This is a genomic window from Mesorhizobium prunaredense (assembly GCF_900156895.1).
Lineage (GTDB): Bacteria > Pseudomonadota > Alphaproteobacteria > Rhizobiales > Rhizobiaceae > Mesorhizobium > Mesorhizobium prunaredense.
Genome location: NZ_FTPD01000023.1, coordinates 353,010 through 410,680 on the forward strand (window position 1 = coordinate 353,010; position 57,671 = coordinate 410,680).

The following is a 57,671-nucleotide window of genomic DNA, read 5'->3' on the forward strand; positions in this document are numbered from 1 at the left end:
GGTCGCCTCGGCCACGGTCGGCTCGCTCACGGGTGTACTCCTTTGGCTGTTCGGGCGGCGGCTTAGCACAGATCAGCGGCTTCGCCGATACCGACAAGACGGCTAGATGGGCGGCAACAGTGTTACTTGGGACATAAAAGGGATGCCGATGGCGTGCGCCTTGGAAGTCAACGGCTCGCCGCTATCCGGAATGGTGTCGCCCGTGGTGAACGGTCGATACGGGGGGCGCATTACTGTCGCCTACCTGGGCCGGAACCAGACTCTCGGACTGTTTAAGCCCATTGACTTCCGGAGGTCAGGCGCGCGACCCGGATCAGGATTCGGGCCAGTGCGCAGCTTCCTGGCTTCTGCATATGAACCTTCTTGGGTAATTGATAATTGCGCCGTCATGTTCCAAAACAGGTCGGTAGACCCGGCAGGATGGTTTCGTGCGGGGTCGTCCACGGTCCTCAGGCGAGAATTCCAAAAGACGTTCAACAATGACCCACCACGTACAAAACGCTCGAATTCTCATGTACAGCCACGACACGTTCGGGCTCGGCCACTTGCAGCGCTGCCGGACGATCGCGCATTCGCTGGTCGAGGATTTCCGCGGACTTCAGGTGCTTATCATCTCGGGTGCGACTATCGCTGGCGCCTTCGACTACCGCGCCCGTGTCGACTTCGTGAAGATCCCCAGCGTTATCAAGTTGCGCAACGGCGAATACACCTCGCTGGAAAAGGATATCGATCTGCATGAGACGCTAAGGATGCGCCAGTCGATCATCCGCCACACAGCCGAGACCTTCCGGCCGGATATCTTCATCGTCGACAAGGAACCGCTTGGCCTGCGCGGTGAGATCGAGGACACGCTGTCCTACCTCAAGACGCGGGGCACCACGCTCGTGCTTGGCCTGCGCGAGGTGATGGACGCCCCGCATCTGCTCGAAGCAGAGTGGGCACACAGGGATGTGATGCGCAAGATAGGCCTGTTCTACGACAAGGTCTGGGTCTATGGTCCGCCGGATTTCTACGATCCGTTGACCGGTTTGGATGTGCCGCCGGCTGTCAGGGCAAAGATGAAGTTCGTCGGTTTCCTGCAACGGAGCCTGCAGAAGAACGAGTTGCCCGGCCACCGGCCCGAGGGCGACTATATCCTCGTTACCACCGGTGGCGGCGGTGACGGCGCCGATCTGATCCACAGCGTCATCGATGCCTATCAGCACGATCCGCAATTGCAGCATAGGGCGCTGATCGTGCTTGGGCCTTACATGCCGGCGCGCAAGCGCAACAAGCTGCTCAAGAAGGGGTCCAAGATCCCCTATATCAAGATCATCGAGTTCGACAACCGCATGGAAGAGCTGATTGCCGGCGCCAAGGCAGTCGTGGCGATGGGCGGTTACAACACCTATTGCGAGATACTGTCTTTCGACAAGCCGGCGCTGATCGTGCCGCGCGTCAAGCCCCGCGAGGAACAACTGATCCGAGCAAGGCGCGCAGCCGAACTCGGCCTCATCGAGATGCTTTTGCCGGAAGAAGCCGAGGATTCCCAGCGGTTTGCCAATGCACTGGAGGTGCTGCCGGGCCGGCCCGGCCCATCGCAGAGCCATCCGCATCTGACGCTGGAAGGGCTGCCTCACATTTCCGAAATCGTCGCGGAATTGCTCGACCGGCGGGGCGGCCATCACCTTTCGGTCATTGAAGGCATGAACTGAGTTGCAACATCGCAAGATCGTCGTGGTTCTGAAGGGCTATCCGCGGCTGTCGGAAACCTTCATCGCGCAGGAACTGCTCGGTCTGGAGCGTGCGGGGTTCGACCTGATACTCGTCGCGCTCAGGCGGCCGACCGAGGCAAAACGCCACCCCGTGCATGACGAGATCAAAGCGCCCGTCCATTATCTGCCGGAATATCTGCATGAAGAGCCGCTGCGCGTGGTTCGCTCGCTGTTTGTTTATCTGCTTCGGCCGGGCTTCTGGCGCGCGCTCGGATCGCTGGCTATCGATCTCGGCCGCGACTTTACGCGCAATCGCGCGCGCCGCTTCGGGCAAGCGCTCGTGCTGGCGGCCGAATGGCCGGAAGGCGCGGGCTGGCTGCATGCACATTTCGCGCACACACCGGCATCGGTGACGCGCTATGCCAGCCAGCTTCGTGGCCTGCCCTGGAGTTGCTCGGCCCATGCCAAGGACATCTGGACTTCGGCGGACTGGGATCTGGCCGGCAAGCTTTCCTCGGCCCGCTGGACGGTCACTTGCACGAAAGCCGGCTTCGACCGTCTGAGAAAACTCGCTAACGGCAACTCGTCTGTGCATCTGAGCTATCATGGGCTCGACCTTGATCGCTTCGGCGGTTTCGGCGAAGCGCGAAAACAGCATGACGGCTCGGCGCCGGACGAACCGGTTATCGTTCTGAGTGTCGGGCGCGCCGTTGAAAAGAAAGGTTACGACACCTTGCTGGAGGCCCTTGCCCTCTTGCCTGGTGATTTGGCGTGGCGTTTCGAGCATATCGGCGGCGGCGACGAACTGGAACAGTTCAAGGCGCTGGCGCAAAAGCTCGGCCTGGATGGTCGCGTCTCTTGGAAAGGCGCGCTTGCGCAGGAGGAGGTGCTTGAGCACTACCGCTGTGCCGACATCTTCGCCCTGGCCTGCAGGATCGCCGCAAATGGCGACCGGGACGGTCTGCCGAATGTTCTGGTGGAGGCGGCTAGCCAGCGGCTTGCCTGCGTATCGACCGATATTTCCGGCGTGCCGGAGCTTTTATCGCCGGATGAAACAGGGCTGCTGGTTCCGACGGAAAACCCAATTGCACTGGCACAGGCGCTGGAGCGCCTGATCCGTGATCCCGTGTTGCGCGCTCGCCTCGGCGACGCCGCAGAGCGGCGCGTGCGCGGTAATTTCGATCATTTGGCAAGCATTGGACAGCTCAAGGAACTGTTCGAGCGGGAGTGGCGGGCCGCCGAATGAAGCGGCTGCGCGCTTTCTTCTATGTCCAGCACCTGCTCGGTATCGGCCATCTCGCGCGCGCCAGCCGCGTTGCGGCGGCTCTGGTCGATGACGGGTTTGACGTAACAGTCGTGACCGGCGGAGCGCCGATCGCGGGGTTTCCGGGAGTGGGCGTGAAATCTGTATCCCTGCCACCTGTCACCTCCGGTGATGAAGGATTTTCCGGACTTGTCGATCTGCAGGGCAAACCCATCGACGATGATTTCAAGAAATGGCGTTCAGAGATGCTGCTGCAGGCGTTCCGGGATTGCAGGCCTGATATCGTCATTGTCGAGGCGTTTCCATTTGGACGCCGACAGATGCGTTTCGAACTCCTGCCGCTGATCGAGGCCATCGACGCGACGTCGCCCAGACCGCAGCTGGCGACGTCCGTCCGTGATATCCTTCAGGAGCGCGTCAAGCCGGGCCGAAACGAGGAAACGGTCGATCTGATCAACAGGCATTTCGACCTTGTCATGGTCCACGGCGATCCGGCTTTCGCAACCCTCGACAAGACGTTTCCACTGGCTGGGGCGATCAAGGCCGAGGTCACCTACACAGGGCTCGTTGCCGCGCCGCCATCGCCCGCGGCCTCCGAGCGCTTCGACGTTCTGGTGTCGGTTGGCGGCGGGGCTGCCGGAAAGAGCCTTGTCAGCTCCACCATCGCAGCGGCGCGAAATGCCAACAACGCTTGGAAATGGTGTTTGATCACCGGCCCAAACCTGCCGAACGACGAGTTTGACGCGATCGCACGCGATGCCTCGCCGGTCATATCCATCTTCCGGTTCCGCGAGGATTTCGCCAGCCTGCTGACCGGCGCCCGCCTGTCAGTCTCGCAGGCGGGTTACAACACCGTCTGCGATGTCCTGCGCGCGGGTTGTCGCTCTCTGCTCGTTCCATTTGCAGCCGGCGGGGAAACCGAACAGACGGTTCGCACCCTGATGCTCGAAAAACTCGGTCTTGCAACGGTGCTGATGGAGAAGGACCTAACGCCTGAAGGTTTGGCCCAAGCGATCGAACAGGCGCTTGCGGGACCGATGCCAGCCGCGCATCGTCTCGATCTGGAAGGCGCGCGTCGCTCGGCGCAAATTCTGCGCCAGCGGTATCAAACATGGTCCCTTAAAGTGGGGCCCGGTTTCGGAAAAGTTCATGATCAAACAAACGATAGATGCTAACGCGCGTCGCGTCTGGCGAGATTCGTGCGACGCGCTTCAACTCCTCGTTTATGCATGTCGTTGTCCCAAACCGGGCGAAGTGCATCAAACAGTTCCAATCAGCATGAAGCGCGTATAATTTTTTGTCGGCAGTTCGCCGGAGAACCGCACCTCCCGTAGCGCCGCCATTGCTTCGAAGGCTGCAAGTGAAGCCACGCAGTTGATGTGCGTCGGCTCGCTGAAATAATCGTTCGATTGCAGCAGTACAGTCGTGCCCCGCGGAAGCAGAGCAAGCCAGGCGCGCAGATCGGCTATGTGTTCGCAGCTCGTATTGACCATCAAGTCGGGCCGTTCGGCCGCATAGTCGAGTGCGTACATATCTGCCGTCAGCGCCCGGAACCGGTCGCCGGCTTCCCGGTTGAGGGTCCGGGCGACCGGCGCGACTTCGGGATCGATGTCGATGCTATCGACCGCCGCGATGTCGAAGCGGGCGTCGTTGAAAAGCATTGCCGGCAATACGCCGTACCATCCACCCAGAACCCATATGCGCCCGAACCGACCGCCGCAGCTTTCGAACAGCCTGTCGAGCGCCCACATCTTGCAGGCGACCTGCTTGTGGTTGAAGGCGTTGGCGATATCGGCGTTCGGATGCTTGGTGATGACGCGCGCCAGCCCTGCCACGAGAGGGCAGTTGACATAGGCAGCAATTCCCCGCGTCAGGTCCAAGGCTTGTTCGTGCCAGTCCATGCCGGCATTGCGTGGTTGCGTGACATCCATCATATTCGTCTTGTATGTTGGGATTTCGGGCGACACAACGCAATCTTGCCTCCCGGAAGGCTGTTGATTCGCGGACGTGATTATGCTGCAAGCCGCTTCGCCATTGCCCGGTGCCGGAGAGAGCCTGTTGCATCTGTCCGGACCATCGGCATCCATCCGCCAGTACCAGCCGCGCAGCTGCGGCCTCGTGCTGCTCGGCTATTCGCCAAAACACTACCGAAGCCGCGAACCGTTTGGCCAGCCGCCTTCTTCGATGATCAGCATCGACCATGCGCCGGAACTGGATCGCGCCGCCTCGCAGGTTCCTTCCATCGTTGAGCGCAGGACAATCTCCGTGCGCTGCAGCTTCGAGCTTGTCTTTGGCGACGAAGAAATTGCCGACACGCCATTCGCCAGCAGGTGCTTTTACATCCTGCATCCTTCCAACTGAAGGGTCCACAGCCGCATATGGAACCCAGCCTAGCCCGCTATATCTGGACGCACACCAAGAAGCAGCAGCTCTGGATATTGATGATCGTCGTGCTTTCGATGATCCCGTATTTCATGTCCTTCGACCTGCCGAAGCTGATCATCAACGGCCCGATCCAAGGTAGCGGCTTCGAGCAACCGGGCGCGACCCAACCATTCATGAGGCTACACTATAGCCTGCCGTTCATCGGAGAGGTCCAGTTCTTCTCCGGTTTTCAGCTCGACCGCAAGGCGACGCTGTTTGCCCTGAGCCTTGTGTTCCTCTTGCTAGTCGTCATCAACGGCCTGTTCAAACTCTACATCAACACCTACAAGGGCCGCCTCGGCGAACGCATGCTGCGGCGTATCCGCTTCGATCTGGTCGATCGTGTGCTGCGGTTTCCGCCGTTTTACTTCAAGCGGGTGAAATCCGCCGAAGTGGCGACCATGGTGAAGGACGAGGTGGAGCCGCTGGGCGGCTTCATCGGCGATGCCTTCGTGCAGCCGGTGCTGCTCGGCGGCCAGGCGCTGACGGCCATGCTGTTCATCGTGGTCCAGAATTTCTGGCTCGGAATGATCGCGGCCGGGATCGTGGCGATCCAGATCGTGCTCATCCCGCGAATGCGGCGGCGGCTGATCGTGCTCGGGCGCGAACGGCAGTTGACGGCGCGCGCGCTTTCGGGCCGGGTTGGCGAAATCGTCGACGGCATCGGCGCGGTTCACGTCCACGACACATCAAACTACGAGCGCGCCGACATAGCTGCCCGGCTCGGGCTCATCTTTAAGATCCGCTTCGATCTTTACCAATGGAAATTCATGGTGAAGTTCCTCAACAATTTTCTCGCGCAGGTCACGCCCTTTCTGTTCTACATGATCGGCGGGTATCTGGTCATCCAGGGGCGGCTGGACGTCGGTCAGCTCGTGGCCGTGATCGGCGCCTACAAGGATCTGCCCGGACCGATGAAGGAACTGATCGACTGGGATCAGGCGCGGCAGGATATCCAGGTCAAATATCAGCAGGTCGTTGAACAATTCACCGTCGATCGGCTCATTGCGCCGAGAATCGGGGTATTGACGACCGATGATCCCGATCCGATGACCAAACCCCTGTCGGCGATCGGTCTGTCCATAGCGGATGATGGCGGAGCAATGCTCCTCGACCGTGTCTCCCTCCAGATCAAGCCGGGTGAGACGGTGGCGCTGGTCAGTACCGCAACAGGTGGAGCCGAGGCGCTTGCAGAAGCCTTCGGAAGGCTGAACTGGCCGGACAGCGGAAAGGTCGCTTCGGGCGCCGACGACTTGCTTGAACTCCCCGAAGCAGTGACCGGCCGGCGCATGTCCTATGCCTCGTCGGATGTTTTCCTGTTCCAGGCAAGCCTACGCGATAACCTGCTCTACGGGCTGAAGCATGCGCCGCTGACATCGGTGCCTTATGACGGTGCTGCGGCAGACCAGCACCGCTGGAACATGCAGGAGGCGCGCCTGTCGGGCAATCCGGATCTTGATATCCACAGCGACTGGATCAACTATGCTTCCGCCGGCGCTACCGGCCCGCACGACCTTTTTGAAGCCGTGCGCCGGGTACTCGACGCGGTTGTTCTGTCGCGCGACATTCTGGATCTTGGCTTGCGCTCTTCGGCCGACCTCACGCGTCACGCCGAGCTTGCCAGGCGGATCGTCGAACTGCGTGCGGCGCTGCGAACCCGGCTGGAACACGAAGGGCTGAGCGGACTGGTGGTTCCTTTCGAACCGGGCGCCTACAACAAAGAAGCAACGATCGGCCAAAACCTGCTCTTCGGCGCTGCCGCCGGCCCCGAACTGGCCGACAGGGCTCTGGCGGCCAATCCCTATTTTGCTTCTGTGCTAAGGCAAGCCGGCCTCGACCGCACGCTCTACGAAATGGGCATGGAGATCGCCGAACAGGCGATCGAACTGTTTGCCGACCTGCCGCCCGATCACCAGTTCTTCCAGCAGCTCGCCTTCATGAGCGCCGAGGAGATACCCACCTACGAAACCTTGCTGCAACGGCTCAAGAACCGTCCCCACGAGGCGGTTTCGGAGAACGACCGCGCGATGATCGTCACCTTGAGCTTTGCCTATATCGAGCCCCGGCACCGCTTCGGCCTGCTGAGCGACGAACTGATGAGCAAGATCGTCGCTGCACGCAACCTGTTCTATAAAAACCTGCCGCCCGAGCTGCAAAATGCGATCGAACGGTATGATCCTGCCAAATACATTGCCGCGGCCACCGTCATGGACAATGTCCTGTTCGGGCGTTTGGGCAGCAACCATCCCGACGCGCCGGACCGCATACGCTCCATCGTCTATGACATTCTTGACGAACTTGGGCTTTATGCCGAACTTCTGGATGTCGGCCTGGACTTCAACGTCGGCTCCGGCGGCAGGCGGCTGACCAGTGGACAGCGACAGAAGCTCGATGTTGCCCGGGCCCTGCTCAAGCGTCCCGATTTTCTCATTCTCAACCGGCCGCTGTCGGCGCTCGACCAGCGCATGCAGGATAAGGTGCTGCGAAACGTGCTCGAGGAAGCCAGGCGCGACGGCCATTCGTCGGCAATTGTGTGGGTCGTGACGAATCCGGCGATGGGGATGATGTTCGATCGCGTTATCGTCTTCGCCTCGGGTAAATTGGTGGAAGACGGAACACCCGAGACACTTTTGGCAGGGAACGGTACATTCAAGGAACTGTTGTCATAGCAACGGACATTCAGATGGGATCATTCTGCCGGTGGGAATTTACTGCAAGGTCAAGGGATTCGACGAAGGGCGTAGCGAGGCCACATCCCGCCAAGACCCGAAGGTTTTGCCGCAAATTCATCCGGCTCGTCGGGTTTCCGGTTGGCGGACGCCATTTCCAGGCGGCATCGCCCGATCGCACGACATCGGGCTCGCCACCTTTCGCGCGATTCGTCTCGCCACCCCGGAAACAGAATTCATTCCATCAGGGCGTCCGTTGCTCTAGTCTGGCAAACGCGAATTTTGGGAAGGTTTGCGACAATGCTGCTCAAGGATGAAGTTGCAATGCTGCAACGCGTTCCCTTGTTCTCTGCCATCGAGCCGACAAAGCTCAAGCTGCTTGCGTTCACATCCGATCGTGTGAGCTACAGCGCCGGCCAGATCCTTTTCCGGCAGGGCGACGAGGGAGACGCCGCCTATGTCATCCTTTCAGGCAGGGCGGATATTCTGGTCGATTCCGACAGCGGACCGATAAAAGTTGCCGAACTGGAGCCAAATTCGATTGTTGGCGAGATCGCCATATTGTGCAACAGCTCTCGCACCGCCACCGTCAGAGCGGCAAGTCCGCTGGAAGCCTTGAGGATCAGCAAGGATCATTTCCTGAGGCTTATGAGGGAGTTCCCGGAAATGACCATCGAGATATTGCGGGTTCTTGCCGATCGCCTAAGCCATACGACCGCGGATCTGATCGACGCACGAAGCGCCAAATAACGGATGACGTGTGCTCGATCCTCGCCGTCGCGATGGCACTGGCCTCTTGCTGAGAAGGTCACCCGGAGAAACCTGTCTCGCCTAGCAGCAGTTGTTTGGCTACGATGGGCGACGGGGACTGGGAAGGGGTAGCATGGACTACGAAGTTTTCCTGGTCAGGTTTTGGGGCGTGCGCGGCAGCATTCCGGTATCGGGGCCAGAATTCTCTCGCTATGGCGGCAACACGATCTGCATTGAGATGCGATGCGGTAAACATACGCTTCTATTCGACGCGGGCTCTGGCCTACGGCCTGCCGGCGGGGCGCTTCGGGCGTCGGGCGTGACCGATTTCGACCTGCTTTTCACCCATTGCCATTACGATCACATCATCGGACTGCCGTTTTTTGCGCCGATCTATGACCGGAGCGTCAAGGTTGCGCTTTGGTCCGGGCATCTTGCAGGACGCATGACGACCCGGCAGATGGTCGATGAGTTCATGCGGCCGCCGTGGTTTCCGGTGAAACTGGAGATCTGCAAGGCAAGCCTCGACTGCCGCGATTTCGTATCCGGAGACGTGCTTCGCCCGCGTGAAGGGGTGGTGGTCCGAACCGGCAGTCTTATCCATCCGGGCGGCTGCATAGGCTACCGCGTCGAATGGGGCGGCCGGGTCGTGGCGGTGATCACAGACACTGAGCACGAGCCGGACAAACTCGATCAGGCGGTGCTCGGCCTGATCGAAGATGCCGACCTCGTCATTTACGATTGCACCTACACCGACCAGGAAATGGAACGCCGCCGCGGTAACGGGCACTCGACGTGGCAACAGGGCGTCAAGCTCTGTGAGGCGGCCGGTGCGCGGGGGCTTGCGTTGTTTCACCACGATCCGACACGCACCGACGAGGAACTGGACGAGATCGAGCAACTGGCCAAAGCCAGGTTTGCCGGCGCTTTTGCCGCTCGGGATGGCCAGACGCTCAAATTTCCGGGCTCATTGCACAAAAAGCGCTGAGCTATTTTACTCTACCGACGCTGCGCCCGATCAATGTCCCGATCGGAAGCCATGCGCAGGCTTCAGTCTGTGCGGTGACTGTGAACAGCCGTTCGAGGAAAAGCCAGGCCGATTCATCATGTACGAGATGATGGGTGAGCAGGCCGACCGGTTCGCCGCCGTCGAATGCATGCTGCAATTGCGCGATGATAGCCTGAACCAATAGGCCGTGATCGCGGCAGCCGCGCGTGCCGTGCCAATCAATGATGTCGACATTGCTGTTGATGACCGTCAGTGGAGCCGGCTTCGGCGGCCCATAGACCGACAGCGCCGCAAATCCTATCGATCCAAGGTCGGATACCAAGCCGGCGTCGATCCTGTTCCAGGGTGGCACCAGCATCGGAACGGCACGTGCGCCGTGCAGGCCGGTTACGTGCGACAGCCCGCGAGCCAGATCATCGAGCACCACCTCGCGTGGCCGATGCGCGCCGAGCTCCTGCTTTTTCTGGTCCTCGGGCGCATGATTTCGGTGCGCCCAGCCATGGATGGCGACCGTGGCATGCGGCGCCTCGTCAAGCCGGGCGACAAGCTTCTCATCAGTCAGGGCCGGAATGACGGCCAGAGTGACCGGAACCGCGAATTCACCGGTCAGGTCGAGCAGCCGATCAAGCGCAGGCGTCGGATCCACGGCGTCATCGTCACGCAGCCAAAACTCTGCCTTACGGTCTGCCCGTTGCCGGCACGCCAGTTCTTCCACCAAGGGCTGCCAGATCTGATCGGATGTCATGAAACCGGGATCTTCGCAAGAAGTTCGGCCAGACGCCCCGCTGCAACACCGAGGGAGCGTTCTTCGAGGATGAAACGTCTGGCTTCCGCGGCCATGATGGTTCTTTCGTCGTTACGGGCGAGAAGCCTTTCAATGGCAGAAGCGAACGCCGCCACATCGCCCGGCGGGGTGAGAAACCCGGTCTGGCCATCCCGCACGACCTCCGGCACGCCGGCGATGTCCTGAGCCACCACCGGAAGGCCGGCGGCCTGTGCTTCAAGATAGGCAACGCCATAGGCCTCGCCGTAACCCGGCCAGACGTAAATTCCCCCACTGTAGAGGACATCCGGCACGGCGGCTGGCTCAATCGCGCCAAGCCATTCGATACGGTCGGCGGGCAAGCCGGCGAATTGCGCTTTGACCTCGTCACGGGCAGGCCCATCCCCGACGACCGACATGGTCCAGGGCAGGTGGCCGATCGGACCGAGCGCCTGCGCCAGCATGCGATAGCTTTCGACTTTGTCGCCCGGGCGCATCATGGCGACGGTAACGAGGCGCGTCGGACAACCCCGTGCCGGCATTTCCCGGAATACCGATGTGTCGATGAAGGGCGAAAGCATACCGAGAGCGGCGGCGGGAATCGCATCTGTCAGTCCCTGACGATCCCTTTGCGTGAAGCAGATGTTCAGCCCTGCCTGTTCGACGGCTCGCGCCACCAACGCTTGCGTATCGGCCCACAAACCAGCGTTGCGCCGCCTCGAATAGGAGGCTTCCGCCGTCACATAGGGGATAGCAAAGGCCGACGCCAGCTCGGGTCCGATCAGGTCGGGCGCCTTGTAATAGGGATGATAGGAGAACCAGAGATCGGGCTTGCCGTCACGATCCCAAAGCTTTGTCAGCCGCGCGGCTTCCTCTCGGGCCTCGATCGTGAGCGCATCGAAACTTTTCGACTCCGGTTCGCGTAGGTAGAAGCGCAATTCGGATGCCAGTTCGACGCTATGCCCTCCATGCTCCAGCGCCTTGACCAGCGTCCGCGCCATCTGGCGGTCGCCGGAGGCAACGGGATGATTGGGCGACTTCAGTGGCGCGTAGAAGGCAATTCGCATCGCCGGACCCTATCATCGGAAAGCCTGCGCAAGTCAATTTCGAAGCATGATCGACTTCACCTTCAAGCAGTGGAATGTGCTATCTGATGCTTATGGAAACAGCTGCCGCGTCCGACCCGTTTGTCGCTTCTTTGCCGGTTTTCGCAAAATTCGAAAGCGTTGCCGATATCGATAACTATCGGCCTCTCCCGGATGGCTGGGCGCTGGCCACCGCCGACATCGTCGGCTCGACCAAGGCGATCGAGGCTGGGCGCTATAAAACCGTCAATATGGCCGGCGCCAGCGTCATTTCGGCGCTGCTCAATGCGCTGGGTCGGCAAGATCTTCCCTTTGTCTTCGGCGGCGACGGCGCGCTCGTGGCGTTTCCCGGCTCGGCGCTGGAGATCACCCGCAGCGCGCTGGCGGCTGTCCAGAGATGGGTGGCGGACGAACTCGACCTGACCTTGCGTGCCGCAATCGTGCCGATAAAGGACATAAGAGCGCAAGGCCTCGACGTTCGCGTGGCGAGGTTCCGGGCCTCCGAAGCGGTCTTCTATGCCATGTTCGCCGGCGGTGGCGGCAGTTGGGCGGAAGCCGAGATGAAAGCGGGGCGCTATCGCATCGATCCTGCGCCGGCCGGCGCGCGGCCGGATCTGACCGGCCTCTCCTGCCGCTGGAACCCGATTGACGCCCGGCATGGCGAAATCGTCTCGATCATAGCCATACCGGGGGCGTCGCGCGACTTGCGCGGTTTTCAGTTTCTGGCTTCCGACATCATCGCCCTTGCCGGCAGGCAGGAACGCGATGGCCACCCGGTGCCGGCGAACGGGCCGGGCTACAGTTTTCTGCCCGCCGGCCTCGATATCGAGGCGCGGGCCATGGCGCCGGCAGGATGGCGGTGGCTGTCGAAGCTGTGGATAGTGTTCCTGATGACGCTTACGGCTGTCACCGATAGATATGGCTGGACGATCGGCAGCTTCGATCCGAAGATCTACAAACGCGACGTGGCCAGCAATTCGGATTTCCGTAAGTTCGACGACGGCTTGAAGATGACTATCGACGTTGACGCGGATGTGTTGCAACGGATCGAGAACCGGCTGAAACAGGCGGAAGAGGCGGGCATCTGCAACTATGGCCTGCACCGCCAGAAATCGGCCTTGATGACATGCCTCGTCGCCTCGCCGCTGCAGCGCGATCACGTTCATTTCATCGATGGCGCCGCCGGCGGCTATGCGATGGCCGCCGCAAGCCTGAAGGCGAAGGTGCCGGTCTGACGACAGCTTGCGGAAATCGATTTTCCGCAATATGCCTCGGGGTTCTTGGGGAACCAGGTGAGCCTCGCCATGGGCGCGGACGGCCAGTCCGAATTGACGGAAAGCAGATTTTTGGACGCCTCACGATCGACATATGACTGCCTTCTGAACCGGATTTCGACGCGCGCCGCGCAAGTCGGCGTGATCGGACTGGGCTATGTCGGGTTGCCGCTGGCGGTTGCCATCGCACGCGCCGGCTTCCCGGTTTCCGGCTTCGACATCGAATCCCAGAAGGTCGAGACCCTGAACAACGGCCAATCCTACATTGAGGCGGTGACGTCGACAGCCCTTGCCAGCCAGGTGGCGAGCGGACGGTTCCGCGGCACTGCGGATTTTGCCGAACTGGCCGTCTGCGATGTCATCATCATCTGCGTTCCGACACCGCTGACGAAAAACCGTGAGCCGGACCTTTGTCAGGAACACGGCAGGCACCGTCGCGAAGCATCTGCGTCTCGGCCAGCTGATCGTGCTGGAATCGACCACCTATCCCGGCACCACCGACGACGTGATCAAGCCCATACTGGAAGAAACCGGCTTGCAGTCGAAGATAGACTTCTTCCTCGGCTTCTCGCCCGAACGCGAGGATCCCGGCAACCGCAGCTTTGAAGTCGCGACGATCCCCAAGGTCGTGGCAGGCGACGGCATTGAAGCGGCGACACTCGTGCAGGCTTTTTACCAGGGCGTGGTCAAGACCGTCGTTCCGGTTTCCACCACGGCGACCGCCGAGGCGGTCAAGCTGACGGAGAACATCTTCCGCTCGGTCAACATAGCCCTGGTCAACGAGTTGAAGGTCGTGCTCGGTGCGATGGGCATCGACATCTGGGAGGTGATCGAGGCGGCAAAGAGCAAGCCCTTCGGCTACATGCCTTTTTATCCTGGCCCCGGACTTGGCGGGCACTGCGTTCCGATCGATCCCTTCTACCTGACGTGGAAGGCGCGCGAATACGAAATGCCTACCCGCTTCATCGAGCTGGCGGCAGAGATCAACACGGCCATGCCGCGTCATGTGGTCGATGAACTGGCGAAGGCGCTGGACCGGCGCTGCGGCAAGGCGCTCAGCCGCTCGCGCATACTCATCATCGGGCTCGCCTATAAGAAGAATGTGCCCGACATCCGCGAAAGCCCCTCATTGCGGCTCATTGAACTCATCGAGGAATGGGGCGGCAAGGCGGAATTCCACGATCCGCATGTTACCGAGATCCCGACCACACGGGAGCATATGGCGATCAAGGGGCGGAGCTCGGTCGAATTGACCGAGGCGGCATTGAAGGATTTCGATGCTGTCGTCGTTGCAACCGACCACGACGCGATCGACTATCAGGCGATCGCTGATCACGCTCTTCTGATCGTCGACACACGCAATGTGTTTGGCCGCCTCGGGCTAGCCCGAGAGACGGTGGTGAAGGCCTGACGGCGTCTGAGCCCGCGAATTTTCTGCCTGATGTCAGGATCGTGATTGCACTCCGCCGGCAGCCTCGCCACATAATGCCCCTTCGCCGGCTTTTGCCGCCGAAGCCGGCTTCATTGACTTCGAGGGTCTTTTCTCTGGGTCGTTAGCGGACCGTGTTGTGGCGGATCAAAGGAGAATGGCTCGTCTTCGACGGGTCTTGAGATAGCATGAGCACAGCGCAAGCAGAAATTTCCACCATTCTCATGGATAAGGTTGCCGATTGGCTGACCCAATCGGCGCTGGCGGGCGACGCCCTAGAAACATTGGTAAGGGGCTTTTGTGAACGGCTGGCTGCTGCCGGCCTGCCGCTGAAGCGGGTGCATTTGAGCTTTTCGATGCTTCACCCGCTTTATGACGCGCTTGGCTTCACCTGGATTCGCGGCCAGGGCATGGAAGTGGAAGGCTTCCGCAAACAGGACGGCGTTCATTCTGACAGATTCCTGACCAGCCCATACTACCATCTGCTCAGCAACAAGCTCGACCATTTGCGGCGCCGGCTCGACCCGTCGGTGCCGTCGGAATTTCCTGTTTTCGATGACTTCAGGCTTATGGGTGTGACCGATTACATGGCTTTCGTCCATCCCTTCAACGGCAACACCAGTCAGGGCATGATGGGGTCCTGGTCCACCGACAGCGCTGCAGGCTTCAGCGACAGCATGATTTCAGCGCTGCTGCGCATCCAGAACCATCTCGCTATCGCAACGAAAATGGCGGTGCTCACCAAGCTGGCCGACAACATGATGACCACTTATCTCGGCGGCGACGCCGGCAGGCGCGTGCTGGACGGCCAGATCAAGCGCGGCGAGGGCGACACAATCCGGGCCGCACTGGTCATGGCCGATATGCGCGGGTCGACAAGGCTTGCCGAAACTTCCGGCCGCGAAATCTACATCGATACGCTGAACCAGTTTTTCGATGCCATTGCTGCACCTTTCAATCGCAGAGGTGGGCAGATCATGAGTTTCCTGGGGGATGGCTTCATTGCCGTCTACCCTTGCGAAAGGCACCGCTCGCAGTCCGAGATCGCCTGCCAGGCTGCTCTTGCGGCAGCGCACAAGGCCACCGCGCGCATGATGGATCTCAATCTGCGCAGAAAGGAGCAGGGGTTGGCCGACATAAACTTTGGCATCGGCCTGCATGTCGGCAATGTGATGTTCGGCAATGTCGGGCTTACCGACCGGCTCACATTCTCTGTCTTCGGCTCGGCTGTAAACGAGGTCCAGCGCCTCCAAACCCTGACCAAGAAATTTCCGCACAGCGTTCTCGCCAGCAAAGACTTCGCCAGCTATTGCGGCGCCAACAGCTGGCTGACGCTCGGCAACGAGGAACTGGCGGGCATCAAGCAGAAGCTGACGGTGCTTTCACCCGATCTGTCGGGTGCTCTCGCACTCGATGAGGACGGTGCGCTGGAGCCGATTCACGACCGAATATCCGACGCCGAGCAGGTCATGCTGCTTCATCGCGATGCCTCTCGGCTGTCGGCGGGCGACCCGAGGAAGCTCCAGTAACCGCCACGATCTGATCCGAACGCCTTTGGTATGCAGTCCCTTCGCCGGTTCCGCCAGGGAACTGGCGACCGATTCGAATCCAAGTTGCTCTAGGCTGGCAATGCGCTAGTCTCGCTTTCTGGGCCTGCCGCCCGGCAGGCTGCCAGAGTGGGGCTGGTGTGAGAATGAATTTGGGTGTTGATCTGCTGCGGATCGAGGATGTTGGCATCTCTTTTGCCATTGTCGGGGGACCGTTGCATGCCGTCAGGCGTGCAAATCTTCGCGTCCTGCCCGGCAAGGTTACTGCGCTTGTCGGCGAGTCCGGTTCCGGAAAATCGGTTCTCAGCCAGGCAGTGATGGGCATTTTGCCGAACACAGCCCGTGTTCGCGGCCGTATCCTGTTTTCGGATCCTGAAAAGCCCGGCACGACGCAGGATATCCTGCAGATGCCGCGTGACGGACCCGAAATCCGGGCGTTGAGAGGCAGCCGCATCGGCAAGATCTTTCAGGAGCCGATGACATCACTGTCGCCGCTGCACACGGTCGGCAATCAGGTCAGCGAATCCCTGCAGATTCATACGCCTATGGCTCGGGCGGAGCGCAAGGCGCGGGCCGAGGACATGCTCGACCTTGTCGGCTTTCCCAACCCCAAGCGCGCCTATGACATGTATCCGTTTGAACTTTCGGGAGGATTGCGTCAACGCGCCATGATCGCCATGGCGCTGATCTGCCGGCCCGCCCTGTTGATCGCCGACGAGCCGACAACGGCGTTGGACGTCACCATCCAGGCGCAAATCCTGCAATTGCTGCGCGGGCTTCAGGCCAAGCTGAACATGGCGATGCTGCTGATCACGCACGACCTTGGCGTGGTCGCCAATGTCGCCGACGAGGTGGTGGTCATGTACCATGGCGAGATCATGGAAGCGGGACCTGTCGAGGCGATATTCCGCCGGCCGGGCCACCCTTACCTGAAGGGCCTGATGGCAGCCGTTCCGCATTTCGACCTGAAGCCTGGCGAAAGGCTAAAGGCGCTCCGCGAGGTGCCGGTGAATGTCGGGAACCTGCTCGGCAAGCAGACGGCGCCGGCATCGAAGGGGCCGGACGACATCGTGCTGTCGGTCAGGGATCTGACAAAGACCTTCACCATCCGCAAGTCCGGATGGTTCGGCGGAGATCATCAAACCTCTGTTCGCGCCGTGGACGGCGTGAGCTTCGATATCAGGCGGGGTGAGTGCCTCGGTCTTGTCGGCGAAAGCGGCTCCGGCAAAACCACCGTCAGCAAGATCCTCATGCGGGCTGTCACCCCTAGCGGCGGCTCTGTGATCTTCAACGGCCGCGATGGGCCGATCGACGTCTTGGAAGCCGAGGGAGACGCCCTACGCATGCTGCGCGCGAAAATCCAGATGGTCTTCCAGGACCCGGTTTCGTCGCTTTCACCTCGCATGACGGTGGAGAACATCTTGAGCGAGCCGCTGGAAATCCATCAACGTGGCAATGCCGCGTCCCGACTCGCCACGGTCAAGAGCCTGATGCAGGCAATCGGGCTCGATCCGCGCTTCATAAAGCGTTATCCGCACAGTTTCTCCGGCGGGCAGCGTCAGCGTATCGGCATCGCGCGCGCGTTGGCGCTGGGGCCCGAACTCCTGATCTGCGACGAGCCGGTTTCGGCACTCGATGTCTCTGTCCAGGCGCAGATCCTGAACCTTCTGAAGGACCTGCAGAAGGAACTGGGCCTGACCTACCTGTTCATATCCCACAACCTGGCGGTGGTGGACTACATGGCAGACCGCATCGCGGTGATGTGCGGCGGGCGTATCGTCGAGCTCGCGCCGCGCGAAATTCTGCTTAGGAAACCGGTCCACCCCTACACGCGCTCACTGGTCGCCGCAGTACCTTTCCCCGATCTCGACAGGCCAATGGATTTCAAGACGCTGAAGCTCGACAGCGCTTCCGACACCAGCACATGGGGACCGCAATTCCGCGACGAGGGCGACGAGGATATGCTGTCGCCGCTCGAACTTGGCGGCGGCCACCTCGTGCTGGCCCGGCGTACGGCCGATGTCAGCGAGTTACGCCATTGATCAGCCGGCGCACCGTCCTCGGACTTATGGCTTCGGCATTTCTGCCGGGCACGTCGCGCGCCGGCGATCTGGAGCCGGAATTTCTTCAGCCCAAGCTGAAGGCCAAGGCGCTGCCGGCACTCGCCGAACGCTTGCCCAAGAGCCCGCGCGCGTTGAACCTCGCCGCGATGGGTCGGCAGCCCGGCCAGTATGGCGGCACGCTGCGCACGATCATCGGCAGCCAGAAAGATATCCGGATGATGACGATCTACGGGTATGCTCGCCTGGTCGGCTATGACGAAAAGCTCAACTTGCAAGCCGACATTCTCGAACGTTTCGACGTAGCGGATGATCGCGTCTTCACTTTCAAGATTCGGGAAGGGCATAAATGGTCTGACGGTAGCCTGCTGACGCCGGAGGATTTTCGCTATTGCTGGGAAGATGTCTGGCTGAACGATGAGCTTTCGCAAGGCGGGCTTGCCCCCGCCCTGCTGGCGGACGGCAAGCCGCCACGCTTCGAGATCGTCGATCCGTCGACGGTCCGCTATAGTTGGGATGCGCCCAATCCCGACTTCCTGCCCAAGCTTGCTGCTGCTTCGCCGCTATCGCTGGTTCTGCCGGCCACCTATCTCAAGCAGTTTCACAAGAAATACCAGGATCCATTCCGGCTCGCCGGCCTAATGAAGGAGAACCGGGCCAAGAAATGGACGCTCCTGCATATCCGCATGTCGCGGCAGTATCGCCCGGAGAACCCGGAACTGCCGACGCTCGATCCCTGGCGGAACCGGACCAAGCCGCCGGCCGAGCAATTCGTCTTCGAGCGCAACCCGTTCTTTCATCGAATAGACGAGAATGGCCGGCAACTGCCCTATGTTGACCGGATTGTAATGAACGTCAGCTCGCCGGCGATCATTTCCGCTAAGACCGGTGCGGGCGAGAGCGACCTGCAAAGCATGGGAATTGACTTCACCGACTACTCCTTCCTGAAGGATGCGGAGAAGCGCTACCCGGTGAAGGTGCATCTCTGGAAACGCACGCAGGGTTCGCGGCTGGCGCTGCTGCCCAATCTGAATTGTGCCGACCAGGTGTGGCGTGGCCTTCTTCGTGACGTGCGCGTGCGCCGCGCCCTTTCGCTCGCTGTGGATAGGCGCGAGATCAATTTGGCCGTGTTCTACGGACTGGCGCAGGAAAGTGCCGATACGGTCCTGCCGGAGAGCCCGCTCTACCGGCCGGAATTCGCGAAAGCCTGGATCGCCCATGATCCGGACCAAGCCAATGCCCTGCTCGACGAGGTCGGGCTTCAGACGCGTGACGATGACGGCCTGCGGATACTTCCCGATGGACGCCCTGCGCAGATCATAGTGGAAACGGCCGGCGAAAGCACGCTCGAAACCGACGCGCTCGAACTCATCACCGATCACTGGCGCAAGATCGGGATCGCCCTGTTCATCCGGACTTCGCAGCGCGATATCTTCCGCAGCCGCGCGCTTGGCGGCCAGATCATGATGTCGATGTGGTCGGGCATCGACAATGGCGTGCCGACCGCCGACATGAACCCGTACCAGCTGGCCCCCACCATCGACGACCAGCTGCAATGGCCGCTCTGGGGTGCTTACTACTTGTCTCATGGCAAGGTCGGTGAGGCGCCCGATCTTCCGCCTGTGGTCGAGCTGATGGCTTTGCTCAAGCGCTGGAACGCATCGACCGAAGCCACGGAGCGCGCCGAAATCTGGAATTCAATGCTGTCGATCTACACCGATCAGGTGTTTTCGATCGGCACCGTGAACGGAACCCATCAGCCGGTTCTGGCGTCCTCGCGGCTGCGCAATCTGCCTGACAAGGCGCTCTACGGCTACGACCCGACCGCCTATTTCGGTGTCTACATGCCGGATACATTCTGGCTTGGAGAGTCCTGAGCGTGCTTCGATATTTTGTCTGGCGCATCGCCGTGATGGTTCCAACGCTGCTGGTCATATCGGCACTGGTGTTCACGATCATCGAACTTCCACCAGGCGACTATTTCGACAGCTATGTTGCCGAGCTTCGGGCTCAGGGCGAAGCGGTGGATTCCGATCGCATCGAGATGATGCGCAAGGACTATGGTTTCGACCAGCCACCGATCATTCGCTACTTCTACTGGGTCGGCGGGATGCTGCACGGCGATTTCGGCTATTCCTTCGAATATGAGCTGCCGGTTCGCGACGTCGTCGGGGACCGAATGTGGCTGACCGTGCTGGTTTCCTTCGTCACGATCATCTTCACCTGGCTCATCGCCTTTCCGATCGGCATGTACTCCGCCACGCATCAATACAGCTGGGGCGACTACGGCCTGACTCTCTTCGGCCTTCTCGGCCTTGCCATTCCGAACTTCATGCTGGCGCTGATCCTGATGTATTTCGCCAACATCTGGTTCGGCACATCCATCGGCCATCTCATGGACCAGCAATATCTCGGCGAGCCTATGAGCTGGGCCAAGGCGAAGTCGATCCTCGCCCATCTCTGGATTCCGGTCTTGATCATCGGCACCGGGGGCACGGCAAGCATGATCCGGAGGCTGCGCGCCAATCTTCTCGACGAGCTACACAAGCAATATGTCGTGACCGCGCGCGCCAAAGGCCTTCATCCGTTCAAGGCGCTGGTCAAATATCCGCTGCGCATGGCGCTCAATTTCTTCATTTCCGACATCGGCTCTATCCTGCCGGCCATCATCTCCGGCGCCGAAATCACGGCGATCGTCCTGTCTTTGGAAACGACCGGGCCGATGCTGATCAAGGCGCTGCAAAGCCAGGACATGTATCTGGCAGGGTCGTTCCTCATGTTCCTCGCCTTCCTGACGGTCATCGGTGTCCTGATTTCCGACCTGGCGCTGGCGCTGCTTGATCCACGAATTCGTTTGCAGGGTGGCAGCACCAAATGAGCACGCATTCGCCGCTGCCCGCTCCGGGTGCTCCGCTGCAACACTACGTTTCCAGCGCGCCCTTTGACCTGCAGTCGGTCGAGGCGATGACGCCGGAGCAGTCGAAGGTCTTTCAGGCGTCGCAGTTGCGGCTGATGTGGTGGAAATTCCGGGAGCACCGGCTTGCCGTTATATCCGGCATATTCCTGGCAGCGCTTTATTTCGGGATACTGATCTGCGAGTTCCTGGCGCCCTACAATCTGCACACGCGCAACATGGACTACATCTATTCGCCGCCGCAGCGGGTGCACCTGTTCCACAACGGCCAGTTCGTCGGGCCGTTCGTCTATGGCCGCCAGATGACGCTGGATATGGAAACGCTCAAGCGGAACTACATCGAGAATCAGGATGATGTTCAGCGGATCCGTTTCTTTTGCAAGGGCGACAGTTATCTGTTCTGGGGTCTGATCGAAGGTGACAGGCATTTTGTCTGCCCTGCCGAAAACGGCCAGCTCTTTCTGGCCGGCACTGACAGGCTGGGGCGCGACGTACTCTCGCGCATCATCTATGGCGCACGCATTTCACTGACAATTGGCCTCGTCGGCATCAGTTTCAGCTTCCTGCTCGGCATTGTGATCGGCGGACTGGCCGGCTATCACGGCGGTATTTTCGACCTGATCGTTCAACGGATAATCGAAGTTCTGCAATCGATCCCCAGCATTCCGCTGTGGCTGGCTCTGGCGGCGATCATGCCGATAACCTGGAGTCCGATCCTGATCTATTTCGGCATCACCGTCATCCTCGGGCTGCTCGACTGGACCGGACTGGCGCGGGCCGTGCGTTCCAAGCTTCTAGCCTTGCGCGAGGAGGATTACGTTCTGGCCGCGCAATTGATGGGCGCCAGAAGCAGCCGCATCATCGGGCGGCATCTCATTCCCGGCTTCATGTCGCATCTGATCGCGACGGCCACGATCTCCATACCCGGCATGATCCTGGGCGAGACGGCGCTGAGCTTCCTCGGGCTCGGCCTGAGGGCGCCGATAACCAGCTGGGGCATCCTGCTCACCGAGGCGCGCAGCGTCAGCGTCATCGCGTTCTATCCATGGCTGCTTTTGCCGATGCTTCCCGTCATTCTCGTCATCCTGGCGTTCAACTTCCTCGGCGACGGCCTGCGGGACGCCGCAGACCCCTACAAGTGAGATCGCTATTCCGCCGCGCGCCGGCCGCCGACTCCACCCGGTATGATCCTGTCGGCAGCCTGTCCGGTTATTGCAGCGTTCATCGTTCGCCTCTATATGTGCCGAGACGCGATCGGGGTTTAACACGTCGCCCTCGGGTTTCACCGTGAACCGTTCTGGTCGCGGGCCTTGCCGATCTCTTGAGCTGGTTTCCGGACACACAAACGCATATGACTCGCCTTGAGAATTTCATCAGCAGGATGACCGCACAGCGGGACATTCTCGATCAAGTTTGCCCCGAGGTGGCGAAGATGGAAGGGCTGGTGCTCGAGCTCGGCCTCGGCAACGGCCGGACGTTCCACCATCTGCGCGAGCGCCTGCCCGGACGCCGGATCGTGGTGTTCGACCGCGAACTTAGCGCACACGCCAGCTCAATTCCCGACGCTGAAGACTTCGTGCTCGGCGAAATACGCGAGACGGCGAAGAGGTTCATTGGCATCGACGCGGCTCTTGTTCATGCCGACATCGGCACCGGCTATGACGATCGTGATGCAGTGACCTCTACCTGGCTTCCCGATCTGATCGCGAGCCTGCTTCGCGTCGGCGGCTTCGCGGTCAGCGGCACGCCGCTCGATCACCCGCTGTTGCAACGCCTCCCGCCACCGCCTTCGGTGCCCGCCGATCGTTATTTTGTCTGCAGGCGCGTGTGAGGGGCCGAGACGATCGTCAGGGCCAAATCGTCAGGGGCCAAGTCTTCAGGGGCCAAGTCTTCAGGGGATCGTATAGACGGCTATCTCCCGCTCAATGCCGCGCAGCGAGACCTCGTGGGGCACGGGCGTCAGCGAGTGCCTGTGCAACAGATCGGCGGTGAGATTGTCGTCGACCACCGCACGAGTGGCGAAGATCGCCTGTGCGTTGGCAAGGTTCTGGACCCGCGAAGCGATGTTGACCGTCTGGCCGAAATAGTCCTGTCGCTCGTTCATAGACACTGCGATGCAGGGGCCGGCATGGACTCCGATCTTGAGCAGCAGATCCTCGCGCCCGCTCTTGTCGTTGAGCTCACGCATGGCATCGCGCATCCTGAGGGCCGCAGCGATCGCACGATCAGGCGTCGCAAAGGTCGCCATCACCGCATCACCTATCGTCTTCACCACCGCGCCTGCCTCCGCCGCGACGATCTCGTGCAGAACCTGGAAATGCACGCGCACGAGATCGAAGGCTGAAAGATCGCCCACCCGCTCGTAAAGCTCGGTCGATCCGCGCAGGTCGGTGAACAGGAAGGTCAGGCTGGTGATTTTCAGGCGCTGGTCGATGTCGAGCGTATCCGTGCGATAGAGATCGCGGAACGTCTGGTTGGTGAGCAGGCGCTTGGCGGTCAGGAAGGGCCGGCGTTTGCCCAGGAGATCATGCAATTCCTGGCCGGCGATGAAGACCGTCGGCAGCACGCGGGTGTCGGTCCTGTTCTCCAGCGAAATGCGCAACGGGCCGGGTTGCATCTCCAGAGTCTGGTTCTGGACATGGTCGCGGTCGAAGACCAAAGAGAGGCTTCGGCGCTCTTTTGTTGGTTCGCCCTTCCCGTCGATGAACTGCGCTGAATGGGTGACCGGCTCGAACACGATGACGAATTCAGACGGAAGCTGGATGGGCAGAACCGCCTTTTCACCGGGGGCAAGCTCGATATCCTCCAGTGAGAACGCTTCTATCTTTTTCGCGAAATCCTCTTCCGGCAGATCGACGCCGGACGCCCAGTAGATCTGGCGGAAATATTCCACCAACGGCAGTTCGTGTGGATTGTGGGCGGCAATCCTGCGCACGCGGGGACTGACGGTGAATGTCACCTCGACCATCTCGTCGAGGGTCGGCGAATAGCCCTCGGAGCACAGCGCGCAGGTGTATTCGTCCTTCTGCAGGGTTTTCAGCGTGGCGTTGGTGTCGAGCACGCCGCCACAGCCGGGGCATAGAACATTCCAGGAAATGTCGAAGATGCCCACCCGTGCCGCATGGAGAAAGGCGCTTATGGCGCGTTCCTCGTCGAGGCCATGCTTGCTGGCGAAGGCTGGCGCATTGATGCGGCAAAGTTCGCGGTCCTTGCCCTCCGCGATGGTTCGCCTGATCGCGTCGATTGCCTGCGGATCGACATCGGTCGATTGCCGCAGAAGCGAGAACAGGTCCTGAGCTTCGTTCATCGTGCAGGCTCCGGAAAATGCGCCCTGGAGGCGTCTTTGGTCCGAGTGCTCCATCTTACTTCGAAACGCATCGTACGGCCATTCGAATAGATAGGCCTGGTGACAGTTCAATTTCCATTCGGCGGATTTTCACCGGCCGCTAGCGGCACTATGATGGGCAATGGGGCATTCATCTTTGGGACTTTCTCCCATGCCGACATCCAACAACCCGCCATTTCCTGCGGCCCTGCGCTTTTTTTCTGTGGTGGTCATCATCGTCCTGATCGTCGGCGCCGGCCTGTTTTTCGCGCCTGTGCTGGTCAAGCCGCGCTGGCCTTGGGCCGTCACGCCGTTCAATGCCCGCTTCCTCGGCGGCTTCTATACCGCCGAAATGGTCGTGATGGCGGCGCTGCTGGTCTGGAATCGCTGGTCGCCCGGCCGGCTCGTGCTCGTCATGGCCTTCATCTTCACCGTCATCGTGTCGGCGGCTTCGTTCATCAATCTCGGCTATTTCAACTTCGAGCGCAAAGCGCCCTGGCTCTGGTTTTTGGTCTATCTCGCTTCGGTCGCGGTATCCGGGCTGTTCCTGTGGCGGGCCAGGGCCCGTCCTTCTGCAAAAGGCGTGACCTTAAACCCCGTATGGCGCGGCTACATGCCGGTGGAATCGGCGATCCTTGGGCTCTATGGCGTCGGCCTGTTGCTGTTTCCCCTGACATTCGGCAGCATCTGGCCATGGCCGATCGATGCCTTCCACGCTCAGGTCTACAGCGCCATCTTCCTGGCCGGTGCGGGCGGTATATATCTCGTCTGGAGAAGCGCGCCGCGCGAGGAACTGCTGGTGCTCGGCTTGGCGCAGTTTCTGGTTGGCCTGCTTGCCATCCTTGGCCTCGTTATCACCGACGCTGCGGTGCACCGGATCGACTGGACAGCGACCGGGACATTGTGCTGGCTCGCCCTTTTAGGCTGGATCGGCATCAGCGGCGTCTTCAAACTCTACGCCGCCTCTCGGTATTTTAGCTCGCAATCGGCGTCATAGGCTGCAGAGACGGCTGGATTTTCAGGTGACGTCCGGTGCATCGTGCCGGGCCGATAGCCTTCGCCGGGAACGCCATGACCAGCACGACCTCGCCATCCTCCGAGAAAATCCAGCCGCAGCTCCGGTCCGTCCGGCCAAGCGATGCGGAGGCGCTTTGCGCTATCTTCAACATGCCGGGCTTCCGCTCGGGCACGCTCAGGATGCCCTTCGAGATGGTGGAGCAGGTGGAGCGGCGCATCGCCAAGTCCGGCCAGGAAACCACTTGGATCGTTGCCGAGTTGGACGGCAGGGTCGTCGGCCATGGCAGCCTGGTCGTGCAGGGTTCGCCGCGCCGTTCGCATATCGGCGAGATCAATATCGGCCTTGACGATGCCTTTGTTGGCAAGGGCATCGGCTCTGCCATACTTGGCGCGCTGCTTGACGTGGCCGACAACTGGCGCGCCCTGAAGCGCGTCGAATTGACCGTCTATGCCGACAACGAGCCGGCCATCCGTCTCTACACAAGTCACGGCTTCGAGGTCGAAGGCCGGCATGTGAAGGCTGGTTTTACTGACGGGCAGTACCACGACCTCCTGAGCATGGCCCGGCTGCGGTTCTAAGATCCGCTGTTTGGCCCTTGGCTGTTTAGCCAATCTGACAACTCGTGCCGAGTCGGCGACAGGTGATTGCTAATGGAGAACTCCATAGGATACGGTCAATTGCGTCTCACACCATTTGATCGAGTTGACGAGCTGGGCCGGCCGCATCCAGCAAGTCTGGCCTCCCTTGGCGTTTGCACCGCAAGCGGCTAGACGGGACCAATGACCGCCGTTTTTGACCCAACCCCTACGCCTCCAGTCGAAATTCTGGCTGTGCTGTCGCTGCTCTGCCCGGAAGTCGTGCGTGACATCGAGCAGAACTGGAACGCGCCGGTTTCCGATTACGCCCGCCATCTGTGGCGGCCGGTGGCAAGGCCTGCATCGGGCCCGGCGATCGCTGCCCGCTCGATCCTGCGCGAAGTCCTGCATCAGCGCCTTGGTGCGATCATGCAGCCTGAAGAGATCGGCAAGGCCCTCGACGAGTTCGAGCACAGACCGGTGATTCAGTCCGGCCTGCACTGCCTGCTTCTGATGGACCGGATCACCTTCGATGCCCTCCTGCTTGCCTGGCTCGGCGCGGTCGAAAACGGGCTGTCGGCCTTCTTCGCTTTCATGGGGACGACGATGACCATGGAGACAATTGGCCGGGAGGGGCCGGGATGGCTCGATGTCGGTGACGACAAGGTCAACCTGTTTGGCATAGGTCGCCGCAAACTGTGCAAAAAAAGCGCCTGCGCGGCCGGTCCTGTCACCCTGAACAAGCGCGCGCTCGAAGCGGTGGGCGACGAAACGGATGCCAGCCGCTGGCTGGGCATGCTGCTTGCCAGTCAGGACAAGGTGTTTGGAACCGCCGCCGATGCGCTGACAGCCCTCAACGAAGATCTGGTCGCCGATTGGGATCGTTCCGGCATGGCCCTGCCGGTTTTCATCGATGACCGGCTCGCCGCGGCTGCCATGGCGCGGCATCTGGAATATGATGGCAGCCTTCTTTCCAGGCTGCTCATCGAGCCCGCAAGACGCCAGCGTCTCGAACGTGCCTTGCAAGAGGCCGCATCGAGCCCGTTTGGCCGTTTCCTGCCCAATGCCACGGCCTATTTCTGGGGCATCCGCGAGGAGCGCGTGCGCAAGCTCGTCCTCGAGAACGGGCACCTGATCGAGCCCGACAGGCCGCATGGCCTTTCTATCCCGTTCGAGCGGCCGCATCTCAGGCAGGCGCTGCTGGAGGGCGTGTTGCTGCCGAACGCGTTCCTGGTGTTCCTCGTTCTTGCCATATTGCCGCGCGTACGGGTTGTGGGCGGCCTGAGACAGATTGGATATGTAGCGCTTTTCCACTCGATCCTGCTGGCTGCGCTCGACGAAAACGCGCCGGAAGAGCGCGATCTGGCTGCGGAGCTGCAGGTTCGGGAAAATGCCTGGGGCATGCGGGTCATTGATGAAAAGAGCTCGGTCCGCGAGCAGCTTGCCGGTCTGCCGGAAGGGGCGCTCTTCCCGGACCTGCTCCGGCAATACCGTTTGCGGACACTTGCCGAGACGACCGACGACCTGAAACTGGTTCGCGAAAACGCCCGATGGCGCAAGATCGGCCAGGCTGAGATCAAGGCGAGCTGAGCCCTGCTTCAGGTTGATTTTCTGGTGCGCAACCGCAAGCGACGGCGATCTGTCGGTGAGCCTCTGGCGTCTGATCCGGCCGCTTCCTTGACGCTGATGCCTTTCGGGATTTCGACGACGGCTTCCACCTCGATCGGCAGCGCCCTGCCACCGGACCCACACTGATCGCTTGATGTCCATTTGCGCTGCCGCTTGCTGGTCGACGGCTATCGGTTCATTCTTGTGAATATCTTGGCCGTGAAGTGCGTAGCGAGATCACGCCGTCACGGCCCCTAGTGAGGTCTTGTTCGATGGACTGCTCGGGCTGCGGTTTCGAGGTTGAGGGCGGTTACGCTTTCTGTCCGAGGTGTGGCAGGCGCCAGCCCGTGCCATGCGCCAGTTGCGGCTACCGCTGCGCACCTGATTTCGAGTTCTGTCCGAAATGTGGGGCAAGCGTCGGTGCGCCCGCAAAAGCCGTCGAACGGCCTGCTCCGACGCCAAGCCGGACCATTGTGCAGCCTTCTCGAACTCCGTCGCTGCTTCCGAACATCGAAAGCGAAGATGGCCTGTATCCCGTCTCTGACGCCGATCGCCGGACGGTAACGGTCCTGTTCGCCGACCTTTGCGGCTTCACGACACTCAGCGAGCAGCTCGACCCCGAGGTCATGCAAGCGCTGCAGAACGAACTGTTCAAGGAATTGACGGCGGCCGTGCGAAACTTTGGTGGTTTCGTCGACAAATTCATCGGCGATGCACTGCTCGCTTTGTTCGGTGCGCCGGTCGCGCATGAGGACGATCCGGAACGTGCGCTTCGCGCCGCTCTCGACATGATCGCCCGGACGGCGCGGCTCGGCGAAAGCACCCCCCACTCCGGCTCGCCTCTGTTGCTCCACATCGGCATAAACACTGGTCCCGTCGTTACTGGTGGATTGGGCATCGGCACCGCCAAATCCTATTCGGTGACCGGCGACACAGTGAATACGGCGCAACGCCTGCAATCGCTGGCCGCACCGGGTGAGGTGCTGGTAGGCGAGCTCACGCACAGGCTGACCCGGCATGCCTTCTCTTACGAGTCGCTGGGTGATGTCGTGCTTCGCGGCAAGGCTGGCAGTGTGCTCGTCCATCGACTGGATGCACCGCTTGCGGCGCCGCGTGCAGCGCGTGGGCTCGAGGCGCTCGGCCTCAGTGCGCCGATAATAGGTCGTGGTGCGGAGCTCAATAGAATGCTGGCGAGCCTTGACCAGGCGTGCGGCGGCTCGGCCCAACTTGTCCGCCTCGTCGGAGAAGCCGGTATCGGGAAATCGCGGCTGGTGAACGAGTTCGTCGCCCGCGTCGGCGACGAGGATCGTTTTCGCAACGTCGCCGTGCGGCAGGCCACGTGCTCACCGCTGGGCGAACAATCATTTGGCGCCTTGGGCGCAGTGGTGCGCAGCGCTGCCGGGATGATGCAAAACGACAATGGGGACGAAATGCGGGGGAAGCTCGCAGGCTTGCTTGCCGATCTCGGCCTGCAGGGCGAGGAGGCGAAGCGGCTGATGCCTTTGCTCTACCATGTGCTCGGCCTTGGCGACCCCGATGCCACCTTGCAGCATATCGAGCCCGAGCAGCTGCGGCGGCAAATTCTCTACGCAGTCCGCACAATCATCGAACGGCGGCTTGCGTTGTCGCCGCTATTGATTGTCGTCGAAGACCTGCACTGGGCCGACGCCGTGTCGCTCGAGACACTGCGTTTCGTGATGGACAGGCTGGAACGCACGCGGTTGATGTTGCTGGTCACGCATCGCCCGGCGCCGGACAACGGCCAGCTCGACTCAAGTCGGGTCAGTCACACAGCGCTCAGGCTTTCGCCGCTCAACAGTGATGACGGACGCAGCCTGCTGGCGGCGCTTTTCGGCGAGAGCTGGGTAAACTCCGCAGGAGGGCTTCTCGACCAGATCCTTGAGCGCGCGGGCGGCAACCCCCTTTTTGTAGAGGAGATCGTCCGCGGCCTTATCGATCGCGGTGTACTGATGCGCGAGGGCCAGCGATGGCGGACCGTGGCAGGCGAAATCGCAACCGGCATTCCCGCCACTATCCAGGCAATGTTGCTTGCTCGCGTCGACCGGCTGCCCCAAGAGGTGCGCCGGTTGGCCCAGGAAGCCGCGGTAATCGGCCCGCGCTTCGATGCCACACTTCTGAAAACCGTGACAGCCGATCCCGGCCGGCTAGAAGCCGGCTGCGAACTGCTTTGCGATGCGGAAATCATCGAGGAAGTTGCCGGATCAGGCTCGGTCTCGTCGCAAAGCTACCGCTTTACGCAAACATTGCTGCAGGACGTGATCTACCAGAATCTGCTCCTGCAGCGCCGGACCGACATCCACGGGCGGGTAGGTGCTGCCTTGGAGAAACTGTGCGGCGACAAGCCGGAACGGCTCGAGGATTTGACCGTGCTCGGTCATCATTTCGCACAGAGCGCCGAGCGGGAGAGGGGCGCGCATTACCTGCAGGCGGCGGGCGATCGCGCTCGCATGATATACGCCAACGACGACGCCCTTCGTTTCTACGAGCGAGCACTGACTGCGTTGGGCGCGATCGGGCAAACACCGCTCAAACTGGCAATTGCAGAGCGCATTGCTGATTTGAGCGGCCCGGTAGGCCGCCGCGAGATCGCGCACCGCCACTACGAGACGGTGTTGCAGGCATACCGCGAGTCAGCCAATCGTGTCGCGTCGGCGCGCGTTTTGCGTAAGATCGGTCGGCTGCTCTGGGATGTCGGCAAGCGGGACAATGCAGAATCCCGCTATGCTGAAGCGGCAGCGCTCCTCGATGGAGCGGATGCCCCGATCGAGCAGGCGCATCTCTGGCAAGAACGTGGCCGTCAGGCGTTCCGTAGCGGAGATCACGCTCTCGCGGCAAAATGGGCAGACGCGGCGCTGGATTGCGTACGCTCTCTGACAACGGAGCATGTCTCCGAGGTAGGGTGTGATGCCACTCTTGTGACCGCCGAGGCACTTAATACCAAGGCTGTTGCGCTGGCTCGCCTTGGGCGAAACCGTGAAGCCGTGCGTGAGGTTGAGCGTAGCATTGAATTGGCCGAAGCCGCCGGTCTACTGGGCGCGGCCTGCCGCGGCTACACCAACCTCGGCGTGCTTTACACGACCATCGATCCGGCACAGGCGATGGAGGTCTGTCGGCGCGGTCTTGAAGTGGCGCGCCATATTGGTGATCTGGGATTCCAGGCGCGCCTCCTCGCCAATCTGGCGGTCGCTTGTTGTACTTTCACGGATCGCTGTCCAACGGAGGGCGTGCCTGCTGCCGAGAAGGCCATCGAGATCGACCGGGCGCTCGACCAGCGCGAGCACCTGCCGGTGCCGTTGATCGTGCTTGGGCAGATCCACCAGTGCAACGGCCGTCCGGAACTGGCGGTTGGCTTGTTCCACGAAGCACTGGACGTGGCCCGCGAAACGGGCGAGCCCCAACTGCTGTTTCCGTGCTATGATGGTCTTGCAACGCTTAATCTCGACCTCGACAATCTGGCCGAGGCCGAACGCTACTTTTCCCTGGCGCAGGGTATATGCGCCCAGCACGGGCTCGACCCGGAAGCGCTTGTGGTGCTGCCTTTTCTCGACTAGCCGGGATGGAGGTTGGAAATGTCCGCGCGTAGTGACTTGGTACCGCTTCAACCGGGTGACCGTGCGCCGAACTTGGTACTCGACGCCATTACCCAGGAAGGCAAGATCGCGCTTGACGACTTTCGCGGGCAAAAACCGGTGCTGGTCGGCCTGTTTCGAGGTCTGCATTGTGCGTTTTGCCGGCGCCATATCGCCGCCCAGGCGCGGCTTGATCCGGAACTGCGCGAAAAGGGCGTGGAGAGCCTGACGGTAGTCAACACGCCGATCGAACGGGCGCGTCTCTATTTCCGCTACCACCCTATGCCGAATCTGCTTGCGGCCTCCGACCCTGAACGCGCTTCACATCGTGCTTTTGGACTGCCCAATCTCGAATTCACCCAAAACGAGACGATCTGGCCGTACAAGGTCTCGATGGCAGCGGCAAAGGACATGCGGGTCGACATACCAGGCGAGTTGCCCGGTCCGATGGATCCTTTTGCGGCCAGCGAATTCCTCGACAAGAAGGACAATTACGAAGTGACCGAAGCCGACGAGCAGATGATGGCAACGGGACACGGACAATTGATAGGTCAGTTCCTGCTGGACCGGCAGGGGATCGTCCGCTGGACTTTCACCGAGGTTCCAGAGGGTGGGCGATACATGTTTGGGGCGCCAAGCCCGCAGGAGCTGATGTCAGCCGTGTCCCAAGTCGCCCAATAGACTTGCGAACGAGGTAAACGGGCGGGACACTGAAATGACACTGACAAGTTCACCGCTCTTCGAGCACGGCCTCGACCCTGGCAACAAAGTCATCGAGCGAGCGATCCCCGCGAATCTCGATGCGTGGAAGGTCGATGGGATCGCAATCGAGGTCCGCCGGCCCGTGTCTGCCGCCGAAGCCGATCCGATAGCCGCACTCCTTGGCCAGCCGGCCAAGCCGTCGGTCGGTGACAGAGAAGGGTGCCGCGAACGCCGTGGTTGGCCGACCGGTCCAGCGCTCGATGAACATTCGAGAGCGAAGCAGCTCGCTGGCCAGGTCAGAGCTCGACAGGCCATCGATCGCGCGATGCGTCGCCATGTGGCTTCCGAAAAACGCACCTTCGGCGGCGAGGCGTCGCACCGTCGCGGCGTCCATAAGCTGCGTCGGCGGACCGCTGTCGGCGTCCCACTGTGCGCTTGCGCCCACCAGGTCCGTCACCAGGAACACTTCCGCGGTCAGGTCGTTCGCGCGCAAGGTCGGCCAGGCATGATCGGCAAAGTTCTGGAAGCCGTCATCGAAGGTGATGAGCACTGGGCGGCCAGCGAAAGGGTGACGGTTGGCGATGAACCATTCCAGCTGCTCGGACATGATCGCGTGAAAGCCATTGGCGCGCAGCCATGCCATCTGGCTGTGGAATGCGGCGGGCGTGAGCCGAAAACGGGCGAGCGCGGCCGGACCTTCATCGGCGACGCTGTGATACATGAGGACAGGGATACGCTGCCGCCGCTCGCTACGCGCAACGTCGCGGCGCAAGGCCCGCGCCCCGCCCCAGACGATATTTCGCGCGACCCCGATTTCGAGGCGCGCGCGGATTGGCGCATGATCGATCATCGGTTCCGTCGCCACCTCGTCCGGTGACAGGCGGCGGAAGCGGTCTATGCGATAGAGCTCGGTCTGGATCGATTGATCGAGGACGAGGCCTTCGGTCGCTGCCAGCGTCTCTGAGATCGGTTGTGCACCGAATGTGTTCCAGTCGAAGCCGGTCCTTTCAACATTGTCACGTAACACGAATGCATGTGCGTTGATGAAACTGCCGCCAAGCGCCAATGCCTCAACAATTTTTTTTGCGATGCGCCGCAACTCGGCGAGATCATCCAGATAGTAGAGCACTTCCGAACAGACGATCAGGTCCATCTCACCAGGCAGTGTGTCCGCGCAGAAGTCCAGTACGCCGAACTCAACATTCGGCTGATCGCTGCATCGCGCGCGCGCTCGCCCGATGGCTACGGCGGAGATGTCGGTTGCGGTCAAATGGCCCACTCGCGGCGCCAGCTGCCGCGTGAAGTGGCCCTCCGCGCAGGCCAGCTCAAGCGCCCGTCCGATGGGACCGGCAGGCAGAATTTCGAGCTGCCGCTCATATTTTTCCTGCTCATAGGACGAACCGTAGTTCCAGGGATCCTCGGTCGCGAAACGGCGATTCCAGAACGACGTGCGATCATTGCCGTGCCCATCCGCTGCCGATGCACGGCGCGGCACTGAAAGCGGCTCTGTAGCTTCGGCGCTCGACCGAACCAGCCCGCGCGCTTCCGCGGCCAACCGCGCGAGTTTGCCGAAGTGGCCGTCCCGATCAGATCGGCGTCCCGCGATGGACAATGCCTCGGATGCAGATATGTCTGACTTGTCGGCGCCGGCGCCCTGTTGCGGGGCATGTACAGGCGGTCGCCTCGCAAGCCGGGCGGCACTGTGTATAAGCCGCTCAGGGGGCACGAAATCCCGGGCCAATTCAATCCAATGGCGTCTTGTCACTTTCCCGAGTACGCCGAACTGCACGACAGCCTCGATCTGGCCATCCATCATCAGATAGGCATAAATTTGATCGACTCCTTCCGGAAGCTCGATCGACGTCGGATTTCGAATATCGACGCGAATTCCAAGCGTCCGCGCCAGCCTGCGCGGCGCGGCAAGATCGTCGACGTCGAGAAGCATTTCCTCAAGGTGATACTGGACGCGGCGACCCGCGACGGGATCGTTCCAGACCTTGCCGAGTTCGGTGATCAACTCGGTGAGGGAGCCGCCGAACCTGCCCCACCTGGCAGCCAATTGCGCTGGCACCGATAGGCTTCCTACCGTAAGGCCATCGAAGGCCACTTTGGCGATCTCACGCGCCCACTTACGTCCTGCCGGGAGCGCGCGCAGGGTCTGCGGGCTGATCGAGCGGCGGCCGCAGCCGCAATCCGACACGGCGTTCCACAACGCGAACCACGCGAGTGCTTCGGAAGCGGTGCGGCCATTCGTTTCGATCGCACCATTGGCGTGAGCCGATGCTGGCTGTTTGACCCTGGGATCAGCAGAAAAGCCGCGGGCGATCACGATTTCCGCATCGGCCAGCATCTGTGTCGAATTGCGGGTGAGCGAGTTGGGGCTGGCCCGATAGAAAGCGAGCGGCTCGTCGACCATCACCCAACGTTTGCCTAGACGTGCCAGGCGCTGCCACAGATCCCAGTCCTCGCAGGTGCGCAGCGAAACATCGAAGCCGCCCAACTCGACAATTGTCTTCCGGTCGACGAGCAGCGCGTGAGTGCGGATGGCGCACCGGCGGGCGAATGTTTCGAAGGGCTGGGTCGCAACTTCCGTCGGGATGCTCGACGGGGTGAGTTCGCCATCGGGCATTACGCGCCGGAAACCGCAATAGGCGGCGACCGCATCGGGCGCGGCTTCAAGTGCGGCCAGCATTTTTGCAAGAAAGCCGGCGTCCACCCAATCGTCCGCATCCAGGAACATGAGCCAGCGGCCGCGCGCTGTCGAGATCCCGCTATTGCGCGCGCCGGCGGCGCTATACGCGCAAGAGCTCAACATCCGAAACCGGGCATCGTGCTCCACATACCCGGCGACAATCGCGGCGGTGGCGTCCGTGGAGGCGTCGTCGACGATGATCGCCTCCCAATCCATTATTTCCTGATCGACAAGGCAATCGAGTGCCCGCGCCAGCGTCACCTCCGCGTTGTGCGCAGGAACCACGATTGAAACCAAGGGATTATGCGCCACGCCGTCTTTCCCGCGCCTTGGTTCGAAGGTAGAACAAGGCTCCCGGAACATAGCCCGCGAATTCCTGGCAAAGGAAACGGTCCTTAGGGATGCTGTGTCCAAACAGTGTTCTGCGAATTCTTCCGAGCCGCCGCAACGCCACTATTGGGCTGCAAAGGGAACTTGCTCCTGTCGTGGTACCGATGCTGGAAGCCTGGCGCAGCATTCGCATCCGTGCCGCCGAGCTTGGGCGCCAGCTGTCGCAGATGCACGTTAAAGCAAGCACGCCGCATACTCATGTCGATCCCCGGAATCGGCGCCATGACCACAAGCTGCGGTCCCTGGCGCCGTACGAGTGAAATAGCTATGGCAAACTGACGTCGTTTGCAATCGGGGCGCAATAAAGCAAGTCACTGAAGCTTTGGTGTGAATGACTGCAGTTATCGGGACTACTGCTCCCCTCCTATCGACCGAAATGCCTCGATACCGAGGTGCACTCTCGAACAGCCATTCTCCGTGCGAAAGAAGACCTTCCTTCTACCGTTGGGCCCGCATCGGAAGCTGATCGTCGCAGTATACAGCCGGATGCGAGGCAGTATGTGCACCGCCATGTCATCTAATTTAGATATTTCTAATGAGTCCGCGCTACTTAATCGCGCTCCAGTAGCTATAGCCTGATATTGTATTGCTCATTTCGATAGTAGAGTTCATCCAATTGTCGATTAGATTAGCCGATTATGGCTTCTATAACAAGAGATACGAAAGCTACACCAGTCGGAACTCGTTTATTTGCTGCTAGTCCAAGAGATGTAAAAGGGACGCACGAATTGGCTTGAGTCAAGAAGATTCCGGCTTGCGAGCCGGGTATTTTGCTGACATTCTTGTCCGTTTCTGAGTTTCGCACTGTGGCAGTTGTTCAAAAGAAGGGGCACAAGGATGGCCAAGGAATCTTCGAATAGCGCTTCTCCAGCAAATAAAGCGGACGTAAATCTGATAGGTAATGCAGACGGAAACGGGCTGGCCTTCATGGCGGCCCAGGCTCGCGAGAGCGGAGGCCCCGGCGACGCTGTAGGTGTCGACAAGATACGTGATCTGCTGTTCGGCAACCAGATGCAGGACTATGACCGCCGTTTTTCCAAGCTTGAAGAACGGTTCTTGCAGCGCTTCAAGGATGTCGAATCCGAGGCCAAGCGCAATCTTGAAATGTACGAGTCAAATGCAAAGAAGCAGGTCGAATCGCTTGCGGGGCAATTGCGGAACGAAAAGGATGCACGAGCCGAGGCCGACAAGGAGATCGACCGGAATCTTCGCGAGCAAAATCAGGCGCTTGAAAAGCAGGTGCGCGCGTTGTCGGATCAATTGAGCGAGCTTGAGCGCGAAGTTGCGGACCGGATAAATCGAAGCGATCAATCGCTGCGTGAGGAAATCAAGCAAAAGAATGAAACCATTCAGATGGTAATGGAGAAAATGTTTTCCGATCTCAGCAACGTCAAGACCGACCGAAATCTTTTGGCTGGCCTGTTTGTCGAGGTTGCAAAATGTCTAAATCAGGATCCCGTCGGCAGCAAGAGCAACTCGGAACGTAGCTGGAAAGTGAGTTGATCGGAACTTGACGTCGACCGTCGACCCAATCAGCCTTGCTCAAAAAGCAGCTTCGAACGATACAGAGATTGATCGCGAGGCTCTGGCTAGTCTATTGGTCGAAATTGCCCGGAACGTTGATCCGGACTATCGTGCGCGTTTCGACGGAGTTCCAACCGCCGATCCTCGCATGGCAACGCTGCGCCAGTTGCTGGTCGGCCGCGAGATTTCGGAGCTTTCACGAGTTACGCACCTGCTCGACGAACCTGAGCAGCTTGCGTCTGCAGTTGGGGGTGTTCTCCCCAGTGCAGCCGCACGTGCGCCTTATGCGCAGCTCGGCGAGGCCCTTGCGCCAGCTGTCGAGAGGGCCGTCCAACGGTCCATCCAGAAGAGCCCGCGTACGCTTACGGATATATTATACCCGGTGTTTCTGCCGGCAATTCGCAAGTCGATCGGGGAAAAGATCGATCAGACCTTTCAGTCGCTGAATGAAACTTTAAGACATATATTTACCTGGCATGGGCTCAAGTGGAGATTTGAAGCTTGGAGAACGGGTGCGAGCTTCTCAGAAGTTGTTCTTAAGCATTCTCTCGTCTATCGTGTAGAGCATGTCTTTCTCATTAACCGCAATTCCGGGCTTTTGATAGCGCATGTAACTGCCGATAATGCAACGAGCGAAGATCCTCAGCTCATTTCTTCGATGCTTAGTGCAATTCAAGATTTTGTGAAAGACTCATTTAACGAGAAAGAACAGAGCGGCCTGGACACTATCCGTTTCGGGGAGCTTCGTCTCTGGTCGGAAGTTGGACCGTTTGCGACCTTGGTCGCGGTGATCCGGGGAAATCCGCCAGAGGAATTACATGAAATAATTCGCGATGTGTTGTTTCGCATCCATGATGAATGCTCACAGGCTTTAGAGCAGTTTGACGGCGACAGTTCGCAGTTGGCCGGCATAGAGTCGCAGTTGCAGACCTGCGTTGAACTGAAGCAGGAGGACTCAAGCCAGGGATTTCCGTGGCTAGTGGTGGCTGCAGTCCTGCTGGTTTTGATTCCGGCAGGCGGTTGGTTCCTTCTTTCCTGGCAATCCGGGCAACGCTGGCAGGCCTATGTGTCGCGGCTGAGTACCCAGCCGGGCATCATCGTTGCCGAACAAAAGGTGCGCGATGGCCAATTCTATATTGCCGGCCTGAGAGACCCGCTTGCCGCCGACCCGCAGTCGCTCTTATCCGGAACGCAGGTCGATCCCGCCCGCGTTCATTCACAGTGGCAATTCTATCAGAGCCTTGAGCCGGAGTTCGTGTTGAAGCGGCTAACGGCGTCGCTGGCTCCGCCGAAATCGGTTCGACTTTCGATCGTCAATGATCGCATCGTTGCCGAGGGTGAGGCTCCCGACACCTGGATAGATCGGGCACACGCAGCGGCCCGACAGCTTTCGGCAGGCGGACCGGTATTCGACATCTCCAAGGTTCGTGATGTGAGCCCCGAAGCACGCGCGGCGGAGCACTGGCAGGCCTATGTGTCGCGGCTGAGTACCCAGCCGGGCATCATCGTTGCCGAACAAAAGGTGCGCGATGGCCAATTCTATATTGCCGGCCTGAGAGACCCGCTTGCCGCCGACCCGCTGTCGCTCTTATCCGGAACGCAGGTCGATCCCGCTCGCGTTCATTCACAGTGGCAATTCTATCAGAGCCTTGAGCCGGAGTTCGTGCTGAAGCGGCTAACCGCATCGCTGGCCCCGCCGGATTCAGTACGACTTTCGATCGTCAATGATCGCATCATTGCCGAGGGTGAGGCTCCCGACACCTGGATAGATCGGGCACGCGCAACGGCCCGACAACTTTCGGCAGGCGGACCGGTATTCGATATCTCCCGGGTCCGTGATGTGAGCCCCGAAGCACGCGAGGCGGAGCGCTGGCAGGCCTATGTGTCGCGGCTGAGTACCCAGCCGGGCATTATCGTTGCCGAACAAAAGGTGCGCGATGGCCAATTCTATATTGCCGGCCTGAGAGACCCGCTTGCCGCCGACCCGCAAGCTTTGCTGTCCGGAACGCAGATCGATCCTGCCCGCGTTCATTCGCAGTGGCAATTCTATCAGAGCCTTGATCCGGAGTTCGTGTTGAAGCGGCTGACGGCGTCGCTGGCTCCGCCGAAATCGGTTCGGCTTTCGATCGTCGAGGATCGTATCGTTGCCGAGGGTGAGGCTCCCGACACCTGGATAGATCGGGCACGCGTAGCGGCCCGACAGCTTGAGGCAGGCGGACCGGTATTCGACTTCTCCAAGGTTCGTGATGTGAGCCCCGAAGCACGCGCGGCGGAGCACTGGCAGACTTACGTGTCGCGACTTGAGGCCCAACCCGGGATCATCGTCGCCCAACAAAGGGCGAGTGGCGGGCATTTCTATATTTCCGGCCTGAGAGACCCGCAGGCCGCCGACCCGCAGGCTCTGCTGTCCGGAACAGGGGTTGATCCTGTTCGCGTTCATTCGCAGTGGCAATTCTATCAGAGCCTTGATCCGAAGTTCGTGGTGAAGCGACTGATGGCGTCGCTGGCCCCGCCGGATTCAGTACGATTTTCGATCATTAAGGATCGCATCGTTGTCGTGGGTGAGGCTCCTGCCGCCTGGATAGATCGGGCGCGGGTCGCCGCCCAACAACTGGCCGCGGACGGACTCTCTCTAGAAATTTCCGAGCTGCGCGAGTTGACCCCTCAGAAACTCACGCATTTGAGGGAGGCTATTCAAGCGGTCGACATTCTCTTCGATTCTGGCAAGGCTGTACCGGGACCAGAGCAACTGCCGGTTCTCGACAAATTGGCGAATCAGTTGAAGGAATTGGCCAAGGACGCCCGCAAGGCAGGCGTAACAGCACAGTTCATGTTGACTGGGCATTCGGACGCCGTGGGCCGTGAGACGGCCAACGCGTCGATCAGCGCCGCCCGCGCCGAGACAGTTCGTGCGCTTCTCAAGAAGCGCGGCGTCGCTCCGGAATCGCTTTTGGTTCGCGGCGCGGGCACCTTTGAGCCGGCGGAGACTGAGAATAGCCGAACCGGGAGCTCCGCCAATCGCAGAGTTTCGGTTACGGTAAACTTCCACTAGGGCGGAGCCCAGGATATTGCAAAAAAAGATCTGCATGTTGGGGGGGTTCGCTGTCGGGAAGACGAGTCTGGTTCGCAGGTTTGTGCAAAGCATCTTTTCAGAAACCTACTTGACCACGGTGGGAGTGAAAATCGACAAAAAGAGTGTCGCATTCCCGGACAAAACCGTGGATCTGATTTTGTGGGATTTGGCCGGCGAAGACGATATCGGCTCATTCCGCGTCAGCTATGTGCGAGGTGCGAGCGGGCTCGTGCTTGTCGTCGATGGAACCCGCGCCGCTACTCTTGCCGTGGCGCTCACGCTGCGCGAGCGGGCCGAGGCCGAATTCGGCCCTATGCCGTTTGTATTGCTGTTCAACAAATCCGATCTGGCCGACCGATGGGCAATACCGGATAGTGAGATTAACGAATTGAGGCAACTTGGATGGCAAATCTATCTAACAAGCGCGCTTTCGGGTGAACATGTTGACGATGCGTTTCGTCAGCTTGCTTCGATGGTCACCAAATAGACCATGCAATCGTTGCCAAGAGAAGTCAGAGGCTGGATTTATAATTTCTTCTACAACGAGCACTCTGTCGCATATCTGAAAATTGACGCCCAGCTTTGCATCGCTGCGAAGGGCGGTAGTGTTGAACATTACGGCCTATCATCACTTTGCATTGGCAAGCCCGTAGCCGAGCAGCTTGCATTCATGGAAGGCTTGCTGCCTTGCCCGGAGCTTCCATATCATATGGCCATGGTCGAACTGCCCAGCGGGCGTGTCGCGGACCTTCATCTTTTTGCTGACAATGACTTCGTATGGCTGCTCTTTCTTGACGCCACTGCCGAACGCGACAATAGGCAGCGGCTTCAACAGAAGGCTTATGAAATGACACTCCTGCAAGAGAGGGAGCGTCAACTCAACGAAAAATTACAATTGACAAACGAGGCGTTGAGGCAGAGCCAAGAGGGATTGTCGCGTGAATACCAGCGCGCCGAAAGCCTACTCCTCAACATTCTTCCGGCGTCGATCGCGGAGCGGTTAAAAGCGGACGAACAAATTGCTGACAACCATGCTGACGTGAGTGTGCTTTTTGCCGACATCGTCGGCTTTACGGAAAGAGCGCGGAGCGTCGGAGCCGAGACAACGCTGGCTATCTTAAATTACTTCTTCAAGGCGGCGGATCTGCTCTCGGAACGATACGGCTGCGAAAAGATCAAGACAATCGGCGATTGTGTGATGGTGGTCGCTGGCCTGCCCGTCGCGCGATCCGATCATGCAGAAGCCCTTGCGCACTATGCACTTGAACTGCGGAAGGCGGTTAAGCACGAACGCTTCGCAGGAGAACCGATAAGACTCAGAATTGGAATTCACTCAGGACCAATCGTCGCGGGCGTCATAGGCAAAAGGCGGTTTGCCTATGACCTGTGGGGCGAGACCGTTAATCTCGCCGCACGTATTCAAACGTCAGCGGAGCCCGATGAAATCCGCATATCGGATGCAACTCGCAAACTGCTTGGGCCAAATTTTGCTTGCGACCCGCTCGCGGAAACGGAATTGCGTGGTACAGGTCGTGTGCGAATGTGGCGGCTTCCGGCCTGATTTGCCGGTTGGCAGTGCCGTTTGAGGACATCGCCGAAAGACGCGTGTTCCTCGGCATGAGGTAATTGTCGCCAGATCGGCAACAGGCGCTGCTCGATTTCCTTGAAAAAAGTATCTTCGAACCCTGAATGGATCAGGCCTTCGAAGATTGCACTTCGGGTAAACATTGCCGTCTCCGCCCGAAAAATGGGCTAAGCGCCGCCGGGTCTGGGAAGTCTATTGCCGCCTTGGATGACACATTGCGTCACGCGGCGTGGACTTGCCGGGCTACTTCACGTCCGATTTAATGAACTGCTGCAGTTCCGGGGTCTTCGGCCTGCCGAAGAGTTCAACCGAAGGCCCCTCTTCCCAGATCTTTCCGTGATGCATGAAAATCGTCGTGGTCGCCACCCGGCGGGCAAAACCCATCTCGTGGGTGACGAGCAGCATGGTCATTCCGTTACGGGCGAGCGTTTCCAGCACGTTCAGCACCTCCTCGGTCAGTTCCGGATCGAGCGCCGACGTCACCTCATCGAACAGCATCACCTTGGGACGCATGGCGAGCGAGCGGGCGATCGCCACGCGCTGCTGCTGGCCGCCGGAAAGCTGGTCGGGATAGGCGTCGAACTTCTCCGAGAGGCCAACCATGCCGAGGACTTCCTCCGCAGTGGTTTTGGCTTCAGCTTTCGACACCAATTTGACGATCCGCGGCGCCAGCATGATGTTTTCGCCCACCGTCAGGTGCGGAAAGAGATTGTAGCTTTGGAAGACGATGCCGACATCGGTGCGCAGCTTGCGCAACTCTTTCGGGTCGCGGCCAACGGCGTGGCCGGCAACTTCGATGCGGCCGGAATTGATCTTTTCCAGTCCGTTGATGCAGCGCAGAAGCGTGCTTTTTCCGGAACCGGAGCGGCCGATCAACGCAAATACGTCGCCCCGATTGACGGACAGCGAGACGCCCTTGAGGACTTCGACAGCTCCGAAGCTCTTGTGGACATTATCAATAAGCACTTCCGGCATGGAGCCTCCTTTCCAGCAGACGCGACAGCTGGGACAATGGATAGCAGACGACAAAGTAGAGAGCCGCGACTGCGAGAAAAACGCGGAACGGCTGGAACGTCGCGTTGTTGATGAGTTGCCCGGCGCGGGCGAGTTCAACGAAGCCGATGATCGAGGTGATCGACGTGTTCTTGACCACCTGCACGGCAAAGCCGACGGTGGAAGGGAGCGCGATGCGTAGGGCCTGGGGCAGGATGACGTAGCGGTATTGCTGGGCTCGCGTCATCGCCAAAGATTCCGACGCCTCCCATTGCTGCTTGGCCACGGCCTGAATGGAGCCGCGCCAGATCTCCGCAAGGTAGCCCGACGCATAGATCGTCATCGAAATGCCGGCTGCGACCAGGGGCGGCATTTGAAAGCCGGCGAGGCTGAGGCCGTAATACGAAAGAAACAGGATCATCAGCACGGGAATGCCCTGGATGATCTGGATGTAGGTGGCGGCGGCAACCCGCACGGCCTTGCGTGTCGAGGTCCGCGCGAGTGCAATGATGAAGCCGATAAAACCGCCCCCGGAAAGCGCAATGACGGTCAAAAGGATCGTCCACTGCAGCGCCGAGAGAAGGAAACCGAATTCGCTGAAGCCGAAAGTCCGGAGCGTCATGCCTGCACCTCCGCAAGGGAGGTCGTCGTCGTGCGCGCCACACGACGTCCGAACAGGCTCCAGCCGACGAGCGCCAGTATCGCGCGCAACGCCAGGGCGAGAGCCAGATAGATCAGCGTCACGACGATATAGACTTCGAACGAACGAAAACTCTGCGATTCGACAAAGGCTGCGGAAGCGGCGAGTTCCTTGGTCGAAATCGCCGAGCAGATGCTTGAAGCAAGCATCATCAGGACGAATTGGCTGCACAGCGCCGGATAGACCTTGGCGATTGCCGGCATGATGATGACATGGCGATAGATTTGAAGGGACGTGAACCCGAGCGCTTCGCCTGCCTCGATCTGCGACTTGTGGACGGCTTCTATGCCGGCTCGGATAATTTCGGTCGAATAGGCGGCGAGGTTTATCGTCATGCCGATCAGCGCCGCCGTCGTTGCACTAACCCGGAGACCAACGCCGGGTAGCCCGAAATAGACGATGAAAAGCTGGACCAGGAATGGCGTGTTGCGGATGATCTCGACATACGCATCGACCATGAGCCGGACTGCCCGGCCGTGCATCGAACGCAGGGACGCGAGGATGATGCCGAGCAAACTTCCCATCACGATGGAAGCGGCGGACAACATGATCGTCAGCCAAATCCCGGCGACAATCTCGTCGGTATATTGCGCGATAGCGCCGAACTGGAATGTGTAAGACATTCTTGGTCCTCGATCGGAACGTCACCAACGAATTTGCCGGACGCAGATCGTCCGGCAACCTTTCGGGAGATCAGAACAAAGGCAGTTGCGGCATCGGGGTGCCCGTCCACTTCGTCGCGATGGCGTCAAGTTCGCCGGAATTCTTCATCAGATAGATCGCGGTGTTGAGCCACTGGTGCACCTCGAAATCCTGGAGCGTGGTCGCCATGGAGTTGCCTTGCCGGAAAAAGGTGAAGCCGACCTGCAGACCGGCGTCCGGCCGCTGCTGAATGATGGCGTTGGCAACCGTCGAGGGTAGCGCGGTCGCATCGACCTGGCCGGCAAAGAGCGCCTGAGCCGTTGTCGAATCATCCTCGAACACGACGATCTCGAGCCCCGGCACGGCGACCCGCCGCAAAGCGGCTTCCTGCGACGAGCCCCGATTGACGCCAACGCGCTTGCCTTCGAGCTCTGATAGCTGGGCGAATTTCTGATCTGGGCCAGAGACGATCACCATGTTGAAGGCACTGTAGGGCTGGGTGAACATGACCGTCTTGGCCCGTTCTCCGGTAGGCGCCAGTGTGGCCACCAGGAAATCGACCTTGCCGGTTTGCAGGGCTGGGATTCGCGACGGCGGCGTCAGCGGAACGAGTTCCGCCTTCACTCCAAGATAACCGGCAATGAGGTTGGCGACGTCGACGTCGTAGCCCGTCGGATTGCCGCTTTCATCGACCATGCCCATCGGAGGCGCGCCGGTCACGACGCCGATTCGGACGCTGCCGCGTGACGTGATCTCTTCCAGAGTGATGGCGCTGGCGGGCGCGGTGGCCATCGCTAGCATTGGGACGGCGAGGCTGATCGCGGCGAATATTGCGCGGATTTTGACAAGCGGTTTCATGGTGTTCTCCTCCGTGAAAGATCCCGAGGCGCCGACTGCGAGGCGCCTATCAATATGTCCGACTCCAAGTGCATCCACCGGCATTGACACTATCGGACAGATGGCTGTGTCTGGCTCCTAGAGCTTCGATGTTGGAAAATTGGATCTGCACACTGCCCTTGGCGACTGCACAGGGCGTTCTCCGCGGGCCTTAGCCCCGCATTTGCGAGCGTGCCGATCTCATTTCTCCTCCAACCGCCCTATATTGATGTTATCGATAACATAATGTCAAGTGCCCAGCGCGTGTTTCATGGATTGTTAGCCCAAATGCGGCAAAACACCGGAGATTCGCGGCTTGGTTGCGCGTCTGAGCACATTCGCTTCAGCGAGTCCCATATCTTGGCTCTACCTCGATGCTCGAGTTGTAACATTGTCGAGCAGTCGCAGGCGCCGAGATGGCTGATCGTTCTGCTGCTGTGTCAGCCCAGTTTGGAGCCGTTGGCCGTAAGGTAGACGCCATAAAGCGAAGTCGTCGCGCAGATGAAGAGGCGGTTGCGGCGAACTCCGCCGAAAGTCACGTTCGCGACGGTCTCGGGAATGCGGATCTTGCCGATTAGCGTTCCGTCCGGATCGAAGCAGTGAACCCCATCGCCGGCGCTGGTCCAGACGCGGCCTTTCGTGTCGATCCGGAAGCCGTCGAAAAATCCACTGGCGCATTCGGCAAAGACGTCGCCGCCGCTCACCCTTCCTTGGTCGCCGGCGCGGAACTTCCGGATGTGGCGGGGTCCTCCATCCAGGTGCGTACCGCCCGTGTCGGCGACGTAGAGTAGTTTTTCGTCGGGGGAAAATGCAAGGCCGTTGGGCTTGACGAAGTCGTCGGCGACGCGGGCGACCGCGCCCGTCGCCGCATTGACCCGATAGACATGGCAGCCGCCGATCTCTTGCTCGCCGTAATCGCCCTCATAGTCGTGCATGATGCCGTAGGGCGGATCCGTGAACCAGACCGCGCCGTCCGACGCAACCACGACGTCGTTCGGCGAGTTGAAGCGCCTGCCTTCGAACCGGTCGGCAACGATCGTGATCGCGCCGTCGAACTCCGTCCTTGTCACCCGTCGCGTCAGGTGCTCGCAGGTGACAAGCCGCCCCTGATTGTCGACCGTGTTTCCGTTGCCGTTATTGCAAGGCTGGCGAAACACCGAGACCGAGCCGTCGGTCTCATCCCAGCGCATCATCCGATTGTTCGGAATGTCGGACCAGATGAGGTAGCGACCCGGCCCGAACCATGCAGGGCCCTCCAGCCAGCGCCCGCCCGACCAAAGCCGCTCGATGCGCGCGTGCCCGACGAAGCAGGCGGCAAATCGCGGATCGAGCATTTCGAAACCTGTACCCTCAATCTCTCCAAACACTGGGTCAAGTTCTCCTGGTTATTGGAGCGGCAACGGGCACTTGATCGGCGTGCATCGATCTCGTGCGGCGGCATGCGAGGCGCGACGGCTGTTGCCAGCGCGGCATGATAGCGATAACATACATGTCGTAGCTTGATTTCCAAGGGGGCATGCATGAGGACAGGCGCGCGATGAATCCATGGCACGCTCGGTCGTTAGCGTGCGTCCCGCAACCGGCTTGCGGAGCGTCATGATGCCCAAGGAACTGAACGCCAAATCTCCCGAGAACCAGGTTCCGACGATGCTCGACGTGGCGCGCCGGGCCGGCGTCTCGGCCATGACCGTTTCGCGGGCGCTCAAGAAGGACGGCCGCGTCTCGGATGCAACGCGTGAACGGATCCTGGCGGCAGTCAATGAGCTTGGCTATGTGCTCGACCAGTCCGCCGGAAGCCTGTCATCACGCAAGACCGGATTTGTGGCCGCGATCATTCCCTCGATCAACAATTCGAATTTTGCCGACACGGCTCGCGGCATCACCGACGAACTGGAGAATACGGGTCTTCAGCTTCTGCTCGGATACACTGACTACACGGCGGAAAAGGAAGAAAAGCTGATCGAAGCGATGCTTCGCCGCCGTCCGGAGGGCATTATCCTGACCGGCGGCACACATACCGATCATGCGCGGCGCATGTTGGAAAGCGCAGGCATTCCGGTGGTCGAAACGTGGGAATTGCCGCCGAAGCCGATCGATCAGGTCGTCGGCTTCTCAAACGAGGAAGCGATGGCGCTGCTCGTCAGGACATTGGCGAGAAAAGGCTACCGGAAATTCGGCTATATCGGCGGTACGACGTCGCGGGATACGCGCGGCAGCCAGCGGCGGGCCGGATTCGTCAAGGCGATCGAGGAACTCGGCCTGCCGCCCGGCCGCCTGGTTTCATTCGGCGTGCCTCCAATTTCGATCGAGCAGGGCGGACAGGCGGTCGTCGGCATGCTGGAGCGCTGGCCGGATACCGAGGTCGCGCTGTGCGTCTCGGATTTGTCGGCGTTTGGTGCGGTGATGGAGTGCAAGCGCCGGGGCATCCGGATTCCGCAGGACATCGCGATCGCCGGCTTCGGCGATTTCGAAATTGCAGCTTACTGCCATCCGACACTCACGACGGTGAACGTGGACTGCTACGGCATCGGCAAACAGGCAGCACGCAAGCTGATCCAGTCGATCAAGGGCGAGGACAACGGCTTGTCCCAGGAAATTATCTTGACCAGCTACAGGGTGGTGGAGCGGGAAAGCGCCTAACGCTCAACCATTCCGGCGATAGAGGCCGCACCATGGCGATGTTCCGCGAAACCGTAAGTCTGAGCCATGACGGCGCGCTGAAGGCGCTGAGCCCAGGCATGGCGTGAGCAAGCGAAATGGGTGTCCCGCAATGCTTCGTCGTGGTCGACGCCAGCGGCGAGACGATCGCCAGCCTGCGCATGGACGGCGCCAGGTATTTGAGCATGCATACCGCGCAGGCAAAGGCGCGCACCGCGGCATCCATCAACGCCGCGACAGGCGCAATGTCATTCGAGGCAGGCGTCGCGGCGGCAATCGCATCGCGGGGCGGCGTGACCAGTCTTCCTGGCGGATTGCCCATCCGTTTCGAAAGCAGGCTTGCGGGCGCGATTGGCGTTGGATCGGGAAGCGGCGAGCAGGACATCGACGTCGCGCGCGCCGCCCTGGCAGCGATCGGCGCCGATATGCTGTGAGCGGGCTCGCTCCGGTAGCGCAGCCCTTCAGAAGGCGATCTGGACCTTCATCGACTTGTTGCGGTCGCCGGCGATCTCGAAGGCTGCGACGGCTTCCTCGAGCGGATAGACCCTTGTAAGCAGCGGTTTGACATCCACCCGGCGGCGGTTGATCAGGTCGACGGCGAGCGCGAACTCGTCGTGGAAGCGGAACGTGCCGCGCATCTCGATTTCCTTCGCGACGACAAGATTTTGCGGGATCGCCAGGTCGCCGCCGAGCCCGAGCTGCATCAGCACGCCGCGCGGCCTTAGAACCTCAAGACCGGCGCGAACGGCGCGCTCGTTGCCCGACGCCTCAAACATCACGTCGAAATATCCCTTTTCGGCGTTGTAGGCCGCCAGCTTGTCGGCGTCGGTCGCGACATTGATCGTGCGATCGGCGCCGATTTCCGCGGCTGTTTTCAAAACGCCGGCCATCACATCGGTTGCGACGATTTCCCGTGCCCCGTGCGCGCGGGCGGCGATGATGCAGAGCGCCCCGATCGGCCCGCAGCCCGTGACGAGAACCCGCTTGCCCAACAGCGAACCCGCCCGATTGACGGCGTGCAGTGTAACCGCGAACGGCTCGGCGAAGGCCGCCTCGTTGATCGCGACGTGGTCTGCTATCCGGTGGCACTGCGAGGCTTCGGCGACCAGCCGTTGGCGGAATGCTCCCTGGATATGCGGCATCGGCATGGCGCTGCCGTAAAAGCGCATGTTGAGGCATTGGTTCTGCTGACCCTTCAGGCAATAGCGGCAGGCATTGCACGGCCGGCTCGGCGAGACCGCAACCCGATCGCCTGTCTCGAGGCAGGAAACCCCCTCCCCGACCGCCCTGATCGTGCCAGCGACTTCGTGGCCGAGGATCATCGGTTCGCGCAGCCGGATCGCGCCGAAGCCGCCGTGGTTGTAGTAATGCAGGTCGGAGCCGCAGATGCCGCCGGCCTCAATGGCGATGTCGACCTGTCCGGGTTCGAGCGCGCCGGGGTCGGTTTCTTCGATCCGCAGATCCCTTGCGGCATGAATGACGAGCGACTTCATGGACGCGCCTCCTAAACGACCGGCGTCAGCAGGGCCTGCCCGCTGAAATGGGCGTCGAGATTGTCGCGCACGAGCTTGCCCATCGCCTTTCTTGTTTCGACCGTGCCGCTGGCGTGATGCGGCTGCAGCACGACATTGCCGAGCTTCAGGAAACGCTCGTCGATCGCCGGCTCGTTCCAGAAGACGTCAAGCCCCGCTCCCTTGATTGTTTTCGATTCCAGCGCTGCGAGCAGCGCCGTTTCGTCGACCGTGCTGCCACGCGAGATGTTGACGAGAATGCCGTCAGGACCGAGCGCTTCAAGGACGGAGGCGTTGATGATGTTTTTTGTGCTTTCGCCTCCGGCGAGCGTTACGATCAGGAATTCGCTGTCGCGCGCCAAGTCCACGAGGTCGCCGACATAGGCGTAAGGCAGGTCGCCGCGCCTGTTGATGTCGTAGTAGGAGATGGCACAATCGAAGGCGGCCGCGCGCTTTGCCACCGCGGCGCCGACCCGGCCCATGCCGACAATGCCGAGCTTTTTGCCGCAGACGCGGGTAACGAGTTGCATATTGCCCTTGGTCCAGCTTCCGTTCCGCACATAGGCATCCGCCTGAGGGATATTGCGCGCCACTGCCAGCAGCAGACCGATGCCGATGTCGGCGACGTCTTCGGTAAGCACATCCGGCGTGTTGGTGACCCGGATCCCGTTCGCCCTGGCGTGGCCGAGGTCTATCGCGTCGGTCCCCACTCCGTAGCAACAAACGATCTCCAGCTTAGGCAGCCTTGCCATGAGCGCGGCGCTCGCACCCAGTTCGCCGCGGGTTGCGATGGCGCGGATGGCGTCGGCCTTTCCGGTGAGCAGCGCGTCCTTGTCCGTCGCCTCCCAGAGCTTATGCGTCCTGTATTTTGCTTCCAGGTCTTCCATGTCCCAGGCGGGGTAGGGGCCTATCATCAGGATGTCGGTCACCAGCTGGTCTCCTCCGAATTTTCACCTTTCCTATTGACTATGTTATCGATAACATTCATGTCAATAGGGTAGAAAGGCGGAGCAAGAAAATCGTTTCGCCTGGAATCGGGAGGTTGGAGTGAGTTCGCTCTTCGATTTGACTGGGCTTCGAGCCCTGATTACCGGATCGAGCCAGGGCATCGGCCTGGCGCTGGCCGAGGGTCTGGCGCGTCATGGCGCGAAGATCGTACTCAACGGCCGCAACGCCGACAAAGTTATGGAGGCGGCTGGAACGCTTGCCGCGAAGGGCTTCAAAGCCGATGGCGCGGTGTTCGACGTCACTTCAGCAGAGGCTGCCGCAAAGGGCGTCGCCGATATCGAGGCAAATTCTGGGCCGATCGATATTCTCGTGAACAATGCTGGCATGCAGTTTCGCGCGCCGCTCGAGGATTTTCCGGCCGACAAGTGGGATGAACTCCTGCGCACCAACATTTCGAGCGTCTTTTATGTCGGTCAGGCGGTGGCCCGGCACATGATCCCACGCCAGAAAGGCAAGATCATCAACATCGCCTCAGTGCAGAGCGAATTGGCCCGGACCAACATCGCGCCGTATACCGCTACCAAGGGCGCCGTGCGCAATCTGACCCGCGGCATGTGCGCGGACTGGGCCAAACATGGCCTGCAGATCAACGCGATCGCGCCCGGCTATTTCAAGACGCCGCTCAATCAGGCGCTGGTCGAAAATCCGGAGTTCTCGGCCTGGTTGGCCAACCGCACTCCAGCGGGACGGTGGGGCAATGTCGACGAACTGGTTGGCGCGGCGGTCTTCCTCGCCGGCCCGGCTTCGTCCTTCGTCAACGGTCATACGCTTTATGTCGACGGCGGCATCACGACCTGCCTCTGAGCCGGCCCTCATCGTGGTGATGGGCGTCAGCGGCTGTGGCAAGACTAGCATTGGCGAGGGCATCGCCGCGCGCCTGGGCATCGGTTTTGTCGAGGGCGACGTGCTGCATCCCATCCAGAACGTCGAGAAGATGTCGGCCGGCGTTCCGCTTGACGACGCCGATCGCTGGCCTTGGCTGGACCTTGTCGGCAGGGCGTTGCGTACGGCACAAGGTGATGGCCTTGTCGTCACCTGCTCGGCACTCAAGAAAGCTTATCGGGATCGCCTTCGCCAGGCGGCCGGAGGCGATCTGGTTTTCGTGTTCCTGGAAGGATCGCACCAATTGCTGCGGCAACGGATCGGCGAGCGGCGCGGCCACTTCATGCCACCCTCGCTGCTGGACAGCCAATTCGCGACGCTGGAAGATCCCACGGCCGAGCAGGGCGTGGTCACGGTCAACATCGCCGCGACGGTAGACGCGATCATAGACGCCGCGTGTGCACGGCTGGCGGAGATGGGGATCGGGGTGCAGATTCAGCAAATGAAGGGAATTTGAGATATGTCGCAAGCCCCAGCAAAAATCGCCGTCATCGGCGCCGGCATCATGGGCTCGGCGATCGCGTCCCGGCTTCTCGAGGCCGGGCAGGCGGTGACGGTGTTCGATCTCGACAGCGCCAAGGTATCCGCTCTTGCCGGTAAAGGCGCAGGATCCGCCGCCTCCGTTGCCGCCGCGACGCAGGCAAGCGATTTCGTCATCCTCAGCCTCAACCACGCCAACATAGTGCGTGCCGCGGTCTTCGGCACCGAGGGCGTCGCTGAAGCAGCCGGACCCGGGAAGATCCTCATCGACATGTCGTCTATCGATCCGGTCGATACTGCACAAATGTCGAAAAAACTTGCCGACGAAACCGGCATGAAGTGGGTGGACTGTCCGCTTTCGGGCGGCGCACCCGGCGCGCTTGCGGGCCGCCTGACGGTTATGGCCGGCGGCGACAAGGCCGATTTCGAGCGCGCCCGAACCGTCATGCAGCATCTTTGCGCGAACTACACGCTGATGGGCCCGAGCGGCGCCGGCCAGACGACCAAGCTGATCAACCAACTCTTTTGCGCCGTGCTGTTCCAGGCGGTCGCGGAAGCCGTGAAACTGGCCGAAGCCGGAGGTGTCGATGCAGCAGCAATTCCCGCTGCGCTCGCCGGCGGTCGCGCCGATTCCAACATCATGCAGGAGTTCATGACAAAATTCGCCGCGCGCGATTTTTCGCCGACCGGCCGGATCGACAACATGCTGAAGGATCTCGATTCCCTCCAGGCGTTCGCGCTGAAGACGAAGACTCCGCTGCCGATGACCGGGCAGGTCGTCGAAATCCATCGCCTGCTTTGCGTGGCCGGTCTCGGAGCCCGCGATTCCGCCGAAATGATGCGCCTGCTCGACGGCATGCGCCAGGACTGACGCACGATTTCCGCGGGCGGCGCTTGACTATCCGGATATGTTATCGATAACATGGATCCTATTAGCTTTGGGAGGAGCGTGCGTGTTCGGGAACAAGCTGGTCGAGTTTCAGTCGATTACCAAGGAGTTCGGCGGTACGCGCGCGCTTTCCGACGTATCGCTCGATCTGCATGAGGGCGAAATTCTCGCCCTGCTCGGAGAGAACGGCGCCGGCAAATCGACGCTCATCAAGACGCTCGCCGGCATCCACCGGCCGGATGGCGGACGCATTCTGTTTCGCGGCGAGCCCAATCAGCATCGGCCTCCGCGTCTTAACCAGCGCCAGCAGGTCGCCTTCATCCACCAGGACCTCGGCCTGATCGAATGGATGTCCGTCGGCGAGAATGTCGGGCTGGCTCAGGGGTTTTCGCTCCGCTCGGGCCTTATCGACTGGCGCGCGACGGAACAGCGGGCCCAGGCCGCGCTCAGCCTCGTCGGCTGCGATTTCGATCCGACGACCCGGGTCCAGGATCTCACCCGGACGGAAAAGTCGCTCGTCGCGATCGCCCGAGCGCTGGCAACCGAAGCCGATGTGCTCGTGCTCGACGAGCCGACGGCGAGCCTTCCCGCCGACGAGGTCGACCGATTGTTCGACGCGCTTCGTCCCCTGAAACAGCGCGGCGTCGGCATGATCTATGTTTCGCATCGACTCGACGAGATTTTCCGCATCGCAGACAGGGTAGCCGTACTGCGGGACGGGAAGCTGGTCGGCCAGAAGAAGGTAGCGGAGACAAGGCCGGACGAACTGGTGGAAATGATCGTCGGGCGACCGGCGAACCAGATCTTTGCCAAGGCGGCCACCAAGGCGGGCGCGACGATCTGCGCGGTGCGCGACCTGGTTTGCGCGGGCGCCGGGCCGGTTTCCTTCGACGTCCGCCGGGGTGAAATGCTCGGCCTTGTCGGGCTGCGCGGCGCCGGGCAGGAACTCATCGGGCGGGCGCTCTTCGGCTGCACAACTTTTGCGGGCGAGATTTCCATCGGCGGCAAAACGCCTGATCTCTCCAGTCCCATTGCGGCGATGCAAGCCGGAGTCGGTCTCATCGCCCGCGATCGCACCGAGGAGTCGATCGCGGCTGCACTCTCAATCCGCGAAAACATTTTTATAAATCCGGGCGCGGCCAGGCGCAGCCTGTTTTCCTTTCTCGCGGGCCACAAGGAGGCGGCACTTGCTCGGGCGATCGGCGACACGGTCGGCCTTAGGCCCAACGATCCGGACCTGCCGATCGAGGCGCTGTCCGGCGGCAACCAGCAGAAGGTCGTCGTCGGCCGTTGGCTTCATACCGGCCGCAAGCTGCTCATCGCCGAAGACCCAACCGCCGGCGTCGATGTCGGCGCGAAGGCCGAGATTTACCGGCTGATCGGGCGGGCCCTCGAAGCTGGATTGGGCGTCGTCGTTGTTTCGACCGACTTCGAGGAGATCGCCCATATCTGCCACAGGGCGCTGGTCTTTTCCCGCGGGCAGATCGTTCGCGAGCTCGCCGGCGATGAACTCACGACATCCGCCGTGATCACCGCCGCATCGGCATCCGAAGCCGCCTGACCGACCTGGAGCAAGACCATGCAATCCATCGAATCCACCGCTCTCGAGCCGACACGGGGCGAAATGACCGGCCTGCCGGCGCGGCAGAAGCTCATCAGGCTCGTCCCAGTCTACGGACTCGTCATCCTCACGCTCATGCTGATCGTGCTGTTCTCAATCCTGCTGCCGAAAACGTTCCCGACACTGCTCAATTTACGCTCGATCGTTTCCGACAAGGCGATCATCGCACTGCTGTCGCTGGCCGCCATGATCCCGATGACTTCGGGCCGCATCGACCTGACCGTCGGCTACGGAATAGTATTGTGGCACATCCTCGCAATCAGCCTGCAGACCATGCTGGGCATTCCGTGGCCTCTCGCCGTGATGATCGTTCTGTTTCTCGGCGCCGGTACGGGCTTCCTGAACGGACTCCTCGTGGAGGTCGCCCGGATCGATTCCTTCATCGCCACGCTCGGCACGGGAACCGTGCTCTATGCGCTTGCCCTTTGGCACACCGGCGGGCGGCAGGTGGTCGGTGTCTTGCCCGACGGGTTCTATGCGCTCAACGGCACCATGCTGTTCGGCCTGCCGATCACCGGCTTCTATGTGCTGGCGATCGCCGTCACGTTGTGGATCGTGCTGGAATATTTGCCGATCGGCCGCTACGTCTATGCGATCGGCGCCAATCCCAAGGCGGCTGCCCTCAACGGCATTCCTGTCCGGCGCTTCGTCATCGGGGCTTTCGTCTCGTCGGGGTTTCTCACCGCATTGACGGGCGTTCTGCTCGCTTCCAAGCTGCGCATCGGCCAGGCGAGCGTTGGCCTTGAATATCTGCTGCCGGCGCTTGTCGGAGCGTTCCTCGGCTCGACCACCATCAAACCCGGCCGGGTCAATGTCTGGGGCACGATGATCGGCGTCGCCATCCTCGCCGTCGGAATTTCCGGAATCCAGCAATTCGGCGGCTCCTTCTTCGTTGAGCCTCTATTCAACGGCGTGACGCTTCTCGTCGCGATCGGCATTGCCGGATACGCGCAGCGCAAACGGGGCGCCGCGGCAAAACTGCCGCGGAAGCCAAATCCGTCCGGAAGCTAATAGTCCGGACGGTCGATCAGGATCTAAAAACAGGGAGATAGGGTTATGCAGCGCAGGAACTTTTTGAAATCATCGGTGGCAATGCTGTCGGCCGCCATCGTGGCCCCGGCAATGTTTGCCGACCAGGCGCGGGCCGATGCGATGGCCGACGCCATGGCGATCGTCGAAAAATATGCCCAGAAAGTTACGGCCTGGGATGGCCCGAGCTCCGGCCCGAGGGCCCAGGAAGGCAAGACAATCGTCGTTCTTGCCGGCGACCTGAAAAATGGCGGCATCCTTGGGGTGACGACCGGCGTCGAGGAAGCGGCCGAGGCGATCGGCTGGGAGGTCAAGGTGATCGACGGCGCCGGATCCATCGGAGGCCGCACCGCCGCCTTCGGCCAGGCCATGGCGCTGCAGCCAAGCGGCATCATCATCAACGGCTTCGACGCGGTCGAACAGGCACCGGCGATCGAGCAGGCCAAGGCCGCGGGCATTCCGATGGTTGCCTGGCATGCCGGCCCGACGATCGGCCCGGACGATAAAATAGGACTTTTCGCCAACGTCTCTACCGACGCCATGCAGGTCTCGGCCGCGGCCGCAAACTGGGCCTACGCAGACGCCAAAGGAAAACCCGGAGTCGTGATCTTCACCGATTCCACCTATGCGATAGCCATCGCCAAGGCCGATCGGATGAAGGAGGAAATCGAGAAGCTCGGCGGGACCGTGCTCGAATATGTCGATACGCCTATCGCCGAAACGTCGCAGCGCATGCCGCAGCTGACCACCTCACTGCTGCAGAAGTACGGCGACAGCTGGACGCATTCGCTGGCCATCAACGATCTCTATTTCGACTTCATGGGCCCCTCGCTCGCGGCAGCCGGCAAGACGGGTACCGACGCGCCGATCAATGTCGCCGCCGGCGACGGCTCGGAATCGGCCTATCAACGCATCCGCGCCGGCCAGTTCCAGAAGGTGACGGTGGCCGAACCGCTCAACCTGCAGGGCTGGCAACTGGTCGACGAGCTGAACCGCGCGATCGCCGGTGCAAAATGGTCCGGCTACCTTTCGCCGCTCCATGTCGTGACAGCGGTCAATGTCGAATTCGACGGCGGGCCGAAGAACAGCTTCGACCCCGACAATGGCTATCGCGACGAATACAAAAAAATGTGGGGCAAGATGTAGGCGCAGGTCGTAGCGGGCGCATCGGGAAGATGCGCCCGCTACGACTCACCCGGCCACAGCAGGCCCACCTCAACCGATCCGGCAGTCGCGCGGCCTCGCGGCCGCACCGGGAAATGTTGCAGGCCGAAACACCGGAGAAAACCATGATCATCCGATACGCGCTCTTTGAAGGCGAAATTCATAGCGGCAGGGAAGCTGAGTTCCGCCAGTTCGTGAAAGACCGGCTTGTCCCACTCTGGACGCAGTTTCCCGAAGCCGAGGAAATCCGCATCCTCGACGAAACTATCCGCGACGAAGGTGCCCCGGCCTACGCAATGGCGCTGGCCATCCGCTATCCGGATATGGCGGCGTGCGAATTGGCGCTTCAATCCCCCATCCGATCCAAAAGCCGCGAAGTTACCGGCGAGCTGCTGAAAATGTTCACCGGACGCGTTCACCACCACGTGTTCGACGCCAGCGAATACGAGCCGACACGCGCACCTGAAGAATGAGCGGGCGGTAAGCAGAGATCGTTTTTGTCAACGTGTGGCAAACCAAGCTGGTGAGGCAGCCGCACGCCGCCGCGGACCAGGTCTAAATCGGCGATCCTGTCCGCCTCACGCGCTGCATCGGCACGGGTCAACGCGATGAAGATACGCCGGTATCAGCCACGCGCCATCATCCAGATGTTGCGCTCGAGCAGGCCGCACAGGGATTGGTGACATAGCTGACGTTGCGGCTCGGCAAGACGCAGCAATCCTGCTAAGATCGGCGGTGGGAGGAGACGGGCATGCAATCGCTGCCGATAGCCCATCCTGGCGTAGCCAAGACGACAGCCGACGCATCGCTTCCACTCGCCTATTCCACCGCGACGCTCTGCTGGCTCCTGTCCGCCGGCGTCTACATCGCAGCCAAGTGGGTTGCCCCCGAGATGCCGCCTTGGGCACTCTGCTTCTGGCGGCTGGCGCTCGCCTGCGCGATCCTGCTGCCTATCGTCCATCATCATCACGGGGCGATGCTCGCACTGATCCAGTCCCGGGCGATCGAGGTGCTGGCCATCGGCGCCATCGGGCTGACCCTCTGTCAGGGCATGATCTACACGGGCCTCAATTACACCGACGCGACCACCGCCGGCATTATCATGGCGCTGTCGCCGATCATGACCATGGTGCTTGCCCGCTTCGTGCTCGGCGAGCCCCTCGGCGTCTGGAAGGCGCTTGGCGCGCTGCTCGCTCTGGTCGGGATGGTGGTGATCGTGGCGCGCGGCGACCTTGCCGCGCTGATGCGGCTCCAGTTCAATCCCGGCGAGTTGTGGATCGTCGGCAGCGCGTTTTGCTGGGGCCTCTACACCGTGCTGCTGCGTCGCGCCAAATTCGCCATCGAACTGCTGCCGACGGTGGTCCTGCTGCTGGGGGCCGGCGCGCTGGCCGCACTGCCCCTCTATCTCTGGGAGCTGTTTTCCGGCGAGCGTTCGGCGCTGCATGCGAACGGCCTTCTGGCACTCGCCTATGTCGCTGGCCCGGGCGGCGCTCTGATGTATTACCTCTACAACCGCAGCGTCGAGACGCTTGGCGCCGGGCGCGCCAGCATGCTGCTCTATCTGCAGACTGTCTTCGTCGCCGTGCTCGCTTACCTTTTCCTAGGGGAAAGCTTGCACGGCTACGACCTCGCCGGCGCCGCCTTTATCATCGCCGGCCTGCTGCTCGCCACCGCGATCAAGCCGAGGCAGCGGACGGTGCATGTCGCGTAGGGATACCTCTCCCGCTACTCGTCTCACCTTCTGAGATACAGCCATAGTGTCGTCGGCGCCAGGATCGCGGTCAGCGCCACCGGCGCGATCAGGGCGAGGACGACCTGACTGAGTGTCGCCCCGCCACCCATCAACCCGCGCAGCGCCGTCGTCATCAGCGACACCGGGTTGACTTCGACGAAGGCCCGCAGCCAGTCCGGCATGGTCCCGGGGTCGACCATGATGTTGGAGGCGAAGACGAGCGGGAACAGGAAGGTAAAGCCGAGCGTCATCACTGTGGTTGGCGTGCGGATCAGCAGGCCGAGCACGATGAATACCCAGCCCATGCCGAACCCGATGGTGATCAGCATGGCGAAGGCGGCAAGCACGCCGAGGGTGCCCGCCTCCGGCCGGTAACCGAGGATCAGCCCGATGGTGAGGATGATCGAAGCGGCAATCAAATGGCGCAGGATGTCGCCCACCATCAGGCCGGCGAACGGAGACAGCGACCAGATCGGCAGCGATCGGAAGCGGTCGAACAAGCCCTTGTCGAGGTCGGTCGAC

Annotated in this window: 46 protein-coding genes and 1 pseudogene (1 of these 47 only partly in view); 34 read left to right on the forward strand and 13 right to left on the reverse strand. The window is 60.9% G+C overall.

Annotated elements, in window-relative coordinates:
- Window positions 1-479 precede the first annotated feature (479 nt).
- From BQ8794_RS19395 to BQ8794_RS19405, 3 genes are read left to right on the forward strand one after another with little or no spacing between them, the layout of a single operon-like run.
- Window positions 480-1,694 (forward strand): glycosyltransferase family protein, encoded by a 1,215-nt coding sequence (locus BQ8794_RS19395; protein WP_077380254.1) that lies wholly within the window; start codon window positions 480-482, stop codon window positions 1,692-1,694.
- 1 nt (window position 1,695) lies between these two features.
- Window positions 1,696-2,940, forward strand: coding sequence for a glycosyltransferase (locus BQ8794_RS19400; protein WP_077380255.1), 1,245 nt, complete (start codon window positions 1,696-1,698; stop codon window positions 2,938-2,940).
- Window positions 2,937-4,133: a glycosyltransferase family protein gene (locus tag BQ8794_RS19405; RefSeq protein ID WP_077380256.1), complete on the forward strand. Its 1,197-nt coding sequence runs from the start codon at window positions 2,937-2,939 to the stop codon at window positions 4,131-4,133. Before BQ8794_RS19400 ends, BQ8794_RS19405 begins: the two co-directional genes overlap by 4 nt.
- Before the next feature lie 84 nt (window positions 4,134-4,217).
- Here BQ8794_RS19405 and BQ8794_RS19410 read toward each other — a convergent pair whose 3' ends face one another.
- On the reverse strand, window positions 4,218-4,889 hold the full coding sequence (locus BQ8794_RS19410) for a class I SAM-dependent methyltransferase (protein ID WP_077380436.1): 672 nt from the start codon (window positions 4,887-4,889) through the stop codon (window positions 4,218-4,220).
- Window positions 4,890-4,971: 82 nt separating this feature from the next.
- On the opposite strand from BQ8794_RS19410, the gene BQ8794_RS19415 reads away from it, so the two are divergent.
- The 4 genes from BQ8794_RS19415 (at window position 4,972) to BQ8794_RS19430 (ending at window position 9,789) form a co-directional block, all read left to right on the forward strand.
- On the forward strand, window positions 4,972-5,319 hold the full coding sequence (locus BQ8794_RS19415) for a hypothetical protein (RefSeq protein ID WP_077380257.1): 348 nt from the start codon (window positions 4,972-4,974) through the stop codon (window positions 5,317-5,319).
- A 17-nt stretch (window positions 5,320-5,336) separates the two neighbouring features.
- Window positions 5,337-8,051, forward strand: coding sequence for an ABC transporter transmembrane domain-containing protein (locus BQ8794_RS19420; RefSeq protein ID WP_077380258.1), 2,715 nt, complete (start codon window positions 5,337-5,339; stop codon window positions 8,049-8,051).
- A 300-nt stretch (window positions 8,052-8,351) separates the two neighbouring features.
- Window positions 8,352-8,801, forward strand: coding sequence for a cyclic nucleotide-binding domain-containing protein (locus BQ8794_RS19425; protein WP_077380259.1), 450 nt, complete (start codon window positions 8,352-8,354; stop codon window positions 8,799-8,801).
- 133 nt (window positions 8,802-8,934) lie between these two features.
- Entirely contained in the window at window positions 8,935-9,789 is an 855-nt protein-coding gene (locus BQ8794_RS19430; protein WP_077380260.1) for an MBL fold metallo-hydrolase, read from the forward strand.
- A gap of 1 nt (window position 9,790) precedes the next feature.
- Here BQ8794_RS19430 and BQ8794_RS19435 read toward each other — a convergent pair whose 3' ends face one another.
- Together BQ8794_RS19435 and BQ8794_RS19440 are read right to left on the reverse strand one after the other, a co-directional pair.
- Entirely contained in the window at window positions 9,791-10,555 is a 765-nt protein-coding gene (locus BQ8794_RS19435; protein WP_077380261.1) for a polysaccharide deacetylase family protein, read from the reverse strand.
- Complete coding sequence (locus BQ8794_RS19440) at window positions 10,552-11,640, reverse strand: glycosyltransferase family 4 protein (protein ID WP_077380262.1); 1,089 nt, start codon at window positions 11,638-11,640, stop codon at window positions 10,552-10,554. Before BQ8794_RS19440 ends, BQ8794_RS19435 begins: the two co-directional genes overlap by 4 nt.
- Before the next feature lie 92 nt (window positions 11,641-11,732).
- On the opposite strand from BQ8794_RS19440, the gene BQ8794_RS19445 reads away from it, so the two are divergent.
- The 8 genes and pseudogenes from BQ8794_RS19445 (at window position 11,733) to BQ8794_RS19480 (ending at window position 22,713) form a co-directional block, all read left to right on the forward strand.
- On the forward strand, window positions 11,733-12,893 hold the full coding sequence (locus BQ8794_RS19445; protein WP_077380437.1) for a DUF3095 domain-containing protein: 1,161 nt from the start codon (window positions 11,733-11,735) through the stop codon (window positions 12,891-12,893).
- A 69-nt stretch (window positions 12,894-12,962) separates the two neighbouring features.
- Window positions 12,963-14,343, forward strand: a pseudogene (locus BQ8794_RS19450) (nucleotide sugar dehydrogenase).
- 206 nt (window positions 14,344-14,549) lie between these two features.
- On the forward strand, window positions 14,550-15,890 hold the full coding sequence (locus BQ8794_RS19455) for an adenylate/guanylate cyclase domain-containing protein (protein ID WP_077380263.1): 1,341 nt from the start codon (window positions 14,550-14,552) through the stop codon (window positions 15,888-15,890).
- A gap of 164 nt (window positions 15,891-16,054) precedes the next feature.
- Entirely contained in the window at window positions 16,055-17,950 is a 1,896-nt protein-coding gene (locus BQ8794_RS19460) for an ABC transporter ATP-binding protein (RefSeq protein ID WP_077380264.1), read from the forward strand.
- Window positions 17,947-19,845 (forward strand): ABC transporter substrate-binding protein, encoded by a 1,899-nt coding sequence (locus BQ8794_RS19465; RefSeq protein ID WP_077380265.1) that lies wholly within the window; start codon window positions 17,947-17,949, stop codon window positions 19,843-19,845. Before BQ8794_RS19460 ends, BQ8794_RS19465 begins: the two co-directional genes overlap by 4 nt.
- A 2-nt stretch (window positions 19,846-19,847) precedes the next feature.
- On the forward strand, window positions 19,848-20,846 hold the full coding sequence (locus BQ8794_RS19470) for an ABC transporter permease (RefSeq protein ID WP_077380266.1): 999 nt from the start codon (window positions 19,848-19,850) through the stop codon (window positions 20,844-20,846).
- Window positions 20,843-22,024, forward strand: coding sequence for an ABC transporter permease (locus BQ8794_RS19475; RefSeq protein ID WP_077380267.1), 1,182 nt, complete (start codon window positions 20,843-20,845; stop codon window positions 22,022-22,024). The genes BQ8794_RS19470 and BQ8794_RS19475 overlap by 4 nt, the downstream gene beginning before the upstream one ends.
- A gap of 209 nt (window positions 22,025-22,233) precedes the next feature.
- Window positions 22,234-22,713, forward strand: a complete 480-nt coding sequence (locus tag BQ8794_RS19480; protein WP_077380268.1) for a class I SAM-dependent methyltransferase — start codon at window positions 22,234-22,236, stop codon at window positions 22,711-22,713.
- Window positions 22,714-22,773: 60 nt separating this feature from the next.
- On the opposite strand, the gene BQ8794_RS19485 is transcribed toward BQ8794_RS19480, so the two are convergent.
- Window positions 22,774-24,189 (reverse strand): adenylate/guanylate cyclase domain-containing protein, encoded by a 1,416-nt coding sequence (locus BQ8794_RS19485; RefSeq protein ID WP_077380269.1) that lies wholly within the window; start codon window positions 24,187-24,189, stop codon window positions 22,774-22,776.
- Window positions 24,190-24,379: 190 nt separating this feature from the next.
- Here BQ8794_RS19485 and BQ8794_RS19490 point away from each other — a divergent pair, with 190 nt between their 5' ends.
- From BQ8794_RS19490 to BQ8794_RS19510, 5 genes are all read left to right on the forward strand, one after another.
- The gene (locus BQ8794_RS19490) at window positions 24,380-25,204 is read left to right on the forward strand and encodes a hypothetical protein (protein ID WP_077380270.1); all 825 of its coding nucleotides are present in this window, start codon (window positions 24,380-24,382) and stop codon (window positions 25,202-25,204) included.
- A 74-nt stretch (window positions 25,205-25,278) separates the two neighbouring features.
- The gene (locus BQ8794_RS19495; RefSeq protein ID WP_077380438.1) at window positions 25,279-25,803 is read left to right on the forward strand and encodes a GNAT family N-acetyltransferase; all 525 of its coding nucleotides are present in this window, start codon (window positions 25,279-25,281) and stop codon (window positions 25,801-25,803) included.
- Between the two features lie 201 nt (window positions 25,804-26,004).
- On the forward strand, window positions 26,005-27,390 hold the full coding sequence (locus tag BQ8794_RS19500) for a hypothetical protein (RefSeq protein WP_077380271.1): 1,386 nt from the start codon (window positions 26,005-26,007) through the stop codon (window positions 27,388-27,390).
- A 290-nt stretch (window positions 27,391-27,680) separates the two neighbouring features.
- Window positions 27,681-30,980: an ATP-binding protein gene (locus tag BQ8794_RS19505; RefSeq protein ID WP_077380272.1), complete on the forward strand. Its 3,300-nt coding sequence runs from the start codon at window positions 27,681-27,683 to the stop codon at window positions 30,978-30,980.
- Window positions 30,981-30,998: 18 nt separating this feature from the next.
- On the forward strand, window positions 30,999-31,679 hold the full coding sequence (locus BQ8794_RS19510; RefSeq protein ID WP_077380273.1) for a redoxin domain-containing protein: 681 nt from the start codon (window positions 30,999-31,001) through the stop codon (window positions 31,677-31,679).
- A 49-nt stretch (window positions 31,680-31,728) separates the two neighbouring features.
- Here the strand turns inward: BQ8794_RS19510 and BQ8794_RS19515 are convergent, their stop codons facing one another.
- A complete protein-coding gene (locus BQ8794_RS19515) occupies window positions 31,729-34,704 on the reverse strand; it encodes a trifunctional glycosyltransferase/class I SAM-dependent methyltransferase/polysaccharide deacetylase (protein ID WP_077380439.1) in 2,976 nt (991 codons plus the stop codon).
- A gap of 915 nt (window positions 34,705-35,619) precedes the next feature.
- On the opposite strand from BQ8794_RS19515, the gene BQ8794_RS19525 reads away from it, so the two are divergent.
- The 4 genes from BQ8794_RS19525 to BQ8794_RS19540 are packed head-to-tail and all read left to right on the forward strand — an operon-like array spanning window position 35,620 to window position 40,940.
- Window positions 35,620-36,285 (forward strand): coiled-coil domain-containing protein, encoded by a 666-nt coding sequence (locus tag BQ8794_RS19525; protein WP_077380274.1) that lies wholly within the window; start codon window positions 35,620-35,622, stop codon window positions 36,283-36,285.
- A gap of 7 nt (window positions 36,286-36,292) precedes the next feature.
- Entirely contained in the window at window positions 36,293-39,358 is a 3,066-nt protein-coding gene (locus BQ8794_RS19530) for an OmpA family protein (RefSeq protein WP_077380275.1), read from the forward strand.
- A 16-nt stretch (window positions 39,359-39,374) separates the two neighbouring features.
- Window positions 39,375-39,866 carry a Rab family GTPase gene (locus BQ8794_RS19535; RefSeq protein ID WP_236389330.1) on the forward strand — a complete coding sequence of 164 codons (492 nt, stop codon included), beginning with the start codon at window positions 39,375-39,377 and terminating at the stop codon, window positions 39,864-39,866.
- Window positions 39,867-39,869: 3 nt separating this feature from the next.
- Window positions 39,870-40,940: an adenylate/guanylate cyclase domain-containing protein gene (locus tag BQ8794_RS19540; RefSeq protein ID WP_077380277.1), complete on the forward strand. Its 1,071-nt coding sequence runs from the start codon at window positions 39,870-39,872 to the stop codon at window positions 40,938-40,940.
- 267 nt (window positions 40,941-41,207) lie between these two features.
- Here the strand turns inward: BQ8794_RS19540 and BQ8794_RS19545 are convergent, their stop codons facing one another.
- From BQ8794_RS19545 to BQ8794_RS19565, 5 genes are all read right to left on the reverse strand, one after another.
- Entirely contained in the window at window positions 41,208-41,939 is a 732-nt protein-coding gene (locus tag BQ8794_RS19545) for an amino acid ABC transporter ATP-binding protein (protein ID WP_077380278.1), read from the reverse strand.
- The gene (locus BQ8794_RS19550; protein ID WP_077380279.1) at window positions 41,920-42,579 is read right to left on the reverse strand and encodes an amino acid ABC transporter permease; all 660 of its coding nucleotides are present in this window, start codon (window positions 42,577-42,579) and stop codon (window positions 41,920-41,922) included. Before BQ8794_RS19550 ends, BQ8794_RS19545 begins: the two co-directional genes overlap by 20 nt.
- Window positions 42,576-43,280: an amino acid ABC transporter permease gene (locus BQ8794_RS19555; protein WP_077380280.1), complete on the reverse strand. Its 705-nt coding sequence runs from the start codon at window positions 43,278-43,280 to the stop codon at window positions 42,576-42,578. The genes BQ8794_RS19550 and BQ8794_RS19555 overlap by 4 nt, the downstream gene beginning before the upstream one ends.
- 70 nt (window positions 43,281-43,350) lie before the next feature.
- Complete coding sequence (locus BQ8794_RS19560; RefSeq protein WP_077380281.1) at window positions 43,351-44,157, reverse strand: transporter substrate-binding domain-containing protein; 807 nt, start codon at window positions 44,155-44,157, stop codon at window positions 43,351-43,353.
- Window positions 44,158-44,615: 458 nt separating this feature from the next.
- Window positions 44,616-45,542, reverse strand: a complete 927-nt coding sequence (locus BQ8794_RS19565) for an SMP-30/gluconolactonase/LRE family protein (RefSeq protein WP_077380282.1) — start codon at window positions 45,540-45,542, stop codon at window positions 44,616-44,618.
- A 232-nt stretch (window positions 45,543-45,774) separates the two neighbouring features.
- Between BQ8794_RS19565 and BQ8794_RS19570 the strand changes: the two genes are divergently transcribed.
- Both BQ8794_RS19570 and BQ8794_RS19575 read left to right on the forward strand, forming a co-directional pair.
- A complete protein-coding gene (locus tag BQ8794_RS19570) occupies window positions 45,775-46,815 on the forward strand; it encodes a LacI family DNA-binding transcriptional regulator (RefSeq protein ID WP_244555032.1) in 1,041 nt (346 codons plus the stop codon).
- Window positions 46,816-46,931: 116 nt separating this feature from the next.
- Entirely contained in the window at window positions 46,932-47,267 is a 336-nt protein-coding gene (locus BQ8794_RS19575) for a GlcG/HbpS family heme-binding protein (protein WP_342188235.1), read from the forward strand.
- A gap of 27 nt (window positions 47,268-47,294) precedes the next feature.
- Here the strand turns inward: BQ8794_RS19575 and BQ8794_RS19580 are convergent, their stop codons facing one another.
- Together BQ8794_RS19580 and BQ8794_RS19585 are read right to left on the reverse strand one after the other, a co-directional pair.
- Entirely contained in the window at window positions 47,295-48,326 is a 1,032-nt protein-coding gene (locus tag BQ8794_RS19580; protein ID WP_077380283.1) for an L-idonate 5-dehydrogenase, read from the reverse strand.
- A gap of 11 nt (window positions 48,327-48,337) precedes the next feature.
- The gene (locus tag BQ8794_RS19585; protein WP_077380441.1) at window positions 48,338-49,258 is read right to left on the reverse strand and encodes a 2-hydroxyacid dehydrogenase; all 921 of its coding nucleotides are present in this window, start codon (window positions 49,256-49,258) and stop codon (window positions 48,338-48,340) included.
- A gap of 133 nt (window positions 49,259-49,391) precedes the next feature.
- On the opposite strand from BQ8794_RS19585, the gene BQ8794_RS19590 reads away from it, so the two are divergent.
- The 8 genes from BQ8794_RS19590 to BQ8794_RS19625 all read left to right on the forward strand — a co-directional run bounded on the left by BQ8794_RS19590 (window position 49,392) and on the right by BQ8794_RS19625 (window position 57,128).
- Window positions 49,392-50,156 carry an SDR family oxidoreductase gene (locus tag BQ8794_RS19590; RefSeq protein WP_077380284.1) on the forward strand — a complete coding sequence of 255 codons (765 nt, stop codon included), beginning with the start codon at window positions 49,392-49,394 and terminating at the stop codon, window positions 50,154-50,156.
- Between the two features lie 19 nt (window positions 50,157-50,175).
- A complete protein-coding gene (locus BQ8794_RS19595; protein WP_077380285.1) occupies window positions 50,176-50,691 on the forward strand; it encodes a gluconokinase in 516 nt (171 codons plus the stop codon).
- A 3-nt stretch (window positions 50,692-50,694) separates the two neighbouring features.
- The gene (locus BQ8794_RS19600) at window positions 50,695-51,585 is read left to right on the forward strand and encodes an NAD(P)-dependent oxidoreductase (RefSeq protein WP_077380286.1); all 891 of its coding nucleotides are present in this window, start codon (window positions 50,695-50,697) and stop codon (window positions 51,583-51,585) included.
- 37 nt (window positions 51,586-51,622) lie between these two features.
- A complete protein-coding gene (locus tag BQ8794_RS19605; protein ID WP_077380287.1) occupies window positions 51,623-53,164 on the forward strand; it encodes a sugar ABC transporter ATP-binding protein in 1,542 nt (513 codons plus the stop codon).
- Between the two features lie 18 nt (window positions 53,165-53,182).
- The gene (locus tag BQ8794_RS19610; protein WP_077380288.1) at window positions 53,183-54,235 is read left to right on the forward strand and encodes an ABC transporter permease; all 1,053 of its coding nucleotides are present in this window, start codon (window positions 53,183-53,185) and stop codon (window positions 54,233-54,235) included.
- A gap of 45 nt (window positions 54,236-54,280) precedes the next feature.
- Window positions 54,281-55,399, forward strand: a complete 1,119-nt coding sequence (locus BQ8794_RS19615) for an ABC transporter substrate-binding protein (RefSeq protein ID WP_077380289.1) — start codon at window positions 54,281-54,283, stop codon at window positions 55,397-55,399.
- Window positions 55,400-55,542: 143 nt separating this feature from the next.
- Window positions 55,543-55,890 carry a hypothetical protein gene (locus BQ8794_RS19620; RefSeq protein WP_077380442.1) on the forward strand — a complete coding sequence of 116 codons (348 nt, stop codon included), beginning with the start codon at window positions 55,543-55,545 and terminating at the stop codon, window positions 55,888-55,890.
- A 278-nt stretch (window positions 55,891-56,168) separates the two neighbouring features.
- Complete coding sequence (locus BQ8794_RS19625) at window positions 56,169-57,128, forward strand: DMT family transporter (protein ID WP_077380290.1); 960 nt, start codon at window positions 56,169-56,171, stop codon at window positions 57,126-57,128.
- A gap of 23 nt (window positions 57,129-57,151) precedes the next feature.
- On the opposite strand, the gene BQ8794_RS19630 is transcribed toward BQ8794_RS19625, so the two are convergent.
- Window positions 57,152-57,671, reverse strand: the 3' portion of a protein-coding gene (locus BQ8794_RS19630; protein ID WP_077380291.1) for an ABC transporter permease. 287 nt of this gene lie beyond the right edge of the window; 520 of the gene's 807 nt are visible here — the last part of the coding sequence; its start codon lies off the right edge, out of view; the stop codon is at window positions 57,152-57,154.

Bases quoted from the DNA above. Each gene is read 5' to 3' on its own strand.
- BQ8794_RS19395 (WP_077380254.1), top strand. From the start codon at position 480: ATGACCCACCACGTACAAAACGCTCGAATTCTCATGTACAGCCACGAC.
- BQ8794_RS19405 (WP_077380256.1), top strand. From the start codon at position 2,937: ATGAAGCGGCTGCGCGCTTTCTTCTATGTCCAGCACCTGCTCGGTATC.
- BQ8794_RS19410 (WP_077380436.1), bottom strand. From the start codon at position 4,889: ATGGATGTCACGCAACCACGCAATGCCGGCATGGACTGGCACGAACAA.
- BQ8794_RS19415 (WP_077380257.1), top strand. From the start codon at position 4,972: ATGCTGCAAGCCGCTTCGCCATTGCCCGGTGCCGGAGAGAGCCTGTTG.
- BQ8794_RS19420 (WP_077380258.1), top strand. From the start codon at position 5,337: ATGGAACCCAGCCTAGCCCGCTATATCTGGACGCACACCAAGAAGCAG.
- BQ8794_RS19425 (WP_077380259.1), top strand. From the start codon at position 8,352: ATGCTGCTCAAGGATGAAGTTGCAATGCTGCAACGCGTTCCCTTGTTC.
- BQ8794_RS19430 (WP_077380260.1), top strand. From the start codon at position 8,935: ATGGACTACGAAGTTTTCCTGGTCAGGTTTTGGGGCGTGCGCGGCAGC.
- BQ8794_RS19435 (WP_077380261.1), bottom strand. From the start codon at position 10,555: ATGACATCCGATCAGATCTGGCAGCCCTTGGTGGAAGAACTGGCGTGC.
- BQ8794_RS19440 (WP_077380262.1), bottom strand. From the start codon at position 11,640: ATGCGAATTGCCTTCTACGCGCCACTGAAGTCGCCCAATCATCCCGTT.
- BQ8794_RS19445 (WP_077380437.1), top strand. From the start codon at position 11,733: ATGGAAACAGCTGCCGCGTCCGACCCGTTTGTCGCTTCTTTGCCGGTT.
- BQ8794_RS19455 (WP_077380263.1), top strand. From the start codon at position 14,550: ATGAGCACAGCGCAAGCAGAAATTTCCACCATTCTCATGGATAAGGTT.
- BQ8794_RS19460 (WP_077380264.1), top strand. From the start codon at position 16,055: ATGAATTTGGGTGTTGATCTGCTGCGGATCGAGGATGTTGGCATCTCT.
- BQ8794_RS19475 (WP_077380267.1), top strand. From the start codon at position 20,843: ATGAGCACGCATTCGCCGCTGCCCGCTCCGGGTGCTCCGCTGCAACAC.
- BQ8794_RS19480 (WP_077380268.1), top strand. From the start codon at position 22,234: ATGACTCGCCTTGAGAATTTCATCAGCAGGATGACCGCACAGCGGGAC.
- BQ8794_RS19485 (WP_077380269.1), bottom strand. From the start codon at position 24,189: ATGAACGAAGCTCAGGACCTGTTCTCGCTTCTGCGGCAATCGACCGAT.
- BQ8794_RS19490 (WP_077380270.1), top strand. From the start codon at position 24,380: ATGCCGACATCCAACAACCCGCCATTTCCTGCGGCCCTGCGCTTTTTT.
- BQ8794_RS19495 (WP_077380438.1), top strand. From the start codon at position 25,279: ATGACCAGCACGACCTCGCCATCCTCCGAGAAAATCCAGCCGCAGCTC.
- BQ8794_RS19500 (WP_077380271.1), top strand. From the start codon at position 26,005: ATGACCGCCGTTTTTGACCCAACCCCTACGCCTCCAGTCGAAATTCTG.
- BQ8794_RS19505 (WP_077380272.1), top strand. From the start codon at position 27,681: ATGGACTGCTCGGGCTGCGGTTTCGAGGTTGAGGGCGGTTACGCTTTC.
- BQ8794_RS19510 (WP_077380273.1), top strand. From the start codon at position 30,999: ATGTCCGCGCGTAGTGACTTGGTACCGCTTCAACCGGGTGACCGTGCG.
- BQ8794_RS19525 (WP_077380274.1), top strand. From the start codon at position 35,620: ATGGCCAAGGAATCTTCGAATAGCGCTTCTCCAGCAAATAAAGCGGAC.
- BQ8794_RS19540 (WP_077380277.1), top strand. From the start codon at position 39,870: ATGCAATCGTTGCCAAGAGAAGTCAGAGGCTGGATTTATAATTTCTTC.
- BQ8794_RS19545 (WP_077380278.1), bottom strand. From the start codon at position 41,939: ATGCCGGAAGTGCTTATTGATAATGTCCACAAGAGCTTCGGAGCTGTC.
- BQ8794_RS19550 (WP_077380279.1), bottom strand. From the start codon at position 42,579: ATGACGCTCCGGACTTTCGGCTTCAGCGAATTCGGTTTCCTTCTCTCG.
- BQ8794_RS19555 (WP_077380280.1), bottom strand. From the start codon at position 43,280: ATGTCTTACACATTCCAGTTCGGCGCTATCGCGCAATATACCGACGAG.
- BQ8794_RS19560 (WP_077380281.1), bottom strand. From the start codon at position 44,157: ATGAAACCGCTTGTCAAAATCCGCGCAATATTCGCCGCGATCAGCCTC.
- BQ8794_RS19570 (WP_244555032.1), top strand. From the start codon at position 45,775: ATGCCCAAGGAACTGAACGCCAAATCTCCCGAGAACCAGGTTCCGACG.
- BQ8794_RS19575 (WP_342188235.1), top strand. From the start codon at position 46,932: ATGGGTGTCCCGCAATGCTTCGTCGTGGTCGACGCCAGCGGCGAGACG.
- BQ8794_RS19580 (WP_077380283.1), bottom strand. From the start codon at position 48,326: ATGAAGTCGCTCGTCATTCATGCCGCAAGGGATCTGCGGATCGAAGAA.
- BQ8794_RS19585 (WP_077380441.1), bottom strand. From the start codon at position 49,258: ATGATAGGCCCCTACCCCGCCTGGGACATGGAAGACCTGGAAGCAAAA.
- BQ8794_RS19595 (WP_077380285.1), top strand. From the start codon at position 50,176: ATGGGCGTCAGCGGCTGTGGCAAGACTAGCATTGGCGAGGGCATCGCC.
- BQ8794_RS19600 (WP_077380286.1), top strand. From the start codon at position 50,695: ATGTCGCAAGCCCCAGCAAAAATCGCCGTCATCGGCGCCGGCATCATG.
- BQ8794_RS19605 (WP_077380287.1), top strand. From the start codon at position 51,623: ATGTTATCGATAACATGGATCCTATTAGCTTTGGGAGGAGCGTGCGTG.
- BQ8794_RS19610 (WP_077380288.1), top strand. From the start codon at position 53,183: ATGCAATCCATCGAATCCACCGCTCTCGAGCCGACACGGGGCGAAATG.
- BQ8794_RS19615 (WP_077380289.1), top strand. From the start codon at position 54,281: ATGCAGCGCAGGAACTTTTTGAAATCATCGGTGGCAATGCTGTCGGCC.
- BQ8794_RS19620 (WP_077380442.1), top strand. From the start codon at position 55,543: ATGATCATCCGATACGCGCTCTTTGAAGGCGAAATTCATAGCGGCAGG.
- BQ8794_RS19625 (WP_077380290.1), top strand. From the start codon at position 56,169: ATGCAATCGCTGCCGATAGCCCATCCTGGCGTAGCCAAGACGACAGCC.